Raw genomic sequence first — 56,032 nt, 5'->3', positions numbered from 1 at the left:
TTGTCCACGTCGGTCAACCCCAGCAGTCGCAGCGCCAGCGGACTACCGCGATGGAATGCGATGTATCGATCGAGGAACTCGGCGACCACACGGACGGGGTCGACCGCGTCGACGGGTGCAGACATTTGTTCGACATGGGCCAGCGCCGTTCGCCACGCCAGTGCCGTATAGACGTCGACCTTGCCTGCGCCGAAGTTGGCGTAGATCGAGCTCACTGCCACATCTGCTGTTGCAGCGAGCATCTCGATCGTCGTTCCGCGATAACCGTGCTCGAGGAAGAGCGTCTGACCGGCGTCGAGCACAGCGTTGTGCGTTCGACGCTTCCGCTTGTCGGTGGGGGTTTCCAAGACCATGAACTTATCGTACTCTGATTCCGATATCGGAATCCAATTACGATAGAGGGGTAGCGATGACAACCAACGAAGTACAGGCACCGGCCAGCGGAAGCGCGGCCATGGCCATGTTTCTTCCGCAATCACCGTTCGTGCAGCAATTGGGAATCGAGCTCATCGACATCGACGAGGGCACAGCTCGACTGCGGCTGCCGTATCGCGACGAGCTGTCCACCGTCGGCCAGATGCTGCACGGTGGCGTGATTGCCGGCTGCATCGATATCGGGATCATGACCGCCGCATGGGCCGGATCCGCAGTCCCCGAGAAACTTCGGGGCGTCACGGTCTCCATGTCCGTTCAGTTCATGGAGCCGGTCTATGCCGAAGGGATCGATATCGTCGGCACTCGGATGCACGCCGGCAGGAGCCTCAAGACGTGTCGAGTCGACATCATCGGGACCGAATCCGGCCGCCTCGTCGCGACCGGAACCGGTACGTACAAAGTCGGCTGAACACTGCGACAGATGCTGCCGACCGTGTGACGATCGGTGCATGACACTCGACGACATCGTGAATCTGGTCGGCAGCTTCGAGGGCACGGTGACGCAGCGGCCTCGAGAAGGAGACGGAACTCCCGAGCTCGCGTGGGGCGACGCGTTCTTCTACTACTCGCCCGACGGCACGATCCCGACCACTCAGCCGTTTGCGACGATCGTGACCAAGAACTACCCGGGCGACGAGCTGTCCCAGCTGGACAGAACGGATGCGTTCCGCGTCAATATCGTTGCAGGAAAACAAGAATTCGAGAGGATCCTGGGAGTGCCGCCCCGCGAGGCGGCCAACGCACCCCAGGCCGACGTCGACGACGTCCTCGCTGCCCACCCTCAGTACGGCACCGCAGGCTGGCTGTCGGTGGTCAACCCGTCTTCGCAGACCGAGACACATATTCGGGAACTACTCGACTCCGCGTACCACGTCGCCAGGAGCAGGTACGAGCGCCGCCAGAGCTGATCATCCGAAGAAGTCGCTCATCGATCGGGACAGCCCATCGACATCCAACCCGTTGGCCCGATCGTGTTCGGCCACCGTGCCGTACTTGCGACGCTCTCCTGGTTCGACCCCGACCCCCGATACTCGATGACGCACATCAGCCAAGGCCCGATCGACCTGCAGCACTGACGTTCCCGCGAGATAGGGCTCGACGATCATGACGTCCGGCGCGGTCAACGTCGCCCGCAGCGTTCGACTGTCGAACGGCCTGATCGTCGACGCATGGAGCACCGTCACGTCGCGCCCCGAGGCTGCGGCCAGAACCCGGTCCGTCATCGGTCCGACGGAGATCACCGTTCCCGAATTACCCTGCTGCAGAACGGTGAACGTCCCATCGGGCCGACCGTGCGGACGTTCGTTGCACACCCCGTCGAGCCTGATGTAGACACAATCGTCGGTTGCCGTCGCGCTGTGCAGCATCCAGTCGACCTCGTCCACGTGCCCGGGAACGTGGACCGTCCACCCGCTCAAGGTGTCGAGGAGTGCGACATCTCGCTGACCGAAGTGTGTCTCGCCGCCCTGCGGCCACCCGTAGGACCCGCCCGAGCTCACCAGGATTGCGCCGACGCCCTGGTGCCCGAGGTCGAGCTTCACCTGCTCGAACGGTCGCTCGATCAGGAACGGCGGGAAGGTGTGCACGACCGGACGCATTCCGGCCAAGGCCAAGCCACCGGCGACACCGATCATGGCCTGCTCTCGAATCCCGACGTTGATCACCCGCGATCGAACATCGGGAGTGAGGTGCGGTTCGACATATCCGACTCCGATTTGCGCCAGCACCAACGCCGTTCGCTCGTTCTGCGCCAACAGTGCGGGCACCAGACGGTAGAAGTGCTCGCGTTGGTCCAGCGTTGCGCTCATCAGCTCTCCTTCTTTTCGACATGAGCAACCACCACGTGCGGCCGATCCGCATGATCGAGGCGAAACGCCTGCCGGAGCGCACTGTGGTCTCGGCCGTCGACGTCGGACGCCGACCATCCTTCGACTGTGAACCGCGACGCGATGCCCCCGGGCCAACCCAGGCCCGCCGAGTCGTTGTCGATCACCACGGCGGTCAGATTGCCCAGATTCGATCGCGCAGCGAATTGAATGGCTTCCATATTGCTGCCCTCGTCGAGCTCGGCGTCGCCGATCAGTACGAAAACTCGGGCGATGCTCTTCTGAATCCGCAGCGCAACAGCAGTTCCGGCGGCCAGTGCCAAGCCATGACCGAGCGATCCCGATCCGATATCGACCCCGCGTGCCAGCGTGCGATCCGGGTGATTTCCCAGCGGAGAGTCGTAGCTGCCGAACGACGCAAGCTCGTTCGGCGTCAAGAATCCACGTGCCGCAAGCACTGCGTAGTACGCCATCGGGCCGTGACCCTTGGAGAGGTAGAACCGGTCGCGTTCGGGGTCGTCGGGATTCTCCGCGTCGAGGCTCAGAATGTCGGAGTACAGCACCCACAACACGTCGAGGGTGGAAGTGGCACTGGTGCTGTGCTTTTCGTCGCCCGTCATAAGAGTCATGAGCCGAGGCAACTCGTCGAATGTCATCTGCATGAACCCACCCTGCAACCTCGAGCGCACTCGAGGTCAAGCCCTGCGAGGGAGGTGAGTTGAGCCGAAGCGGGGGCACTGACGGCACCACCGACCGTAGTCTCCAGATATGCCGCGAAACCCCCTCGCTATAGCGGGGACGTCCATCGACTGCGCCGATCCGGCGCAAGTCGCGCACTTCTACCTCGCGCTTCTCGGCGGCGAGTTGTTGTGGGAGAGCTCAGAGAGCGTTGGGCTTCGCACACGATCCGGCCTGAACATCGTTGCGCAGAAAGTTGCGAACTACGTCCCTCCCGTCTGGCCATCGACTTCGATCGTGCACTTCGACCTGGATGCGGGAGGGGACCTTGCCGGATCCGTCGCCTACGCAGTCGAATGCGGCGCCAGGGAGGCAGCAGAGCAGCCGGACCCCCGATGGCGAGTTCTCCTCGACCCCGCCGGCCACCCCTTCTGCATCACCACGGAGGTGTACGACGGTTGACGGGGGCAATAGCCTGAGATGGTGCGCAATCTCGTCATCGTCCTGCTGCTGTTTGGATTCGTCGTCGGATTGGCTCCGTTGGGCTGGTATCTGATCGGTGAAATGACCACCAACACGAGTGGCGTCGTGTACTCGGGTGGCTACGAGCCTCTACAAGGTCTCACGATGAGCGACGAGTTCGTGACCTCGATGAACAACTCGTTCGACCGACGAACACAAGGCCTATCGATGCTGTGGCTGTACTTGGTACCCATTGCAAGCTCAACACTTGGCGCGCTGACCGGGGTGGTCATGTACAAATTCGGATTCGTGCTGACACGCAATCGAACCCGAGAGGCTTGAGTGGCCGAACCTACGGATGTCGAGCTGAGCGTCGACGACATTCGACACGTGACGGCCTTCGCCGCTAACTGCGCCCGACGGGCATTACCGATCTACGAGACGGCCCACCCCGACGATGCACGTCCAGGCGCGGCAATCGAGGGTGCCGAGGCATTCGCCGAGACCGGCCACCGCACAACAGCACTTCGCCAACTCGCCTGGGCAGCGCACAAGGCTGCCCGTGAGGTGCCGGCTTCAGCAGCGACGGACGCCGCACTGTCCGCAATGCACGCGGCCGGTGCTGCCTTTCTCCATCCGCTGTACAGCCCCCATCAGGTCAAACACATTCTCGGATCTGCAGTGCATTTGATGCTCACGGAATCCAATGCTGTTGCAGAGCAGATCGAATGGATCGAGGCAGAGGCCGACGCGACCGTGCGTTCGGTCCTACGCCGGTTTCCGCCACCGATCGCCGGGCGTACGAGGTTCGGCGTGCTCATGGTTCGACTCGATACCGAATTGCGTCGTTGACGCATTGTCTCGACCGAGCGTCGGTGACACCATGGGAACATGAACGACCGTCAACGTCGGTGGACTCGATATCTGCTCGGCATCTGGCTGGCCTTGGTCGTGTTCTCGACGATTGCCGACATCGTGACCGAACCATCGTTGTGGAACTGGACGAAGCTGGCGGTGTTGGCGATAGCCGCCCCGTGGCTCTGGCACCGACACGGCCGGGCCTGGCTGATGCCCCACAAGATCGAACCCGAAGCTGTACCCGTCGAGGATGTCGACGCGGTGGTCGCAGAATCCGGCAGAACTGTCCACGCCATCAAAGCGTTACGAGAGATGCATCCCGGTCTCGGTCTGCTCGATGCGAAGAATCTCGTTCAACCGGAACACTGACCGAGGAGAAAGTAATGGCACCAATCAGCGGTACACGTGTCGTCCAGGATGCTGCAGAATTCTCCGAGGCCGCAACCCTGTTGATCGACTTCAATCGCGAGTACGACTACCCGGTGCCCGAGTCGGATTGGCTTGCAGCACATCTCGACTCTCTGGTGAAATCCGGCGACACCAGCGTGCTGACGTTCGGGACTCCCGCCATCGGTGTGGCCGTTCTTCGATTCAGGGCCGGCACTCTGAGTGCGGATATCGAGGCCTACCTCGCCGAGTTCTACATCCAGCCTGGGCTACGCGGGAAGGGCTACGGCACAACCTTTCTCGACGACGTCATCGAGCACGCACGCGGCAAGGGTGCCACCTACATGGACCTCAACACCTCTGAGGACGACGAGGCGGCGCGACACGTGTACGAAAAGCGTGGCTTCGACTGCCACGAAGGCCGTGGCGAGGGACCCAAAGCTCTGTATTACGAACTCGAGCTGAACTGACGCACGCGATGTAGCCTGGCTATATGGTTAGCCGAGATAACAGCTCGACGTCGTTCGGGACTGTCGCCGACGTGTACGAATCTGCTCGCCCCGAATACCCGTCGGCAGCGGTCGAATGGCTGCTGGAACCCGTACTCGAATCCGGTGATCGTCCTTTCGTCGCCGACGTCGGTGCCGGGACCGGCAAGCTCACCCGAATCATCGTCGCCGCCGGGTGCGATGCCGTCGCGGTCGATCCTGATCCCGCCATGCTCGACACCCTGCGCGACGCAGTGCCCGGAGTTCCCGCGCACGTCGGCACTGCCGAGTCCCTGCCGCTGGAGGACGGGAGCGTCGATGCCGTTCTGCTCGGACAGGCTTGGCACTGGGTCGAGCCAGTGGCCGCGTCACGCGAGATCGGCCGGGTTCTCCGCCCGGGCGGCACTCTGGGACTGATCTGGAACATTCGTGACGAGTCGCAATCGTGGGTTCGGCGACTGAACTCGGTGGTCTCGCGCGGTGGAGCCCTGACCATGTTCGACGACGGTCCACCGCCGATCGCAGAACCGTTCCGTCGGCTCGACGAGGAGCGGTGGACGTGGTCGCGCACGGTGAGTCGGTCCCAGTTGAACGACTTGGTTCGGTCGCGCAGCTTCTACATCACCGCGACCCCCGATGAACGCAACCGCATCGATCGTGATCTCACCGCACTGTTCGACGAATTGGGGCTGGAGGGATCGACAACGATCGAACTGCCCTATGTCACAAAAGCTTTTCGCACCGCGAAGCCGAGCCGATGAATTCTCGGATCCACTCGCTTGCGGTCGCATCGGGTGATTCGATCATCGGCATCGGAGTGATTGTCGCCGACGACGGGTCGACTGTTTTCGTTCCCGACGGACCCGACGAACGAGCCGTCGGCGACAGTGCCGTGAGGATGCCTCTGACGGGTCACTGCGATGCCCCTCCGGCTGGTAGCTGGGTGTCACTGCGCGGCACATTGATCGACGAGGCCATCGTCGTCGAAACCATCGACAGCATCGAGCGGCCCACCTTCCCCGGTGAACCCGTATTACGAATACCTGGACCGGCCGGGAGTAACTGGTCGAACGATGCGCTTTTGGCGGCCGTCGAGAAGAGCGAGTCGGATCTTCGTAGCGCATCGGGCGCGTATCGCGACAGCAACGGAACACTGGTGCTCACGCTGCACTATCTGTACCTCGATCGAGGTGTCTGCGAATGGCTCGCCCGACCGCACCCGGGCCCGATCGAAGTATGGGTGGCCATACGCCCTGCGACCCCGGGAGTCGCCACAGCCGCACAAAACGAATACGATTCCCAATAAGTGGGTACAGGTTCGATTTCGAGGAGCTACAACATGGCGTTTCCGATCATCGTCGCGAAGGCAGTATCGACGGTCGTAACAGGCGCAGTCGGCGTCGCCGCGTACAACGGTGCCAAGAAGCTGTACGACAAGGCTCCCGTCCGCAAGGCTGCGGTATCGGCAACCGAGCTCGGTCTCCGCGCCGCGCGAAAGGCCGAAAATCACGCCGAATCAGCACGTTTGGCTGTGTCCGATGTTGTTGCGGAGGCGCGCGACCGGCTCGGCGAAGAAGTGCCACCACCCTCGGCGACCGAAGTCGGCCACGGCCACTCGCACTGATCACGGCAGTCGGCCGAATATGACGATGCTCGTCGAAGACACCATCGACACGGCTCCCAGCCGCGCGGATGGCATCGAGATCCTGTCCGATGCCGCCGGCCGCATGCGGCTTCGCGTCGACTGGCTGCGGTCGAGTCCGGGTCGCGCGGTCGCCGTCGAAGATCACGTCGACAAGATCCGCGGCGTGCGAGCCGTCCACGCGTACCCCCGCACCGCGTCGGTCGTCGTCTGGTACTCCCGCTCCCGGATCGACCGGGCCGAGCTGTTCGATGCGGTGAACGCGGGTCGCACCACCGACTGGGCTCTGGTACCCGTGCGTAGCCCACGGTCTGCGGACGTCACCAGCGGCGACGTCCTGCGTATGACCATCGGCGGCGCGGCCCTGGTCCTGCTCGGCTTCCGTCGCTACGCCTTCCGACGGCCACCCATCCTCGGCCCCACCAGCCGTGTCGTGGCGACCGGAGCCACCATCTTCACCGGCTATCCGTTCCTGAAGGGAGCGCTGCGCTCGCTGGCCGGAAATCGGACCGCCGGCACCGACGCGCTCGTCAGCGCCGCCACTGTGGCAAGTCTCGTCCTCCGCGAGAATGTCGTTGCCCTGACCGTGCTGTGGCTGCTCAACATCGGCGAGTACCTGCAGGAGCTGACGCTCAAGCGCACTCGTCGCGCAATCTCCGATCTTCTGACCGGCACGCAGGACACCGCGTGGATTCGGCTTCCCGACGGTTCCGAGATCTCTGTCGACGTCGATCGGCTGGAGATCGGCGACGAGGTTGTCGTGCACGATCACGTCGGCGTGCCTGTGGACGGGACCGTCGTCGACGGTGACGCGGTGGTCGACCAGTCCGCGATCACCGGTGAGACATTGCCGGTGACGATAGCTGCAGGCGACCGGATCCATGCCGGGTCCGTTGTCGTCCGTGGACGTATCGTCATCCGCGCGTCTGCGGTAGGCCGCGATACGACGATCGGTCGCATCATCTCGCGCGTCGAGGAGGCCCAGGAAGACCGCGCTCCGATTCAGACTGTGGGAGAGAACTTCTCACGACGCTTCGTGCCCGCGTCGTTCATCCTGTCGGGCCTCACCCTCCTGGTCACCCGGGATGTCCGACGGGCGATGACCATGCTGCTCGTCGCGTGCCCGTGTGCGGTGGGTCTGTCGACTCCGACGGCCATCAGCGCTGCCATCGGAAACGGTGCTCGCCGAGGGATTCTCATCAAGGGTGGGTCGCATCTGGAACAGGCAGGCAGGGTCGATGCCTTCGTGTTCGACAAGACCGGAACCCTCACCGTCGGACGCCCCGTCGTCACCAATGTCGTTTCTTTCCAAGACGACTGGGAGCCGGAGCAGGTTCTGGCGTATGCCGCGAGTTCCGAGATCCACTCTCGGCATCCGTTGGCCGAGGCCGTAATTCGCAGCACCGAAGAACGCCACATCGTGATTCCTCCGCACGAGGAGTGCGAAGTGCTCGTCGGCCTCGGCATGCGAACAGTCGCAGACGGTCGGACTCTGCTGCTGGGCAGTCCTTCGCTGCTGCGCGGCGAGAGCGTGGACGTGTCCGAGTATGCAGCCGATTGGGTTTCGCGACTTCAGCGTCAAGCCGAGACACCGTTGCTGCTGGCAGTGGACGGAGTGTTGGTCGGATTGATCAGCCTGCGTGACGAGGTCCGGTCGAATGCTCTGGAAGTCTTGAATGCGCTTCGCGCCGACGGTGTGGAACGGATCGTCATGCTCACCGGAGATCACCCCGAGACCGCCGCGGCCGTCGCCGCCGAACTGGGCATCGCCGAATGGCGAGCCGAGGTGATGCCCGATGACAAACTCGAAGCCGTCCGCAAGCTCCAAGAAGAGGGGTATGTCGTCGCGATGGTCGGCGACGGCACCAACGACGCACCCGCGCTCGCCGTCGCGGATATCGGAATCGCAATGGGGTTGGCGGGCACCGATGTTGCCGTCGAAACGGCCGATGTCGCTCTCGCCAGCGACGACTTGACACGGCTGCTCGACGTTCGCGATCTCGGTCGACACTCGGTATCGGTCATCCGGCAGAACTACGGAATGTCCATCGCAGTGAACGCACTGGGCCTCGTGGTCAGCGCCGGTGGAGCACTGTCGCCGGTGCTCGCCGCGATTCTGCACAACGCATCTTCGGTTGCGGTGGTGGGCAACAGCTCGCGACTGATCCGATACCGAATCTGATCGACACCGCCAGTCACGATGTTTCGCGCTGCAGCGCAACGCTCTTCGATCGGAGATTGAGCAGGACCACAGACGCGGCGGCCGCGCAAAGAATTGCACCGAGAACTACCGGTCCGGTGACTCCGAACCGTTCGATCGCCAGACCGCCCGCAGCAGCACTGACGGCAATCGAAAGATTGAACACCATGACGTACAACGACGTGGCCTGCTCTTTCGCACCGGACGCCACCCTGAACACTGCGGTCTGCAAGACCACGGGAAGCGCCGAGTACGACAGACCCCATAGGACGACGAGCACAACGGTCGCCCACACACCCGCGGTCGGTAGGGCCGATACGGCGAGCGTGATCGCGAGAAGAACCAGGAACACGAGTTGGACCAACCCGAGTGGCGACTCGCGCGCCGCGGCCGCACCGCCGACGAAGTTGCCCAGCACACCGGCGATCCCGAACGCCAGCAACAGGGCACCGATCAACGGTAGTGGAATTGCACTGTGCTGCAGGAGAAGTGGGGCTACATACGTATAGGCGGCATAGTGGCCGACCACAACCAGCGCCGTCACCCCGAGCACCGTGCGCAATCCAGGCCACCGATGAAAAGTGGACAACACGGAGCCCGAAGGACTGGACATCTGCGGTGGCAACGCAGAAACCGATGCGAATACCGCACACGCTGCTCCGGCACTCAGAACGGCCGATCCGACGAAAGGCGCACTCCAGCCCCACCTCTCGCCCATGGCGGTTCCAATCGGTAGTCCCAGAACGAGCGCAGCAGCAATACCGGACAGGACTATCGCAGTAGCCCTCTCCGCGAATTGTGGAGACACCGACCTGACGGCAACGGTGGCCGCGATCGACCACATCAATCCGTGTGCGAAGCCCATCAGTACCCGAACCCCGATGAGCTGCCAGTAGGAATCGACGAGGACCGTCGCGGTGTTGCCCAGGACAAAGATTCCCAGTATCGAGAGCACCAGCACCCGCCGATCCACGGTCTTGGTCCACGAGGTGACGGCCGGAGCGGTAAGACCCGCGGCGAGTCCGAATGCTGTGACCGTCAGTCCAGCGAGCCCGGTGGTGACACCGAACTCCGAACTGATGGCCGGCAGTAGCCCGACGGGCACCATTTCCGTTGCTGTGACGGCGAACACCGCGACCGACATTGCCCAGACACCCGCCCACTGGCGGTGGGATGTCGGCAGGGCATCTTCGGGCAACGTGGTGTCGGGCATCGGGCTCCTATCGGTCCAGCGGATCACGTGCTGACAGCATCATCGAAGAAGTATCCAGTAGGAAGTAGGTACCTTGAAGTGCCTATCCGAGACCCAGGCGAAGGGGCACAACAGTGATCGAACACGACGACGCAGGCGCGACAGTCGGCACCGCCGAACACGACGCCTTTCTGGTGACATGCAGCAGCCGCCAGCTGCTGGCACGGCTGGCCGACAAATGGGTCACGCTCGTGCTGTGTGCGCTGATGAACGGGCCGATGAGACATTCGGCGCTGGCACGACGAGTATCGGGCGTCACGCAAAAAATGCTGACTCAAACTCTGCGCAATCTCGAGCGCGACGGACTGGTGACCCGAACGGTGACACCGACCGTTCCGCTGACCGTGGAATACGAACTGACAGAACTCGGTCGCTCGTTGGTCGGAGTGTTTCTCCAGCTCAAGGACTGGGCGGATTTGAACATGGACGAGGTCGCTCTCGCTCGAGAGAAGTACGACTCGATCCATCGGACGAGTGTGTGATCGTGGCCGATTTCGGCTTGCGTTGGAGTGCACTCGAAGACGTAGCGTCTGGTCCATGACCGCAGCACCGCATTCACCGGCCGCGACCGACACCGAGGACGTGAGTATCGGAATTGCCGAGATGGCCGAGTCCTCGGGACTGACGCAGGACACGCTTCGCTGGTACGAGCGGGAGGGCCTGATACCCGAGATCCCTCGCACGGCGATGGGTAGACGCGCATTCAGCCCGCGACTGGTCGCACTCGTGAAACTTCTGGTTCGTCTGCGGACGACCGGGATGCCCACAGCCGATATGCGTCGATTCGTGATTCTGGTGAATCTGGGTGCGTCCACTCATCAGGAACGGATCGACCTTCTGACCGCGCACCGCGCACGCGTCGACGAGAAGCAACGTCGTCTCGCCGAAGCACGATCTGCGCTGGAAACGAAAATCTCGCACTACGAGGACCTGATCGCACGAGGTCTCGACTGCGAGGGTCTCGCGGTCGTCCACCCATCACCCAACGAGCACAGGAGCATTCATGTCGATTCCCACTCGTAACGTCCCGGCACTCGGACGCAATGTCGGTGCCATCGGCCTCGGCTGCATGGGTATCAGCTGGGCCTACACCGGTGCCGATACATCCTCGGACACTGCCGGTGCACCGATCCTGGAGCACGCACTCGCGTCGGGGATCGACTTCTTCGACACCAGCGACGCCTACGCTGCCGGACACAACGAGAGGGTCGTCGGACGCGCTCTGGCCGGGACGAATGCAGTGATCGCCACGAAAGCCGGGTTGATCGGCAACGTCGACGGCGGAGCGCCTGTTCTGACCCGAAACGGTACGCCGAAGCACCTCGCGCAGGCCTGCGACTCCAGCCTGCGGAACCTCGGTGTGGACACCATCGATCTGTACTACCTCCACCGCGTCGACGACCAGGTGCCGATCGAGGACTCCTGGGGAGCCCTGTCCGAATTGGTGGCGGCGGGCAAGGTGCGCGCCCTGGGACTCAGCGAGATCACCGTCGAGCAGGCACGGGTGGCACACAGTATTCATCCGGTCGCCGCGGTGCAGTCCGAACTATCGCTGTGGACTCGGAATGCGTTGGGGCAGGGCACTACACACGACGGTGAACCTGCGGGAAACATGGTGCAGTGGACGGTTGAGAACGACGCGGTGTTCGTGCCGTTCTCGCCGTTGGGTCGAGGGTTTCTCACCGGCTCACTCGACACCTCAACGCTCCCGGCGACCGACATGCGGTTGGCACTTCCCCGATTCTCCGGAGCTGCGGCCGAGCAGAACCGATCGATCGTCGACGTGGTGTCCGCAGTTGCATCGAGGCACGACTCCACCCCTGCCGCTGTGGCACTGGCGTGGGTACTGGCCCAGGGTCCCCATGTGATTCCCATTCCCGGCACCACCAACATCGGACACTTCGACGCCAACCTCGCGGCACTCGAGCTTCAGCTCACCGCCCAGGATCTCACCGCGCTCGACGATGCACCCACGGCAGTCGGGGCCCGATACTGACATGACGCGAACGGCATTGCTGGAGATCGACTTTCAGCCATGGATCATCGAGCTCGGGCATGATCCCGGCTCACTGGCTCGCGCCGGGTCGGTCCGTGACGCCCGGCGTTCGGCGGGCGCGCTGGTGGTGTGTACTCGATATCTCAGCCGCGATGTGGCCGATCCGCTGCGTTCCGACCCGGCGGGCGACGGTGCCCGCTTTCACCCGTCGATGACGCCTCGGCCAGGAGACCTCATTGCAACGAAGTTCGACCGCGACATCTGGTCCAACCCCGATCTGGACGCTCAGTTGAGACTCGTCGGGGTGGAGCATTTGGTGATAACCGGGTACCTCACGGATTTCGGGGTTCGGATTGCCGCCGAAGGCGCGTGTTCACTGGGCTACCGCGTCACGGTGCACTCCGCTGCGTGCGCGGGATCGACCGAAGCCGAGCATCAGCGAGCCCTCGAATCCATAGCGGCAGCCGGTGCCACTGTCGACCAGACCCCGGCGAAGTCGGCTATTTCGCGTCGCGGAAGTACGGTTCGACCGTGCCCTTGAGCTTGACGAGCATGGGATTACCGTAGCGATCCTTCGCGGTGGGGACTTCGACTCGCACCCAACCCTCGGTCACGTTGTATTCGCGAACACTGGTCTTCTCGACGCCGTTGAAGCGAATACCGACGTCCCGGCGAAGAACCTCTTCGTTGTAGAAGGGGCTCCGCGGATCGATCGCGAGGTGATTCGGTGGAACGTCTGTGTTCTGATCCTCTGGCATGGATTTCTTTCGTCGAATGCTGCGTCAGGTGCTCGGTTGATTCACAGAGAGAATACGCGACCCAGCGCTGTCAGCCCTAGCCCCGCGCCATGTCCACGAATCTGGACAGGTGAAGCTGGTGCGCCACAGTGATTGTCGCGGTCGAGTGCGTCGGGGCGGTGCAGCAGAATCACCATGTCGGCGTCCTGCTCCAGTGAACCGGACTCACGGAGGTCGGACACGATCGGCTGTTTGTCGGTTCGCCTTGCATGTCGCAGACGTAGCACGTTGAACTGCACCCCGGGGTCCGGTGCTCCTGTGTCCTCACTGCTTGACTATGTTGGCCCCGGCATGGTGTCCTGAACTTGCTAGCTGAGCCGGCCGCATGGCCGAGGTAGGCTAGCCGTCAAGGGGCCTCCGCAAGGAGGCCCCTCTTCATTTCGGCGGAAACAAGTAGATTCCGTCCCCTCGCTGCGAGACCTTGTCGACATGAATCGGCGCAAGCAGGTCCCACATCTCGTCGTTGCAAATCTTCGCCGTTCGCCCGTTGCGGGGGAGAACTTTCACGGAAGCAGCGTAGGCAACCAGGTCCGCAAGCTGTATGAAATATGACTGCTGCGAGTCTCTGGGTACAGAATCCTCGACGATGTGGCGCGCATTGACGCGGTCGCCTACTGCGGACCATGTGATGCGTCGGAACCGGCGAACCAGCTTTCGCACCTCGTCGTTCTGACCGATGTCGTGGACGATCACTATCGGAACGCCGCTCGAATCACTGCGCTTACGTAGTCGTTCGAGTAGATACGTCCACGACCTATCGAAGACGTCGAGATCACGCTTCTGTAAGAGGTCCTTGCGAATCGAGATTGCGAAGACTCCGGATGACACGGTGATCAGAGATTTCAGATGCCGCTGGTACAGGTCGCGCATTTGCCCATCGCCCAGGCCGAGATCGCGGTAGACCTTCTTCACCCCGACAATATGGTTCGCCTTCGCTTCCTGTCTCATCGGAATTCGGTACAGATCGCGCACAGCCCGTCGCATTTCGATGACGTGGTCCAGCCTTGTCGTCCAATCGTCAGCTGGAATCAAGACACATCCGAGTGTGAATGTCGTTGAACCGCCAGTGCCCATGCCGGTATCACCGGACTCGTCGATGTACGCGAACTCCAAGCGCGGTCCGACAACCTGATCCGAAAGTGGCGTCAAGGCAGTCGAATCACGGTCGGACAAGCAGCAACGACCTGAGTCCACGTATGAACGCGCTCAGCCCACGGGAACATCGCCCTAGCCCCGCGCCATGTCCACGAATCTGGACAGGTGAAGCTGGTGCGCCACAGTGATTGTCGCGGTCGGGCCGTTGCGATGCTTGCCGAGGATCAGGTCGGCCTCACCGCCACGAGGGTCGTCGCGCTCGATTGCGTCGGGGCGGTGCAACAGAATCACCATGTCGGCGTCCTGCTCCAGTGAGCCGGACTCACGAAGGTCCGAGACCATCGGCTTCTTGTCGGTTCGCTGCTCCGGACCACGGTTGAGCTGGCACACCGCGACCACCGGGCATTCGAGTTCCTTGGCCAACAGCTTGAGCTGACGGGAGAAGTCCGAGACCTCCTGCTGACGGGATTCGACCTTTTTGCCGGACGACATCAGCTGAAGGTAGTCCACCACAATGAGTTTGAGTCCGTTGCGCTGCTTGAGTCGACGGGCCTTGGCGCGGATCTCCATCATCGTCAGGTTCGGAGAATCGTCGACGAACAACGGCGCTTCGCTGATCTCACTCATACGCCGGGCCAGCTTGGTCCAGTCGTCGTCGGTCATCTTTCCCGAACGCATGTCGCCGAGCTTGATCTTCGCCTCGGCGGACAACAGTCGCATGACGATCTCGGTGCGGCTCATCTCCAGAGAGAAGATGACACTGGGCATGCCGTGCTTGATCGAGCACGAACGCATGAAATCCATTGACAGCGTTGAATTGTGGGTAGGAATCATCGACTCGCTGGCTAGATACAGGTGCTCCGAGTTGTCGACCTCCACACAGCGAACTGGAACCGAATCGACCCGGCGAACGTCGACGATGAACCGCGAACCCGATCGCACAGTGGATCCCGCAGCTCGACGTTCCTTGTGCAGCAACTGCTTACGCGCCACACCGAATACAACCTCGTCCGTCACGACCGACGAACCTGTCCACACGAGACCGAGCCCCACAACCAACTCGCTCAGGCCGCCGAACGGACCAACATCGATGGAGCCATCCGATGCAATCGAACCCGCAGTGTCGAGAATGCCAGCAAGCAGCTCTCGTCGTTGCCGCTCCGAGGCGCGCAGGTAGAGCTGCGGGACTGCATCGAACTCAGCCTCCACACGCGCTGCGATACCGGCGTCCGCTCCCGACAGTCCACCACCGAGCGCTACGCCCGCAACATAGGGCGGCACGGGGAGGTCGGCAGCCGGTAGCCGAATGGCCGCAGAGTTCCGAACAGAATGGTCGCCTGTCGCGAGAATGTGCTCGGTAGTGCATACAGCCGAGACACGCTCACGCTCGGTCAACCACTGATGCTCCGCATCGGCGACGATGACTGTGCCGTCGGAGAATTCGACTTCGTAGCACGGCCGATCGAGCATGACGTCCGTGGCCGCCACGACCCTGGTCGGCATGCCATGGGCGTCGATGAGGTGATCTCCCACAGCCACCTCGCCCATAGTGGTCCAGCCGTCGGGCGTCGGAAGCGGCGTATCGAGGGCGAGCGCCTTACCAACGCCAGGCCTCGCCGCCACGATGATCATCTGACCAGGGTGCAGGCCGTTGGTGATTTCGTCGAGTTCGGCGAATCCTGTTGGTACGCCGAGGGATATGCCGCCACGGCTGGCGATGGAGTCGATTTCGTCCATCGTGGGCTGCAGCAGCTCCTCGAGGGGGAGGAAGTCCTCCGAGGTGCGGCGTTCGGTGACCTCGTACACCTCGGCCTGCGCGCGGTCGACCACCTCGGCGACGTCCTGACCGTCTGCTCCGGCGTAACCGAACTGCACGATGCGAGTACCGGCCTGTACGAGCCGGCGCAGGATCGACTTCTCCGCGACGATCTCTGCGTAGTACCCGGCATTGGCTGCCGTCGGCGTCGTCTGCGTCAGGGTGATCAGGTACGGGGGACCGCCGATGCGCTTGAGCTCACCGCGACGATCCAGCTCGGCCGAGACGGTCACCGGGTCGGCAGGCTCACCGCGGCTGTAGAGGTCGAGGATGGCGTCGTACACGTTCTGGTGGGCCGGCCGATAGAAGTCACCCGGCCGAAGCACCTCGAGCACGTCGGCGATGGCGTCCTTGCTCAGCAGCATGCCGCCCAGTACGGACTGCTCTGCGGCCATGTCCTGTGGGGGCTGGCGACCGAAATCCTCGCCGGGTCCCTCGCTGGACGAGGGGCCGGAGTAGTCGGACTGTCCTCGATCGTCCACAACTGCCACGCGAACCGGCCGTCCTCTCCCCATTGTCGTCGGCACCGTCGAATATCACCCGGCGGTGCTGTGTAGCAAGTTCTACCCCCGGGCACCGACAAGCTTTTTCGGCACCGGATTCGCACTGTCCCGTCGCCGCTGCACGGCATCGAGAGAGACGCTGCACGGACGTTAAGCGCTATCGGCAGGAGTCACAACATGGCCTGGGGACGAATCTGTGCATGAAATGTGGATGGTGTTGAACAACCGTGTTGACCGTCTGGGGATAACCTGGGTATAACTTTCCGAGTTTCGGCCTTTTCACCAGGTCAGAGGGTGTACATAAAGTTTTCTTCCTGTGCATCGATTCTGGATCGGCGTGTCGGCCGAATTGACAGCTCGGGCGTGTTGAGTAAATACCAGGTGAACCCGAGGGTGAACTAGGTCACAACGGCTGGGATGACTCACAGAAACAGACCAGGTTCCCGTTTCAGCGCGAGGGGTCCGATTCCGGGCTTGGAATCGGACCCCTCGACACTGCCGATCAGAACTCAGCCGCCGATCTCCTGCGGGCACTTCGCCGGGTCCAGCACAGTGACCTCCCTGGTACCGATCTGAAGCACTCGCGCCGTGGGAATGTCGAAGAACAGTCCGGTGATTCGCAACCGTCCCTCGGCGTTGGCTCGGCCTACGACGCGGTGACGAGTGAGCGTCTGCAACTGCACCGCCACGTTCACCATCGCGAGTTGATCCGCCTCACCGAAGCCGAGCTCCGCCGCCTGACGACCCACCACATGCCCGCTGCGGTACGCGTCGAGGCTTGCCATCCCGTAACCCAACCACTCCGCGACAGACGCGTCCGCGGCGTTCTCCGGCCCGCTCAGGACCGCCTTCATGGCACCGCAGCCAGAGTGTCCGCACACCACCACCGAGGAGGTGCCCAACTGATCGACTCCGAACGCGAGCGCCGCCTCCACCGAACAATCCTGCCCCTGAGCGGGAACGAGGTTGCCCATGTTTCGGACGGTGAACAGATCTCCTGGACCGCTGCTGGTAATCGTGTTCGGCATGACCCGCGAATCCACACAGCACAGAAAGAGGGTGTCCGGATCCTGGTTGTCGGTCAGGCCCTCGAGGTGCGGACGAATGTTGGGGGCGTGCGTGCGGTGATACTCGGCAACACCGCTCAGCACCGCTCGCAGTGCGACAGGCGAATCCTCCTGCGCAACATCGTTCTTGAGCTGCCACGCGCGCCACGGTGCCAACGAGCTGCGTACCGTCGCAGATCCGCGCTTCGGCGGACCCTCGGCAGCAGCCGCCATCGAGGCGGTGCCCACCTCTTCGACCTTCACTGTGCCGCCGCCGAGTTCGTGCTGACGCATCCACTCGTTCAGGGCGTCGTGCACGGCGTGATCGAGGAAGTCCACGCCCAGATGCACGGTGACGGCGGTACCTGCGGGGACGGTGGACAGCACGTGCGTCAATCGAGGGAGCGCAAGGAAGCTCAGCGAACCCTCGGTGGTGACGCGCCAGGTGCCGTCGACCGCTTCCTCGGCCCTGACCTTGGCCCACACCACTCGACGCAACACGAGGATGATCGACAGTGCCAAACCGATCAACACACCCTCGAGCAGGTTGAGCACCACCACTCCGACGACCGTGACCGCGTAGACCGCGATGTCTCCGGTCTTGTTGGCAATCTTGATGTCCGCCAGCTTGATCAGCTGTACACCGATCATCACCAGCAGCCCGGCCAGAGCGGCGAACGGAACCAGTTCGACGATCGAGATGAACAGCACCGAGAAGATCAGAATCCACACGCCGTGCAGAATCGCCGATGCACGAGACTTTGCCCCGACCTTGACATTGGTGGCACTGCGCACGATCACGCCGGTGATCGGCAGACCGCCGATGGCACCGGAGGCCATGTTGCCTGCACCCTGAGCCATCAATTCACGGTCGAAGTTGGTGCGCTCACCGCTGTGCATCTTGTCGACGGCCACCGCGGAAAGCAGACTCTCGACACTCGCGATCAACGCAATCGTGATGACGCCGGTCGCGAAGGCACTCCACTGCCCGTCGGGCATGACGGGCAGGCTCAAGGACTCGATCAGGTTGCCGGGCAATTCGATTCGCTCGACATCGAGGGAGAAGAAGATCGAGACCGCGGTGGCGGTGACCACTGCGACCAGAGCAGCCGGCACCTTGGTGACCTTGGCCAGCACGCCGGACAACTCACCCAACCGTGGCCAGGCGAACATCAGCACGACCACGATTCCGCCGACGACGATCGACGGCCACTGGCCGTTCGCGACGGACGTGGGGATGGCCAGGACGTTCTGAACCGCGGAACTTTCGGACTCGCCGCCGAGGAGAACGTGAATCTGTTGCAGCGCAATGGTGATACCGATTCCGGCGAGCATCGCATGCACCACGACGGGTGAGATGGCCAGCGCGCTGCGCGCAATCCGGCTCATTCCCAGCAGAACCTGCACGGCACCCGCCAGGACCGTGATGGCGCAGGTCACGCCCCAACCGAATTGATTGACCAACTCGGCGACCACGACGGTCAGGCCTGCCGCCGGGCCGCTGACCTGCAGCGGCGAGCCGCCGAGTATCCCGGCGAGAATTCCGCCGACCACCGCGGCGATGAGACCGGCCATGATCGGCGCACCCGACGCGACGGCGATACCGATCGAAAGTGGCACTGCAACAAGAAAAACGACCAACGAGGCCGGTACGTCGTATTTCAGGATCGACCCGACGCGAGACTGCGGCTCGGGTCGGGTCTCGGGACTGGGGTCGGAATCAGGTTCCACGGTCGTGGTCACGGCAGCGTTCCTCCGGGCGTCTAGGCGTCAGGTCGGGTGGATGAAGTTGGTGATGATGTTCGATGTCGCCCCGCCCAAAGAATACGCAAAGCTTTGCTCACGAACGTCCGAGGAGAGATGCTTCACAAATCGGAACCCATTGCGACAGTTGATCTTTGTGAGAAAACACGAAAAAGCCCCACGAACCGAGGTTCGTGGGGCTTTGTTCGACCGAAACGGGCCGAAAGCTGAAATCAGCTTCCGACGACCTCCAGCTTGAACTTGGCGGTCACGTCGGGGTGCAGGTTCACGACGATGTCGTGCTTACCCGTGCTCTTGACGTGAGCCTTCGGCAGATCGATGCTGCGCTTGTCGACGACCGGGCCACCGGCAGCCTTGAGAGCAGAAGCGACGTCCGACGCGGTGACCGAGCCGAACAGCTTGCCTGAGTCGCCCGCGGTCTTCACGGACAGCGTGACGGCCTCGAGGCCTTCGATGGCCTGCTTGAGCTCGTTGGCATGCTCGAGGCCGCGGACGGCACGAGCTTCCTGAGCGCGGCGGATGCCGTCGACCTGCTTCTGAGCTCCACGGGTGGCCTGGATGGCCAATCCGCGGGGCAGCAGGAAGTTACGGCCGTAGCCGTCCTTGACCTCTACGGTGTCGCCAGGCGCACCGAGGTTGTCCACATCAGCGGTGAGGATCAGTTTCATACCAATCGCCCCTTTCTATCGAGCCGTCGCGGCGTAAGGCAGCAGTGCTACCTCACGCGAGTTCTTCACGGCAACGGCCACGTCACGCTGATGCTGGACGCAGTTGCCGGTGACACGGCGAGCGCGGATCTTTCCGCGATCGCTGACGTACTTACGCAGCAACGTCGTGTCCTTGTAATCGATCGACGTGTTCTTTTCCTTGCAGAAGGAACACGCTTTCTTCTTGAGCACCTTGTCGCGCAATGGCGGTTTGGGCATGGGTCTTTCTCCGTTACATCTGGTTGTTCTCGATCGAAGGATCTAGAACGGTGGCTCTTCGTCTCCGCCACGTCCGCCGAAGGAGCCCGACGCCGCCGGGGCACTGCCCCAGGGATCGTCTCCACCGGAACCGGAGTTGGACGAGGAGTTCGAGCGGCCGCCGCTCGATCCGCCGGAGGAACCGGAGCCGGAGCCGGAGTTGAAGCCGCCTCCGCCGCCACCTCCACCGCGATTGGCCTTGTTGACCTTTGCGGTGGCGTAGCGGAGTGAAGGTCCGATCTCGTCGACTTCGAGCTCGACGACTGTCCGCTTCTCACCTTCACGCGTCTCGTACGAGCGCTGCCGCAGCCGTCCGCTCACGATCACTCGCGAGCCTCGGGTCAAGCTCTCGGCAACGTTCTCCGCTGCCTCGCGCCAGATGTTGCAGCGCATGAAGAGCGCGTCGCCGTCTTTCCACTCGTTCGTCTGACGATCGAATGTGCGCGGGGTGGATGCAACCGTGAAGTTGGCAACCGCCGCACCGGCGGGGGTGAATCGAAGTTCTGGATCAGCCGTCAAGTTTCCGATGACGGTGATGACGGTCTCGCCTGCCATGGTTCCTCTTTCAGTAGTAAGCGTTGTAGATGCCAGCCTAGAGGCGGGCAACGACAATTACTTGCCCTGTCGCAGGACCTTCGTGCGCAGAACGGACTCGTTGAGTCCGAGCTGACGATCCAGCTCGCTGACGGTGGCAGGCTCGGCGTTGAGGTTCACAACGGCGTAGATGCCCTCGGCATGCTTGAGGATTTCGTAGGCCAGACGACGCTTGCCCCACACATCGACCTTGTCGACGGTGCCGCCATCCTTGCGAACGACGTTGAGGAACGTATCGAGCGACGGAGCGACAGTGCGCTCGTCCAGATTGGGGTCGAGAATGACCATCAATTCGTAATGACGCATAAGACCTCATCACCTCCTGTGGACTAGTGAAAACGGCCACGGACTATCCGTGGCAGGAGGGTCGTTGCGTCAGCAACCCCTCGAAGATACACGACAGGGCCCTGACCTGCTAATTCGCGTCGGGCGCACGGTCCGGCGTTCGCGCGTCATAGTCTTGCACCATGCGATCCGGGGTCCGCGCCAATCCGATGACGGTCGTCGTGGTCGTCGCGATGGCTGCGGTGGGATTGATTCTGGGATATCTCAACAAGGCCCGATGCGCGGTCGCGCCGTTCGACGCGTCCGGTCGCAGCACGGTGTTCGACGCCATCAAGGATTCCTCGGTCTGCTACTCCGACATCCAATTCCTGTGGCTCGGCCGAGACATCGACAATCACATCTTTCCCTACATCCACGGAGCCATCACCAGCGACGGGATCCTCACCGGCGGGACGGTGGAGTACCCCGTCCTCAGTGGGTTGCTGATGTGGCTCGGAGCCATTCCAGCCCACACCGATGCACAATTCCTGTTGACCTCGGCGTTGATTCTCGCGCCGTTCGGTCTGCTCACCGCCTGGATGCTCGGCCGGATGGCCGGCTGGTCCGCCTTGCTGTGGTCGATCGGCCCGCCACTGGTGATGTACGCCTTCCACAACTGGGAGCTACCCGTCGTGGCCGCCGCCGTCGGCGCGATCTTCGTCATGACGCTGTCGATGCCGCTGCGGCGCAAAGCGATTCTCGCGTCGGTGCTGCTGGCCGTCGGCTTCTGCCTCAAGCTCTATCCGGGAGCATTCGTGCTGCCCCTGATCGCGTACGTGGTCACCGGCGGCATCGACGGGCGTGAGTCCGCAGACACCATCCGAGGTCGCTGGGACATCCGCGGCGGCCTGATGGTTGCCGGCGCGGCGATCGGCACGGTCGTCGCTGTGAACCTGCCGTTCGCAGTGCTCGGCTACGAGGGGTGGCGTGCATCCTTCACGTTCCAGTCGCTGCGGCAAGCAGACCTGACGACCAACTCCATCTGGTACTGGGGACTGCGCCACTTCTACATCGGCGACCAGATGACTCCCGATGCCTACGCGGAGGCCGAGGCGTCCTTCCAGGATGTGGTCGACGTCGCGTCGCCGCTGCTGGTGTTCGCCGCGTTCGCTCTCGCGCTGTGGCTCGGCTGGCGTCGCGCAAAGGTGCTCGGAACGTACCCGTGGGTCGCGGTGAGCGGATCGATGCTGTGCGGATTCATGCTGCTGCACAAGGTGCACTCGCCGCAGTACACGCTGTGGCTGCTGCCCTTCCTGGTGCTGCTCAAGGTCCCGTGGGGACTCGTCGCCGCATACCTGGTCGTCGATCTGTCGATGGGAATCGGCGTCTTCAAGTACTTCGCCGCGTTGGCCTCGGGTGCCGACGCCAACGACGAGGAGTTCTTCGTTCTCGTCGGGGTGTGGGGACGAGCGCTGCTGCTGGTCGTGCTGTTCGTGTTGTTCGTCAGGTCCGAGGCGCGAGTGCCGGCCCGACGCGCATCTGCGTCGAACCCCGCAGAGCCGAGAACCCTGGTACAAAACAGGTAACACGGTACGCAACGGGTGGGGGCGGGGATATGGCGGAGATGTCGAAGGCGCACGGAGAATCTGCTGCGGGGGCGCGGCGCATAGGCCTGGTGGAGGACCACGAATCGGTAGCGCTCGGACTCAAAGCAATGCTGGCAGACGAACCCGACCTGGAACTGGTGTCCACCGCCGCCACCGTCGCAGAGTTGCTCGCCCAGCAGCAGACCCTCGATCTGGTGGTACTCGATCTTCGGCTGGGTGACGGATCCTCGCCCCGCTCGAACGTGGAGCAACTGCACGCCGCCGGTGCGCGCGTGCTCGTCTACACCGGTGCCGAGAACGCGTTTCTGGTTCGCTCGGCTGCCCGTGCAGGCGTACTGGGTGTGGTCCGAAAGTCCGCACCCGCGGCGGCGATCGTCTCCGCGATCCGGCGCGCAGCGAGCGGCGGACAAGTCGTCACGACGGACTGGGCTGCCGCGATCGACGGCGATCCGCAGCTTCCCGACGTCGGACTCAGTCCACGCCAGCGCGAGGTACTCGCCCTCTACGCGTCGGGCGAGAAGGCCGGACGAGTCGCCCGCCTGGCCGGACTGTCCGAGCAGACCGTCAACGACTACCTGGTGCGGATCCGCAACAAATACGCCGAGGCGGGGCGTCCGGCACCGACGAAGACCGATCTGTACAAGCGAGCGGTCGAGGACGGCTGGCTCCCGATGCCCGAGCTACCTCCGCAGGATTGACTCACATCGCGCCGCAATGCAGGCGGTTCTGCTCGACGACGCTGTGGTTCATCCCACAATTTCCGCGCGAGTGAGCACTGCGGTTTCCGAGGCGTCCCGGGGTGCGACAGGCGGGGTGGTGACCGCTCGGATACTGCCATCCCGCCGCACGAAGAACTGCATTCATCCTGGTCAGCGACTCGAGCGCCGACGTGCGGATCGAACTCGATGGCGACGGTCGGCAGACTGTCGTAGCTCTGTGACACGCTGACGGGACGGTTGACGGTTCAATGCCCCCAATAGTCAGGGCAGAAAACCTGCGAATTACCTGTGAGAATCGTCGCCATTGGTTTAGTTGGTCTCAACCCACCTCAGCGCCCGGGAGATCCGATGTCCGCTCTGCTCGACCCCATGTCATCCGAGAACGGCTCATCGGTCGCGGTACCACCTCGCTCACGTGGGCCGATCAGCCTGGTTCCGCCCCCGATGCAGATTCACCCCGTTCCCGCCGCCGCGAGCCCGTTCCCGCCGCGACCGGATCTGACCGGCCGCGAGATCGAAGTGCTGCTCTGCTGGATTCGACACGACTCGAAGACCGAAGTGGCGAAGGCACTGTTTCTCTCGCTCGGCACGGTCAACACCCATCTCACCCGAATTCGGGCCAAGTACACCTCGGTCGGGCGCCCGGCACCGACGAAAGCCGCCCTGGTCGCGCGAGCCCTTCAGGACGGGCTCGTCGATATCTCGGAGCTGTGAGTCTCGCGGCTCCGAGCCCGGCGGTCAGACGCTGACTGCGGTCTCCACGCCTTCGTTCTCCAGACGCTTGTTGCGTCGGATGCTGCTCAGCAGGGCAGCTCCGATGAACAGGATTCCCACGAAGCCGGTGATCAGCTCGTTGATGTGCACACCGATCGAGACCAGCAGGATGATGGACAACGCACCGATCGCCCAGTGCGCACCGTGCTCGAGGTACACGTAGTCCGACAACGTTCCCTTGCGAACCAGGAACACGGTGATCGAGCGGACGAACATCGCGCCGATGAAGCCCAGGCCGAGCGCGATGATGATGGGGTCCGCGGTGATGGCGAACGCACCGATGACACCGTCGAACGAGAAGGACGCGTCGAGCACCTCGAGGTAGAGGAACAGGAAGAACCCGGCCTTACCCGTCGCCTTCGCCAGTTCGCTCGGTCCGTGCGAGGACTCCTCGCCTTCTTCTTCGACGTGGAAGAGCTCACCGAGTCCGTTGACCGCGATGTAGGTGATCATGCCGAGCACGCCGGAGACCATGACGGTGGAGATCTTGTCGTCGTCGGCGAGGAACTCGGCGCTCAGGACCAGCAGCAGGCCCGCGACGACCACGGAGAGCTGATCGAGGCGGCCGATGCGGGCGAGGGGCTTCTCGAGCCAGCTCAGCCATGTGATGTCGCGGTCCTCGAAGATGAAGCCGAGGAAGAGCATCAGCAGGAACATGCCGCCGAATGCAGCGATCTGCGGATGCGCATCGGTGAGGAGCGTCTCGTAGCTGGGCGAACCGTCCGGGAAGGTCGCGGCACCGTCTGCCGGCGGGTTGAGCGCCAGGTCGAGGGCAGCGACCGGACCGAGGCCCGACGCGGCCCAAACGATGACCAGCGGGAACAGCAGCCGCATGCCGAACACGGCGATGATGATGCCGATGGTGAGGAAGATCTTCTGCCAGAACTCGCTCATGCGTCGCAGCACGGTGGCGTTGATGACGGCATTGTCGAAGGACAGCGACACCTCGAGCACGCCGAGGATGAGGACGAGGATCATCGCCTCGATCCCGCCGTACAGGAAAGCCACGATGACGGACACGACGGTGACCGCGATCGACCATCCGAAGATCTTCACAACCACTGGCGTGGCCTTTCTCGAGACTAAGAACGGAAAAACCCCCGCCCATCATGAATGACGAGGCGGGGGTACTCCCAATCTTGAGAGGGCCTTTACTACACGTTTACTCCGAAATCGCGAGCGATTCCGGCGAGTCCGGAGGCGTAGCCCTGACCGACCGCGCGGAACTTCCACTCCGCGCCGTTGCGGTACAGCTCACCGAAGACCATGGCGGTCTCGGTGGAGGCATCCTCGGTCAGGTCGTAGCGCGCGAGCTCCGAGTTGTCGGCTTGGTTCACGACGCGAATGAACGCGTTGCGCACCTGTCCGAACGACTGTGACCGGGCGTCCGCGTCGTAGATCGAGACGGGGAAGACGATGGTCTCGATCTCCGGCGGTACGGCGGCGAGGTTGACCTTGATTGCCTCGTCGTCGCCGTCGCCCTCACCGGTCAGGTTGTCGCCGGTGTGCTCGATGGAGCCGTCGGGAGACTTGAGGTTGTTGAAGAACACGAAGTGCCCGTCGCTCAGGGCCTTCTTCGTCGAATTCAGCGCGATGGCGCTGGCGTCGAGATCGAAGTCGGTGCCGGTCGTCGTGCGGATGTCCCATCCGAGACCGACCACGACCGCGGTCAGGTTCGGAGCTGCCTTGGTGAGCGAGACATTGCCACCCTTGCTGAGGCTGACGCCCATTGAGAGGTCCTTTCGCAATTGGTTTCCCGTTACGGGTTCAACCGTAGTGGGAATGTCCGGTTCTTGGACGTACTCCGCCAACGACTGCGACATCGCCTGGGTTCCCGTCGGTACTATCGAGCAGGTGACAAGTCGCTGGCCTGGGGTGTTCCGCCGGGGTGCCGAATCGGACGCCGCCGCGCGTCGTTCCCAGGACAACGCTGTCGCCGCGTTTCTCGACATGGACAAGCGTCAGTCCATCGCCTCGGCGGGCGTCGAGGCCTCCACCGCACTGCGCCCCCAGGATCGACTCGCCGGCCGATGGTCCGACACCGAGAAGCAATGTTTCGACGCCGGGGCCGCCTACCTCGCCGCCGTCGATCAGTTCGACGGAATCACCACCCCTGCCGCCAGATCGGCATTCGACCGAGCCACCGCGCTTCTGCACGATGCCAGTACCGCCGTGGATCGGTTCTACGAGGCTCATCGAGGCACCCTCGAGCAGGCCTCCGCTCAGTTCGCCGCGACCCCGCGCCTGGTCCAGGACGCATTGGCCGAGGCCGACGCGGCCCGATCCACCGTCGACGAGCAGTTTGCGGGCTACCCCTCACTCCGGCAGGCGTGGCACGAACTCGATTCGGCAACAACGCAATTGCAGGCCGATCAGCGCGACCCTCTGCGCGCCCGCGAGCACGCTGCCCTGGTCCGCGACCGGGCCGCCGCACTGCGTGCTGCAGTGGACTCGGCTCCGGGACGCCTTCAGGAGGCCCGAACGGCTCTGGCCTCGGTGCGCACCCGAATCGAGGCCGTGCGAACGAGATCCGAGGGCATTGCCCCGGCCTTCTCGAGCTTGCTTCGGGAGTTCAACGCCAAGAGCTCGGCAGACCTGTCTCGCAACGAACGGTCCAGTGCGCGCCACATCGAGCAGGCCGACGAGGATCTGAGCGCGGCGCGTTCTGCACTCGGCGCGGGCAACCCCGAACACGCACTGGATCTGGTGACCCAGGCGCGTCAACACCTGAGCGATGCCGAACAACTGGTCGACGCGGTCACCGACCGAGTTCGCCTTCTGCGTGCGGTCAAGGCAGATCCGAAAGAGACCGAGAACAAAGTGCGGTTCAAACTTCGTGACGCTCAACAACTCGCGATCAATCGCGGTCTGGTTGCCGAATGGGGCTCGGTGTTGGATGCTCAGCTCGCCCGGATCGACAGGGCGAGCACAGCACTGACGGGTACCCACCCCGACTACTGGTCATATCTGCAGGATCTGGATACCATTTCGGACTTCATCGCAGGCGTGATCGACCGCATGCGTACCTCGCACTGATCACATTCACACGAAGGACAGTGGTGCAACACTTTCGCCATCTCGACGCAGACACCCGTGAACGAGTGTTCTTCATGCAACCCGAAGACATCGAGACGAGCGACGGAAACGACCTCGTGGCAACGGCTCTCGGCGCAACGCTGTACATCCCGGCCACGCGTCCCGACCTGACTGCAACGGTGAACAAACGCACCGACGAGGGTGTGCGGTCGATCGTCATCGATCTCGAAGACGCTGTGGCGGACCATAATCTGGAAGAAGCCTTGGCCAACACCGTGCGAACTCTGAACGAACTCTCGGGTTCGGGATCGCTGGTGTTCGTAAGGGCTCGTACCGCCGCGCACATCCGCAGCATCTGCGCCGGCCTCGACCACGGTGCCGCCGGGCTCGCCGGATTCGTCGTTCCGAAGTTCACGGCCGCACGCGGAGCCGAGTTTCTCGACGAGATCGTCGCCGCGTCGAAGACACACGGCACCCGTCTGTTCGCCATGCCCGTCCTCGAATCACCGGAAGTGGTGCACCGGGAGACCCGCGACGCGGAACTGGTTGCCATCCGTGAACTACTCGGTGAGTACCGCGACATCGTGTTGGCGGTGCGAATCGGTGCCACCGACATGTGCGGCACCTTCGGCATCCGCCGCGACCGCGACCTGACGATCTACGACGTTCGCGTCGTCGCCGACGTCATCAGCGCGATCGTCAATCACCTGGGTCGGTACGACGGATCGGGATTCGTCATCACCGGACCGGTGTGGGAGTACTTCGCCGACCACGAACGCATGTTCCGTCCCCTGCTGCGTCAGACGCCGTTCGTCGATCAACAGGCCGTACGCTTCCGCCAGCAATTGGTGAGCAGCGACCTCGACGCCCTGCTGCGCGAGGTGGCACTCGACCGTGCGAACGGTATTCAGGGCAAAACCGTCATCCACCCCTCACACGTGCCTGCCGTGCACGCGCTGTCCGCGGTGACGCACGAGGAGTACCACGACGCACTCGACATCCTCTCCTCCGACCAGGGCGGCGTCCAGGCGTCCGGCTACCGCAACAAGATGAACGAGCTGGGCCCGCACCGCAATTGGGCGAAGCAGACGATGGTGCGCGCCAAGGCGTTCGGCGTCACCAACGAGGGGATCACGTTCGTGGATCTACTGACCGCACTGGCACAACGATGAACGCGAATCCGGCCGACGGCATCGTGCTCACCGACACCGGTTCGTCGTCGTCCTGGACCGCAACACAATTGGTGCTGCCCGGTCTGCGTCGTAACCCCCGCCGCGCCCACCTGTTGGTCTCGACGGTGCTCGGCAAACACATACCCGTCGATCCGGACGTCGTCATCGCCGCCGGCAACGAACTGGCCGCCCTGGTGCACACCGCGGTGGGCGGTTCCGATGTCGACGTTCTCGGATTCGCGGAAACGGCAACGGGATTGGGCCACACGGTCGCGACTGCTCTGGGCGCGCACTGCTACCTGCACTCGACGCGTCGCCCCGTACCCGGAATGACCGTGCACGGCGAGTTCGAGGAGGGTCACTCGCACGCGACCGACCACCTGCTGATGCCCACATCGGCCGACCTTCTCGCCGGCGACCTGCCGTTGATACTCGTCGACGACGAGATCTCGACCGGAGCGACCGCGCTGGATGCGTTGCGGCAGATTCACTCCTCGGCCGGGCGCGCGCACTACGTCATCGCATCCCTGGTGGACATGCGCACCGCCGAGCATCTCGCCGCTGCTGCTGCGGTGGCAACCGAACTCGGCGTGCGGATCGACAACGTGAGCCTGGCGCAGGGATCGGTGGAGCTGGAGCCGGGACTGGTGGAGACGGTACTGGACTTACCCGATCCGGTATTCAATCCCACTGCTGCACAATCCGGTTCGGTTCGCCGAGTCGACGCACACTGGCCGGCAACCCTGCCCGACGGCGGACGCCATGGATTCCTCCGATCCGACGCGGCAGGTTTCGACTCCGCGATCGACGATCTCGCAGCCACCGTCGACGGCTCGCTCCCCGAATCGGAACCGGTGGTCGTCATCGGCCACGAGGAGCTCATGTATCTGCCGCTCCGACTTGCGGCGGCGCTGCAGAAACTGGGACACCGCGCCCTGTTCCAAACCACAACTCGGTCACCGGCATACGTTCTCGACGTGCCCGACTACCCCCTGCGCCGCGGTTTCGAATTCGCTGCACCCGAGGACGAATCGGGACTGCGCTACCTCTACAACGCGTCCGCCCCGCACGACGCCACACTGGTCCTCGTCGCCGACGCCCCCGCGGACACCGACGCCCTCGCTGCCGCCGCCGAGACTCTCGCCGCCTCGGGGACCGACGTGCTCCTGGTGGTCGTGACGGGAGCCGATCCGACGGCCCTCGAGGTTTCCCGGCGCGCACGCCCGCTCCGCGGACCCGAATTCGGCTCGTACGCAGCGGACGAAGTCACCTGGTTGCTCAAGGACCTCTCGTCGGTCTCACTCGAAGCAGGAATCGAGGAGCGGGAGAAGCGTATTCAGGCCGGCGAGGCCCACTACGCCGAATCGCTTCCGGTCGAGTACCAACCGGATCTCGCCTACCGTGAACTGTTCGAGAAAGTGCTGCAGGAGAGCGCGTCACGGCTGGCGGTCGCGGTCGGAACCGTCACCGAGGTGGTGCTGGCCGAGCGCGGACACGACATCGCACTCGCGTCATTGGCACGGGCGGGCACACCCGTCGGAATTCTGATGCGCCGCTGGGCATTCGCTGCTCACGGCATCGAGATTCCGCACTACGCTGTCTCGATCGTGCGTGATCGCGGCATCGACGCCGTGGCACTGCGCTACCTCGCCGAACATCACGACTCGCGTTCGGTGGTGTTCGTCGACGGCTGGACCGGCAAGGGTGCGATCGCCCGCGAACTCACCGCCGCACTCCGAGACTTTCCGGGCGCCGAGTTCGACGACGACCTCGCCGTGCTCGCCGATCCGGGCAACTGCGCGCGCACGTACGGCACGCGCGACGACTTCCTCATCGCGTCGGCCTGCCTCAACTCGACCGTCTCGGGGTTGGTTTCACGAACCGTACTCAACGACAGCCTGATTCGTCCCGGAGACTTCCACGGCGCGAAGTACTACGCCGATCTCGCCCCCGACGACGTCTCGCGTCACCTGCTCGACACCGTCGCTGCGCGTTTCGACGACGTCCGAGACGAGGTCGCCGCGTCGGTGACCGCCGTGCTGGCCTCCGACCGAACCCCCACCTGGACGGGATGGGCATCGGTGGAGAAGGTGCGTGAGGAGTACGGCATCTCGCACGTCAATTTCGTCAAACCCGGCGTCGGCGAAACCACTCGGGTGCTGCTGCGTCGTGTGCCGTGGCGGGTACTGGTGCGGGACGCCGATGCGCCCGAGCACGAACACATTCGGATGCTCGCCGCGGCCAGGGGAGTGCCGGTGGACGTGGTGCCCGACCTCGCCTATTCGTGCATGGGGCTGATCAAGAACGTCTCGAGCGGGGACGCGTCGTGAGCGCTCTCGTCGCGGTGGATCTCGACCGTACGATGATCTTCTCCGAGGGCGCACTCGGTGTGCCCCTGGACGATTCGTTCGAGTGCGTGGAGATGTACGAGGGAAAACCGCTGTCCTACATGAGCTCTCGCGCGGTGTCGCTGCTTCGGGAGTTGAGCGAGACGACGGTCGTGGTGCCGACCACCACGCGGACCATCGAACAGTTTCAGCGGATCGCGCTGCCCGGGGCACCCTGGCGGTATGCCATCACCAGCAACGGCGGCAACATCCTCGTCGACGGTGTGCCCGACTCGAGGTGGCGCAACGGGTTCGAGTTGGATCTGGCGGGCATCGGCGCAGAGTTGAGATCGCGGGTCTCCGAGGACTGGGTGCTCAAGTACCGCGAGGCCGACGGCCTGTTCTGCTACCTGGTGGTGAACACGGCCGCCGTGCCCGAGGACTTCGTTGCGCAGTGGTCGCAGTGGTGCGACGCTCGGGACTGGAACGTCTCGCAGCAGGGTCGAAAGATCTACACGATGCCGAACGCGGTGTGCAAGAGCTCTGCGGTGGCCGAGGTGCGGTCCCGGCTGATCCAGGACGGCACGCTGGAAGCCGAGGCTCGACTGTTCGCCGCCGGTGACGGCGCACTCGACGCCGAGATGCTCATCGCCGCCGATGCTGCGATCCGACCACGGCACGGCGAACTCGAGCTGCTCGGATTCATCCAGCCCGGTTTGACCGTCACCGACTCCTCCGGCGTACGGGCCAGCGAGGAAATTCTCGAATGGCTGCGGAACCGAACCGCCATGCGCCGCGTCTAACTGTTCGTCGGGGAGACAGGACGTAGGGCAAGGGGTGGGCATGACGGATCCGTACGAGGAACTCGCAGCGGCGATCGAGAACATCGTCACCAGTACGTTCGTGACGCCGATGGGCCCCGAATTTCTCGGCTCCGTCCTGGAAGCGGCATTCGAGAAGGCGAACGTGGCCCTCGACTACCGCGGCGAGTTCGAGCCGACCGAAGTGGTCATCACCGAGGCGTTCGAGGTGATGCCGCACGAGCAGATCGTGGCCATGGTCGGATCGCTGGGAACCGGCCCCATCGAAGGCTCGTCCAAGAACTGGAACGACTTGTCCGCTGCCGCAACCACCGGATCCGACGGCTTCCGGTCCGGCATCGAGGCGGCCATGGCGTCGGGTTGGTCGGGACCCACAGCCGACGCCGTCCGCGGCGGTGTGGGCAACTACGTCTCGTCTGCGAACGCGTTGTCCACCTCGATGAGCCTGATCAGCAACAAATTGCTCGAGGCGCACTCCGGTTTCACGCAGACGAAGTCGAGGATGCCGCCGGTGGTTGCGCCGGCCGCAAGCAGCATGATCGATACCCTTCTGCCTATTCCCTTCGCCGCGAAGGAAGCCGTGTCGGCCCGGGAGGAGCAGCAGGAAGAAGCGCGTCGAATCATGCGCTCGGTCTACGTACCAGGGGTGCTGCAGTCCGATTCCCAGGTCCCGGTGCTGCCGGCAGCGCACAATCCGGTCGCTGACGGTGGCGGTTCCGGCAGCGGCTGGGGCCTCGGCAATTCCGTCGGGGGCGGCAGTCTCGGTTCGACTTCCGGAAACGGGGGCGCGAGTGGGGCAGATTCGGCGGCCCCGGCGGCTGCAACACAGGCGCAACCCGGCGGCGCCGAGGCTGCCGAAGCGGGTCGGACCGGTACTCCATCGGAGCAGGCCCGGCCCGGCGGTTCGGGTTCCCTGCCTCCGGCCGACAACTCCGGTGAAACCCGTGCCGCATCGGCCACCGGGCCCGGCGCATCCGGTGGAGGTGCGGGCTCCGGGGTCGGCGCGGGTCCCGGCGGCTATGGCGGAACAGGACCGGGCAGCAACAGCTTCGCAGGATCCACTGGTTCGGGCTACGGCGGCAATGCCGGATATGCAGGCGCAGGCGGTTCCGGTGCCGGTGCCGGATCGGGTTACGGCGGTTCGGTTCTCGGCCCTCCGATCGGCGGCGGGGCGGGCGGCAACGGGGCAGGCAGCACTGGTGCGGGCGGCGGTCCGGGCAGCGCAGCTGCGGCGGCGGCCGGTCGCGCGGGAGCGCACGGCATGCCGGGAATGGGTGCCATGGGCGCAGCAGGCGCACGGGGAGCCGGCGACAACGACGGCGACCACGCGACTCCCGGTTACCTGGTCGACGTGAGCAACGGCAGCGAACTGATCGGCGATCTGCCGCTGGTTGCACCTCCGGTACTCGGCGGCTGACGATGACGACCTGGACCATGCCCGGCATCGACTTCATGATGCTGTGCAGTCGATTCGGACGCGACCGACTGCCGTACCCCCTGGCGGTCACCATCGACGTCGATACCGTGGACGAACTGCGGCAACTGCGGCTGGAGGCGTCGGCGAGGATCGACGCGATGATGGACGAGAAACTCGGGGCAGCTGTTCGGACCGTGGTCGACCCGATCGTTCGTATCGAATGCCGTGGCGAGACAACCGAATTCCCTTACGGAATCATTCGCAGCCACGCAGCGATTCGCCACGACACAGCCGCGGTGCTCATACAGCAACCGGGGCCCGACGCCTCCTCCGGCGGTGCCGTCACCATCGAACTGACCGGCCCGGACCGTGCCCCCGCCGTCGTTCTCGGATCCGTGCCGAATATCGCTGCAGGCCACCGACCGGCCGAGCGGCTCGAACGCGCAATGGCTGCAGCGACATCGGGTGGATCGCATCTGTCCACCGCAACCCGAGGGGCGACGGCGGACGAGCAGTTCCGGTCGTTCTTCGACCGCCCGCGATCTGCAGTCGGCGAGATCATCGTCGCCCGCGGCAAGACCTACGACAACCGCCCCGACACCGATGCCGTCTCGTTCTTCTGGATGGACTTCGAGCAAGACGGCCGATACATCGTGCACTCCGCAGAGTCGATCGACATCGTGCCTGCCGATACCGCCGGGCTGGCGTCGGAGATCGGACGGCAGGTGGCGGTCGCGCTGAGGAGATGACGGCCCGCCCTTGACACCATATCGATTTTCGATAGGTTATCGATATTCGTTGTTATCGACTATCGATACGGAGGCGGCGGGATGGCATACGGATTGGGCTCGGCACGGGCCAACAAATGGGCGATGGCGTTCTACGCGGGAATCGCGGTGGTGTGGTCGGGATGGAGGGTGTGGGACTACCGCTCCTCGGACTACGTCAGCGCCACCGTCACGCCGAGGGACGACTCGCCGACTCTCGACCTGTTCGGCGGACAGTTGCAGCCAGGAAATGTCATCGAGCTCAGCGTCGCCAAAAGTGACGTCCAGCGACTCATCGGGATGATCGACTTCATGAGGTACGGCGAGATCGTGGCCGGCGGAATCATCATCCTGGTGGGGATCTTCTTCGCGTACCGATTCTTCGACAATGTCATCAAGGAAACCCCGTTCAGCGTCGGTGCCAGCATCGACCTGGTCGCGGTCGCTGTCTGCCTGGTCTTGTACCCGGTCATCACCGGAGGACTTCGAGTGATGAGTACCAACGCGGTCCAGGGCGCACTCGAGACAACCGAGTTCACCGATACTGCGCGCGGCCTGGGTGCGTTCTGGCTGGCCGTGATCGTCGCGATCGTTCTGCAATTCGTCTATGCGGTGCTCCGTCAGGGGTCCAAGCTCGCTCGCGATGCCGATGGGCTGGTCTGATGGCGGAGGAGTTCGTCGACCATCTCGTCGTCTGCCATCTGGGCGAAATTCTCGACGCCCGTGGCATGACGCTCGCCGAGCTCTCGCGTCTGGCCGGAGTCAGCGTCGTCAATCTGTCGGTGCTCAAGAACGACCGCGCCAAGGCCATTCGGTTCTCGACACTCACCGCCGTCTGTCGCGTCCTCGGCTGCACACCCGGCGACCTGTTCACCCTGCGCCAGATCTGACCTCCACCGAAACGCAGCCGCACCAGCCGGACAAATCGAACAAGTACATTGGATGACGGTAACCAGCACTACGAGAGAGAGTCCATCACATTGTCTGCTCCGGCCGGTCAACCGTTGTCCAAGGGTCAGAACGGCCCCCTCACCGTCGGTGACGTCGTCGTCTCCATCTCGCTGTCCGTACCCGCGGACCTGTCCGCGCTACTGGTCACCGACGCCGGAAAAGTGCGCACCGACGCCGATTTCGTGTTCTTCAACCAGCCCACCGGCCCCGGCGTACGCCTCGAGCCCGGCCAGGGCGGACCGGCCCGGCTCGCCGTGTCGCTCGCCGCAGTTCCCGCCGACATCGAGCAGATCCGCGCTGTCATCACCCTCGACGACGCGTCGAGCAACTTCGGTCGATCCGCCGCTCCCGTCGCGCGGGTGAGCGACGCAAGCGGAAATGGGTTGTACGAGTACACGATCGACGGCTTGAGCTCGGAGTCGATCGTGATCGCGCTGGAGATCTACCGCCGTCAGGGCAGCTGGAAGGTGCGAGCCGTCGGGCAGGGCTACGCGGGTGGGTTCGCCGCGCTGGTGACGGACCACGGTGTGTCCGTGGACGACGCCCCTGCTCCCGCACCGACGCCCCCGCCCGCTCCCGCCACTCCACCGCCGCCCGCTGCGCCGCCGGCACCACCCGCCGCCCCGGTCCGCACCGAGGCTCCCGAAGTCAGCCTCACCAAGTCCAAGCCCGTCAGCCTCACGAAGGGCCAGAAGGTCACCCTCCGCAAGGACGGCGGCGTGGCTCTGACGGTCATCCGCATGGGCCTCGGCTGGGACCCGGTGACCACACCGAAGAAGGGCGGATTCTTCGGTGGCGGCGGCCGAGCCGCGAACATCGACCTGGACGCGTCGGCGATCATGCTCGCCGACCGCAACGTCAACGATGTCGTCTACTACGGGCAGCTCAAGGCCAAGGACGGCTCGATCGTGCACCAGGGCGACAACCTCACCGGTGAGGGCGAGGGCGACGACGAGGTGATCGTGGTCGACCTGACGCGGGTGCCCAAGCACGTGACCGGCATCATCTTCACCGTCACCTCGTACCGCGGTCAGACGTTCGAGCAGGTCGACAACGCATTCTGCCGTCTGGTGGACAACACCACCAACACCGAATTAGCACGCTTCACCCTGCAGGGCGGCATGCCGTTCACCGGTCTGGTGATGGCGAAGGTCTACCGCCAGGGCAGTGAATGGAAGCTTCAGGCCATCGGCGACGGCATCCAGGCCAAGCACGCCGGTGAAGCCGTCAAACAGCTCGGCCGCTATATGTGACCTTGCGGGCAGTTGTCGTCCGATCTGCAGCGCCGTCGAGCACGCCACCGAGCGGGTCGACGGCGCTGCCGTTTCGAATGAGATCCTCGGCCGGGCGGTAGATCTGCCGAACGATCAACGCGCACAACCCGATCACTGCGACATCGCGCACCACGACGGTCGCGGTGAACCACTGTTCGGGCAGGCCCTTGTTCTCCACACCCAGGTAGTAGTACATCCGCGGGAACCAGACGAATGCGTCGATCGTCATCCACGCCAACAGAATTCGGCGATGCGGCAGCGCCAGAACGGCCAGCGGAACCAGCCACAGCGAATACTGCGGGCTCCATACCTTGTTGGTGAGCAGGAACCCGGCGACCACCAGGAAGACCAGTTGCGCGAGCCGCGGCCGCGTCGGTGCCGTCGTGCCGATGTATGCGATCAGCGCACACACGATGGCGAACAACACCAGCGTCACGGCATTGAGAACCAACGGTTTGTCGCCCGGGTAGAGGGGGCCGTCGAAACCGGTCCAGCCGGTGAACGAGGTGACGACGTTGTACAGCGAATCCGGGTCGGCACCGCGCTCGGAATTGAGCCGGAAGAACTCGTACCATCCCGACGGATACAGCAGCGCGAGTGGAAGATTGACCGCGAGCCAGGCACCGAGCGCCGCGCAAGCGGTGATGCCCCACTCGCGCATCTTTCCGGTGCGCCAGCACAGCACCAGCAGGGGTCCGAGAAACAGCAGGGGATAGAGCTTGGTGGCACCGCCGAGACCGATGAGAACTCCGGCCAGAACCGGCCGCTTCTTGGCCCACGCCAGTAACCCGGTGAGCGCGAAAGCCGTTGCGAGAGCGTCGAAATTGGTGAATCCGTGCACGATCACCAGCGGCGATGCCGCCACCAGGGCGGCATCCCAGATACGGCGTCCGGCAGCTATGGCGGTGGCCCACACGGTGACCAACCAGGCGACGGCCAATCCCAGGGCGACCACGTTGAAGTAGACGACGACCGGCAACGCCTGCGGCAGGAAACTCAGTGAGTTCCAAGCCTTTCCGACGACCATCGAGCCGTACTGGTACAGCCCCGCGAGCACCGGGTACTCCATGTACCTGATCTGACTCGACCCGTCGGCCTTGGTTTCTTCCCAGGACTTCTTGTACGGGAAGGCACCTTGATCGAGTCGCTCCGCCCCGTAGAGCGGCACGGTGTCGGAATAACACATCGCCACGTACTGCCGGCTGCCACTCCAATCGAGTCCGAGCTCGCCGCCCGGTCCCACCGGTGCCTGCTGAATGCAGGCAGCCTTGGCGAACCAACCGAAGCACAGGAATACCACCGCCAGCAGCAGAACGACGCGTAGCGCGGTGAACCAGCGCTGCCGACCGATCAGCGCGTGCTTCCCGACCGGCCCGCCGATGACCGAGGACAGTTCCTCGGTCATCGGATCGGTACGACTGGGTAAATCGCGGTCTGCTGCACTCGCCGAGTCGAGGCGACCTGGGCTGGCCACTGCTCGACCCTTGCGCTCGGGTTCGGTCGTCACCGCTGGAGTCGTTACTGCCCGGGCGCCACTGGTTCGGGCGCTGCGGGTTCGGGCGCCGCCGGTTCAGGTGCCGCGGGCTGCGCCGGTGCCAGCCCTGGCAGCGGGATGGTCACGCCGGGCAGAATCTCGACCTGCCGCGGAGTGATGACGACCGGCGGCGAGATCTCCGTCGGAATCGGCAGGGTCACCTGCGGCGGAGCTGTCGACGGTGCCACCGTCGCCGTCGGGGCCGGTGCGGAGTACTGCGGCACCCCGGCCTGACCCGCGATGGCCTCCGGCGTCGGGAAGGTCTCGTTCGAGGTGCCCTCCAACGTGCCGTCCATCGTGTCTTTCCAGATGTCCGACGGTATGCCCGATCCGTAGATCGGTCCGCCGTAGCTGTTCTCGAGCGGCAGACCCTGCTCGGTGCCGACCCACACGGCCGTGGACAGTGACGGCGTGTAACCGACCATCCAGGCGTCCTTGTTCTGGCCGGTGTCTCCGAGCTGAGCGGTACCGGTCTTGGCTGCCGACTGGCGACCGCCGGCGAGGTTGTGACCGTTCGAGTAGCCGGCGATCGGACGCATCGCCGAGGTCACGTTGTCCGCGACCGCAGCCGAGACGACCTGCTGGCCGGCCTCGGGAGCACGGTCCAGGAGCACGGTGCCGTCGGCGGTGACGACCTTCTGCACGAAGTGCGGAGTGTGATAAACGCCGGACGCAGCCAGTGTCGCGTAGGCCGAAGCCATGTCGAGGACGCGCGATTGGTACTGGCCGAGCACGACTCCGTAGTTGGGGCCTGCGTTGTCGGGCTCGGTCAGGGTGGGGCCGACGCCGTCGATCTCCTGCGGGATGCCGAGGGTGTGGGCCATGTCCGCGATGGCCTGCGGGCCGTTGTCCATGCTGAGCATCATGCGGTAGAAGCTCGTGTTGAGCGACCGCTTGAGCGCCTCGGCGATGGTGCAGGTTCCACAGGAGGCACCCTCGACGTTGCTGATCTCGATGCCGTTGACGTCGAGCGGAGAGCTGTCGTACATCTTCGAGAGCGGAATGCCCTGATCCAGCGCAGCGGCCAGACCGAACACCTTGAACGAGGATCCGGTCTGCAAACCGGACTGCGCGAAGTCGAATCCTCGTCCGTCCGCGCCGCCGTAGTACGAGCGGACCGCGCCGGTACGTGGATCGATGGACACCGAGGCCGTCCGCAGCTCCGACGGTTCGCCTTCGAGATTGCTGTTCACGGCATCGACCGCAGCCGCCTGGGCTTTCGGATCGATGGTCGTCGTGATCTGCAGGCCCTCGGTGTTGAGGTCCTGATCACTGATACCCACCGCTGACAGCTCGCGCAGCACCTGGGCCTTGATCAGACCGTCCGGCCCGGCATCCTGGGCATCACCGGTATCGACCTGTGACGTAGGGACCACCGCCGGGAACATCATCGCGGCTCGCTGGGTCGCGTCGAGCTGCCCCTGGGAGACCATACCGTCGAGCACGTAGTCCCAACGAGCTTGGGCGCCGGTGGGGTTGAACTCGGGATCGAGGTTGGAGGGCTGCTGGATGACCGCCGCCAGAACTGCACCCTCCTCGACGGAGAGCTGATCGACCGACTTGCCGAAATACGCCGTCGACGCGGCAGCGATGCCGTACGCACCGCGGCCGAAGTAGATGGTGTTGAGATACGCAGCGAGAATGTCGTCCTTGGACCACTGACGCGCCATCTTCGAGGAGATGACGAGCTCACGCATCTTGCGGGTCAGCGTCCGATCGTTGCCGACCAACGCGTTCTTCACGTATTGCTGGGTGATGGTCGAACCGCCGCCTGCGCTGTCGCGTCCGAGCACGTTGTCACGGAGAGCTCGACCGAAGCCCGTCACCGAGAATCCGGGATTGGAGTAGAAATCGCGGTCCTCGGCCGAGAGCACGGCATTACGCACATGTTCCGGAATCTGGTCGATCGTCACGTCGGTGCGGTTGCCCTCGGGTGGCACCACCTTGCCGAGCACACTCGAGCCGTCGGCCGCGAAGATGGTGGCGACCTGGTTGGTCCTGATATCGCCGGGACGCGGCACGTCCTCGACGGTGTACGCCACCATGAACGCCAGGATCGGCACGATCAGACCCAGGGCGATCAACGCGTACATCGTGCGTCGAGCGACCCGCCACTTGGACTTCTTCTTCGTATTCGCGGCGGGACCTCTTTCGGGCGGCTCGGGCGGTTCGCTGCCCGAGGAGAGAACTGATGGATCGTTCGGTTCGTGGGGTGGTGGCACAGAGCCGGACCGAGTGACGCCCGTCGGGGCGGCGGATCGAACAGGAGGCGCGATGGGCGGCTCTCCGTACCGACGCTCGCCGTAAGGACGTTCGCCTGCGGGACGTCCACTGACGGGATCGATCGGCGGCCTGCCCTGAACGGGTCGGCTCTGCGGCGGCATCGGACGCTGCCCTGCAGGAGGCCCGGGACGCTGGCCGGGAGGAGGCATCGGGGGACGACCCTGAGGCGGCATCGGACGCTGCCCTGGAGGAGGTCCGGGACGCTGACCGGGGGGAGGTCCGGGACGCTGGCCGGGAGGAGGCATCGGAGGACGGCCCTGCGGCGGCATCGGACGCTGGCTTGGAGGGGGCACCGGGCGACGCCCGGGTGGATCGGAATGTCGACTGCCGCGGGGCGGCCCGGGCACGTCGGGACGCCGTCCGGAGTCGCTACGGCCCGGTTCGTTGCTACCCGGGTTGTTGTCGTAGGGGGAACTCACGTACGAATCTCCAGTAATTTCGGCGGCCGCGTCGAATTCTCGGTGGATGGGATCAGCGGAGCGATTGTGTCACTCACTCGCTGTTCGACGGTTCGGTTGACGGGAACCCGATCGCGGACGACGGGGTTGTTTGGGCGCGGGGACGGCCCCGAGGACATAGGACTGGACGAGGTGGTTCCAACTGCACGACCTACACACCTCGACCACATGGACCGAGAACTCCTCCTGGGTCGCCGCGAGGCGGACGAGTTCGTCCGCCGTTCTCGCCGACCCGGACAGTGCCCCGAGCTTCTCGCCGAACACCCAGGACACCAGCGTGAGCTGCTCCTTGCGGCAGATGGGGCACACCACGTCGCTGCCACGTCCATGGAACTTGGCAGCGCGAAGCAGGTACGGATCTGCATCACAGACCGCTGCGACACCCGTCCTACCGGAGTAGACCTCGGCCAGCAGCGACCGACGCTGAAGGGCGTAGTCCACCACCTGTCGCTGAAGTCGCACGAGGACCAGAGTACGTGCGGCCCCTCCGATGCGGACCTGCGAACCCCGCCTCGGCAATGAGGAAGTCCCGTTCGAGCCTCCGCAAACAACACTCCACCTGTGCCGACACGGTCGGCCCCTGGAAGCCGGCAAGAGACGGAGATCGCACAGAAGTATGCGCGACGCTCGATCGAGGAGAGACACGAACCGGGCACCGGCTTGTCAATAAATGTATCGGCGCGATACATTCTTCGATAGTGCAGTCAATCGCATCGCCGTGTTGTGATCACAAAAAGAACAGAGAAGGGGGAGTTGCATGCTCGAGCTCGCAATTCTCGGTTTGCTTCTCCAATCACCCATGCACGGCTACGAGCTCCGCAAGCGGCTGACCGGCCTGCTCGGAGCTTTTCGAGCGTTTTCGTACGGATCGCTGTACCCGGCACTCCGTCGACTTCAGGAAGACGGACTCATCGCCGAGGACGCCGGTCCCGAACTGCTCGTGAAAAGACGGGCAAAGCGGGTCTACGTGCTCACCCCGCTCGGCAGGGAACGATTTGCCGAACTGGTGGCCGACACCGGACCGCAGAACTACACCGACGACGGATTCGGCGTACATCTTGCCTTCTTCAGTCGGACCCCTGCGGAAGCTCGAGTCCGCATTCTCGAAGGCAGACGTCGCCAGGTCGAGGAGCGCCGAGAAGGCCTCCGCGACGCTGTGGCCAAGGCGAACGGGACGCTCGACCGCTACACCAGGCAGCTACACCAGCTCGGACTCGAATCGAGCGAACGCGAGGTGCGCTGGCTCAACGAAGTCATCGCAGCCGAGCAGGCCGAACCCAACCCAGCACCGTCCCACACAGCACCAAACAGGACAGTCAAGACAGAAGGAGAACCCGACCATGGGTGAGAACAACAACGCAATCCGCGTGGCCATTGTGGGTGTGGGCAACTGCGCCTCATCCCTGGTCCAGGGTGTCGAGTACTACAAGGACGCGGACGAGAACGCCACCGTCCCCGGCCTCATGCACGTCATGTTCGGCAAGTACCACGTCCGCGACGTCGAGTTCGTCGCCGCGTTCGACGTGGACGCCAAGAAGGTCGGCTTCGATCTCTCCGAGGCCATCTTCTCCAGCGAGAACAACACCATAAAGATCGCCGACGTACCCCCGAAGGACGTCCACGTCCTGCGCGGACCGACCCTCGACGGCCTCGGCAAGTACTACCGCGAGACCATCACCGAGGCCGACGGCGACGCCGTCGACGTGGCGCAGGCCCTGCGCGACGCCAAGGTGGACGTGCTCGTGTCCTACCTCCCCGTCGGATCCGAAGAAGCCGACAAGTTCTACGCACAGGCCGCCATCGACGCAGGCGTCGCCTTCGTCAACGCGCTGCCCGTCTTCATCGCCAGCGACCCGGTCTGGGCCAAGAAGTTCGAGGACGCAGGCGTCCCCATCGTCGGCGACGACATCAAGAGCCAGGTCGGTGCCACCATCACCCACCGCGTCATGGCCAAGCTCTTCGAGGACCGCGGCGTGCAGCTCGACCGCACCATGCAGCTCAACGTCGGCGGCAACATGGACTTCCTCAACATGCTCGAGCGCACCCGCCTCGAGTCGAAGAAGATCTCCAAGACCCAGGCCGTCACGTCGAACCTCCAGAAGGAGTTCAACGCCAAGGACGTCCACATCGGACCGTCCGACCACGTCGGCTGGCTCGACGACCGCAAGTGGGCCTACGTCCGCCTCGAAGGCCGCGCCTTCGGTGACGTTCCCCTGAGCCTCGAGTACAAGCTCGAAGTATGGGACTCGCCCAACTCCGCAGGCGTCATCATCGACGCAGTCCGCGCCGCGAAAATCGCCAAGGACCGCGGCATCGGTGGACCCGTCATCCCGGCTTCGGCCTACCTGATGAAGAGCCCGCCGAAGCAGCTGGCCGACGACGTCGCTCGCGAACAACTCGAAGCGTTCATCATCGACGCATAGGGCCCGCAGCAAGACGCGAACGCCGCCCGCCGGTCCACTCGATGTGACATTGACCCCCAAAAAGGCCACTGAACGTCACATTGAGTACCGGCGGGCGTTCGTCTATCCGGCCGCGGTGATTTCTCGTGGATCGAATGTCACCCGTATTTCTCTGATCGATCCGTTCTCGATTCGCTGCCAATTGGCGGTGCTTGCCGGGGATGCGATGGACGTGTGCAGATCGAACCACGTCAGTACGTTCGGGCCGTCCACGAAGACATGGGCGATATCGATGTCGGTGACGATCTCCGACATTCCTTTCAATCCGGCCACACATTCCGCGCCGTTCGCCGCTGTGCCCAGTGGCCCGCGGAACGTCGCGTCCTCGTGCAGGATCGACGCCAGAGTGTCGAAATCCTTGCTCTTCCAGGCCTCGAAGTAGGTCGCTGCAACTTCTTTCGGTGTCTGTGTCATGACATCGAGTCTCGAACGCACCGGGCCAGAAGTCCAACAGTTGATTCCGATGGTCATCAGAAGTTCTACTCATAGCCGCAGCTAGAGTTCACGCGCTATCGTGTGCTCGTGGCCATCGATCCCACCTCCCAGCATCCGGTCCTCGAACGGGTTCGCGCGCTGGCGTTCGCCTATCCCGAGGTGTCCGAGAAGATCTCCCACGGCCGGCCGACCTTCCGCACCGCCTCGGTGTTCGTCTACTTCGGCGGCGGTGTCAAAGGCGGCGACCAATACGACCTGTCGATCCTGGTCAAATGCGAGAGCGCCGAGGAGCAGCGCGCCTGCGAACTCGAACCCCGGTACTTTCACCCCGCCTACCTCGGCCCGGCCGGCTGGGTGGGATTCGACCTGAGCGACGCCGACGACGACGTCTGGGCCGAGGCCGCCGAATTGATCGACTGCAGCTACCGCGTCACGGCCCCGAAGCGCAACATCGCCAGACTCGACGCCGGTGAGGGCCCGAATCTGGGAGTTCAGCAGTGGAATTGAGACAGCTGGAGTACTTCGTCGCGGTGGCCGAGGAAGCGAACTTCACTCGCGCCGCAGCCAGAGTGCACATCAGCCAATCCGGCGTCAGCGCCCAGATCCGAGCGCTCGAACGCGAACTCGGTGCCGAGTTGATCGACAGATCCGGTGGCACAGCAACATTGACAACCGCAGGTCAGGCCGCGCTGACGCAAGCCCGTGCGACGCTGTCCGCCGCCGACTCGGTCAGGCAATGCGTCGACGACGTTGCCGGACTGCTGCGCGGCTCACTTCGCGTCGGGATGGTCACCGCCTGCACCGTCCCACAACTGTTCGACGCGTTGGCCCGCTTTCATTCGGCGCACCCTGGCGTCGAACTTGCTCTGCAGGAGGGTAATTCGGATCGCTTGGTGGCCGATGTGCGTGCAGGAGAACTGGACATCGCACTCGTCGGTGTCGCAGCTCGGGCCCCGGACGGATTGGAATCGATGGTGGTGATCGACGAGCGCATCGTCGCAGCCGTTCCACCGCAGCATCCTCTGGCAGCACAGGACGAGGCGACGTTGGCGCAGGTGTGCGAACACCCGATCATCGCCCTTCCCCCCGGCACCGGCATCCGTGCGGTGTTCGACCGGGACTGTGCCGGAGTAGGACTCGCGCCGTCGATCGCGTTGCAGGGCACCGCCCCCGACGCCGTGGCCGATCTCGCTGCCCGCGGCCTGGGGGTGGCGATCCTCAGCGCATCGATGACGAAGTCCTACGACGACAAACTCGTCGCCGTGGACCTCACGGACTCGCACACCGCCGCGCTGCTGGCCCTGGTCTGGCGGGCCAGGATGAACCCGGCACTGGCCGAATTGGTTTCGGTGGCGACGCGCAGCTTCAGCGAATTTTCTTGACGGTGAACCACAGTGCGATCAACAGACCCAGCAGGGTCACCGACGGCAGCACGCCGGGATCACCTCCGATGATCCCGGCTACCGCAACGATCAGGGCAACGAGGGCGAAGAATCCCAGAATGCCCGCCAGCAATTGCAGATGGTCCTGGGCCGTCACGATTTGACGCCACCTGCAGTGAGGCCGGAGATGATGCGGCGCTGGAACAGCAGCACCATGATCACCAGTGGAATTGCAACGATGGTGCCCGCGGCCATGATCGCGGCATACGGCACCACCAGCGGATCGTTGCCGGTGAACCGCGCGATGGCCACGGTCACCGGTTCGGTCCTGTCACTCGAGAGCTGACTGGCCAGCAAGTACTCGTTCACTGCTGCGATGAACGCGAGGATCGCGGTGGTGAACAGGGCAGGCGCAGCGAGCGGCAACATCACCAAACGGAACGCCTGGAACCGGCCCGCTCCGTCGATCCGCGCGGCTTCTTCGAGTTCCCAGGGCAATTCGGCGAAGAACGCCGCCAAGGTGTAGATCGTCAACGGCAGCACGAACGAGATGTTGGGGATGACCATGGCCTGGTAGCTGCCGATCCACCCGATGTTGGTGAAGAATTGAAACAGCGGGGTCACCAATGCGACGACCGGGAACATCGAGGCACCGAGGATGATGCCCGTCACGACGTACTTGAAGCGAAAGTCGATGCGCGAGAGGGCATACGCGGTGAAGATGCCGATGATCAACGCGATCAACGTGGTTGCGCCGCCCACGATGAGGCTGTTGCCCACCGCACGCAGGAAATTGTTGCCGTTCGCCGTCGACAACGCGTTTTCGAAGTTCTCCCACGTGACGTGGGTCGGCCACGGCGTCGTGTCGAAGGTGTAGCGCGGGTCTCGGAACGCGGTGACGACCATCCAATAGAACGGTGCCAGTCCCCAGACGAGGATGACGACGACACCGAGATAGATGCGGGCCTGCTTCATCGACCGGCCCCCTTGCGCTGATTCTCCTGAGTGGCAACGGCATTGGCACCGAGAAACTTCACCAGGATGAAGGCCACGATGAAGATCATGACGAACGAGATGGTCGACAGCGACGCAGCGCTGTTGAATCCCTGCCGGATCTGCTCCACCACCAGGATGGAGATGGTTCGCGTGGCGGGGTTGCCCTCGGTGAGGATGGCGGGCAGGTCGTACATACGCAGCGCGTCCATGGTGCGGAACAGAATTGCCACCATGAGCGCCGGCTTGACCAACGGCAGTGTGATCTTGGTGAATCGCTGCCACGCCGAAGCCCCGTCGACTCGAGCTGCCTCGTAGACGTCGGCGGGAATCATCTGGAGCCCGGCCAGAATCAACAGCGCCATGAACGGCGTCGTCTTCCATACGTCGGCGATGATCACTGCAAATCGAGCGGGCCAGGCGTCGCCGGTCCACAGAATGTTCGTTCCCAGAATACGATTGGCGATGCCGTCGTACGCGAAGATGAAGTACCAGAGCTTGGCGGTGACAGCCGTCGGGATGGCCCAGGGAATCAGGATCGCCGCGCGCAGCAGGGCGCGTCCGGCAAAGGTCTTGCCCATGATCACCGCCATCGCGAAGCCGATGACCACCTCGATGGAGACGGTCACGACGGTGAAGAACGCCGTGTTGCCGACCGCGCCCCAGAACTGAGACCCGAGAGTTCCCGGCGGGCAGGGCACCGACGTGCCCGACGCCGAGGTGCACTGCTGGAGAATCCAATGCGTGTAGTTGTCGAAGCCGGCAGACCCACCGGTGACGAACATGCCGGTCGCGGGATCGAGACCGGGATCCTTGGAGAAGGACATCACCAGGGCCCGAATCACGGGGTAGACGATGACGATCGCGAGGATCACCAGCGTCGGTGCGATCAGCAGCCAGGCCCGACCAGGAGTCAGGCCGAAGCGCTTGTTCTTGGACCGCACATGCCGACCGCGGCCGGGGGACGAGCCCCCGGCCGCGGTGGTTGCGCCGGCCCCACTGGTCACACCAGCAGGTACAGCCATTGGTTCTCCCGAAATCAGTTCGCGCCGGCGGTTTCGATACCGGCCTGCATATCCGTGATCGCCTGGTCCACGCTCTTCTCGCCCTTGATGGCGGCAGAGACGTTGTCCTGCACAGCCTTCGAGACGGCCGGGTAGAACGGGGTGACAGGGCGCGGCACGGCATTCTCGATGGATGCCTTCAACGCGGGAAGGTACGGCATCGCGGCGATCAGTGCGGGATCGTCGTACAGCGACGAAAGCACGGGCGGCAGAGCGCCCTCGGCGATGATGCGCTGAGCCTGCTCGCCCTGCAGGAATCGCAGGAAGTCCGCAGCAGTGGCCTTGTTCTCGGAGTACGCACTGATCGCGGCGTTGTATCCACCGAGCGTCGAGGTGCCGACTCCGGTGACACCGGGAAGCGGTGCGACCGCGTACTTGCCGGCCACAGCCGAACCTTCCTCCGCCGCGGTGCCGTAGACGTACGGCCAGTTGCGCAGGAACAAGGTCTGTCCATCCTGGAAGGCCTGCTGACTCTCGGACTCCTTGAACGTGGTGTCCTGGGCCGGGATGACGCCCGTCTCGAACGCGGTGACGAGGGTCTGCAGTCCGGCCTTGGCCTCCGGGCTGTCGACGGTGGGGGTCTTGCCGTCTTCGGCGACGATGGATCCGCCGTGCGCGTTGATGATCTCCGACGCGTTGGCCGTCAGACCTTCGTAGGGGGCGAATTGCCCTGCGTAGCAGTCGATGTTGTTGTCCCGGGCGACCTGGCAATCCTCGGTGAGCTCGGCCCAGGTGGTGGGCGCTTCGGGGAGCAGATCACTGCGGTAGTAGAGCAGTCCGCCGTTGGTGTTCTTCGGTGCGGCGTACTGCGTGCCGTTGTAGGTCGCACTCGCGACTGTCGCGGGCAGAACGCCTGCGTTGTCGAGTGCGAATTCGCCCTCGAGCGGCACGAGCCAGCCCTTGGCTGCGAACTCGGCGGTCCAGACGACATCGAGCGCCATCACGTCGTAGTCGCTCTGCTGGGCCTGGAGCTGCTGAACGAAGTCGTCGTGGGCCTGATCGGCGTCGGCGGACTGTTCCTTGAAGGTGACCTGCTCGTCGGGGTTGGCGGCGTTCCACTCCGCGATGATCTGCTGGACGACACCGGTCTCGGTGGTGTCCTGTCCCTCTACATAGGTGATAGGTCCACGGCCGTCGGCATTTTCGGACGCTGCGCCCGAATCGCCGCTCGATCCGCTGTCGCTCGAACATCCGGTGAGCGTCAGCAGCGTGGCTGCTGTCGCAACCACTGCCACCTTCGTGATCAAAGACGCCATTGTTCTCTCCACTTACTTCTACGCGGTGGTATGTGCCCGGAGATGGGCACGCAGAATCTCGCTGTGATGCTCCCCCCGACACATATGTCGATGGGTACTGTGGCACACATCGCACCGCGCAGTGGTCGTTTCTGCATTCCTGAATCGGTCAACCCGAAGGTGTCGGAGGAGGCCGGTAGCCTTTCGCTCATGAGTTCGGACAAGATGCTGACGCGGATCGGCGGGCTGCTGCGCCAGGCGGAGTCCACCGACAACCCACACGAAGCCGAGGCCTTCATGGAGGCAGCTCAGCGTCTGGCGACGTCGGCGTCGGTCGATCTGGCGGTGGCTCGTTCGCACAGTGCGTCCAGGGAGCGGCAGGCGACGCCGAGCCAGAAGGTCATCCCCATCGGAGAGCCGGGCAAGCGCGGACTCAAGACCTACGTGCATCTGTTCGTGGCCATCGCGCACGCCAACGACGTCCAGTGCGATGTGTCCCGATCGTCGACGCAGGTGTTCGCCTACGGTTTCGACTCCGACATCGAGACCACCGAGGCCCTGTACTCCTCCCTGCTGATTCAGATGGTGCGAGCGTCGGACGCGTACATCAAGTCCGGTGCCTACAGGTCCGAGACGGCCATCCGTACCGTCACCGAGATAAAGAACCGCCGGCGCTACACCCGACGCGAGGAAGTGCCCGTCGCTGCCGTGACGGCCAGGCTGAACTTCCAGACTGCGTTCGCGTCGCGCATCGGTCAACGGCTGAGCGAAGTGAAGAAGGACACCGAGGCCAAGGCCATCGAACAGGAACAACAGGGCGCTGGGACAGCACTGGTGTTGCGCAACAAAGAGATCGAGCTCCGCGACTACTACCGACAAACCTCGACCGCGCGCGGACATTGGCGAGGCCAGAGCGCGAACGCCGGCTATTCGGAAGGAGCCCGAAAGGCCGGGGATCGAGCGGGACGGAACGCGACGATCGGCGGTCATGCCGAAATCGACGGAGCAAGCAGGCAGTTGGGACGCTGACTACTGCGTTCGCGGCGAAGCAACGAACACCGGCCATCCGATTTCCGTGCGCCACAGGGACGAATCCTCGGTATCACGCGGCCCGACGGCGTAGACCTCACGAACCGGACCGGCAATGGCGAGGCCATTGGTCTCGACATATACCCCGAGTGCCCCGTAGGTGACGTCGATATCGTCGTGCGGACCCTGATGAACCGTCACCGCGAGTTCGGTGGGGTGCAACGTCATCGGACGAATCCTGTTGGTGGACGGCGCAGTTGCGGTAGGAACGTACACCGTCATGACACCGCGACCCTCGGTGAACAACTCGTTGTCGTACAACCCACCCGCAGGGCCGTTCGGTTGCACTTCGGCGGAATCGATCTCGGCCATCGCCGTGCTGTACCAGCCGAGCACCTCGGACGCGTCGACCATCTCGGAAATAGCTGCGACCGAACACTCTTCGGTGAGTATGCGTCGGACCTCGATGGTGGGCGGAGTCGGATCCAACAACCGGCGCAGGGCAGTCACCGCGGATCGGGTGTCGTCCAATTGTCGCTCGAGCCTAGTGAGGTGCTCGGTGATCAACCGGGCTCGGGCGTCGGGATCGGGTGTGGTGACGATCGCTCGTACTTCGCGCTCCGGCATCTGCATACTGCGGAACCGACTGATGATCTGCGCAGTGGCGACCTGATCCGTCGCGTAGTACCGGTAGCCCGAATAGTCGTCGACCGTCGCGGGTTCGAGCAACCCCGACTCGTGATAGCGCCGCAGTGTCTTCACGGACAAGTGCGTGATGCGAGAGAACTCGCCGATCGTCAGCAATCCGTTCATGTCGATATTCTGACCCCTCCCCCTGGGGGAGTGTGGACTCTTGCCTTAGGACAGGGATGACACTCGGTTCACGGCCGAGTTTCGGTGCTGGGGATTCGGGTGTAGCCGCGGCTGGTCGCAAATGCGCGCGCATTCGCCAGGTGCGCGGGGAATCGCGTCGAATCGGAGACGAATCTGCTCGCGCATGACAAACGCGCGCGCGTTTGCGGGGATGGGGGGCGGCGGGATCGGGGGGCGGCGAGGGCTCGGCGGCGGGGGATTGGGGGCGTGGTCGGGGAAGGAGTCGGTCAGTCGAGGCGCGCGAGCACCACGCGGAGTCCGATGACACTGGCGATGGGGAACAGCGCCGCGACCAGCCACGGGATGGCTGCGCCCCAGCCGGTGTCGGGGGAGGCGTCGATCACCACACCGAGTGCAGTCGATCCGATGAGCACTCCGATGCCCCCGAGCGAGGCCATGAAGCCGTAGTACGAACCAAGTCGGCGTTCGGCGGCCATGCGCGGCACCAGATCCCGAGCCTGGGGCATGGCGATCATCTGCCCCAGGGCGAGCAGCAGCACGAAGAGCGCAGCGGGGATCAGCCCGAGCAGACCTTCCAGCTCCAAGGGACTGAATACCGCGACCAGGACGAAAGATGCTGCCATGACGGCGAACCCGACGGGCAGCGTGACACGGGGCGATATCCCCGCGACGCGGCGGGTGATCGGCAGCTGCGTCGAGACCACGAGCACGGCCGAGATCGCGAAGAACCAGCCCAGGACCGTCTGCGAACCCCAGGCCCGTTCGACCTCGAGTGGCAGCAGCAGATACAGCTGGTTGTAGGCCACCAATTGTGCGCTCATCGCCACCGCGAACAGCACGAAGGTCCGGTTGCGCACCACGTCGGTCCAGCCCGAGAGCCATGGGTCGTCGCGATGTTCGCCGCGCTCACGCGGCAACCACCGCACGTGGGCGGCAACGACCAGGACGAAGATCGCCGCAGCCACGAGGCACGCGATCCGAAAATCGACGAGCAACAACACCGATCCGACGAGCGGGCCGGTGAACGAACCGATCTGGCTGCACACCGACATCAGCGCGAAGCTCTCCACGCGCGTGGGTCCGCCGTCGCGTTCGCTCTTGCCCGCCTCGATCGCCACTGCGGATTCGACTGCAGGGGAGAACAATGCGGCTGCAAATCCCACCATCACCGTGGCGATCAACACGGCAGATAGCGAATCGGCGAAGGCGAGACCGACAAATCCCAGCACCCGAAGAACACAACCGACGAGAACGACCGGCTTGATACCCCACCGATCGGCGAGGGTGCCACCGACGAAGAACAGTCCCTGCTGCGAGAACGTTCTGATTCCGAGGACCACTCCGACGACCGCGGCACCGAGTCCGAGGTCGCTCGTCAGATGCACCGAAAGATACGGCAACACCATGAAAAAGCCGATGTTGAAGGTCATCTGAGTGAGGACGAGCAAGCGAACGGTGGGGGTGGCCCGCCGGAGATCGACCAGAAACGACCACCGCCACCGCGTCGGCGATCCGTCGGTCCTCGTGCTCACGTACTGCGCCCTCCTGCGTCGACTTTCTCGATGACGCTACCGGTCTTGCGCACGCGTCCCGAGGTGGCACCGGCGAGGGAGACTGCGAGAACGGCGAGTGCGATCAACGACGCGAGCGGAGCAGCGGTGACCCACGGTGCCCGCTCGACGGCGGCGACCCCGTCGGACAGTATCAATCCCCAATCCGCAGTGGGGGGTTGCGGACCGAGGCCGAGGAATCCGAGGGCCGCGAGAGCAAGAGCGACACCGGGAAGCCGAATCATGGCGTGCCGCAGCACTACCGGAACGATGCTGGGCACGATGGATCCGAACAGGATTCGCGCATTGCCTGCCCCGAGTGTCGGCAGAATGGAGATGTACGGCCGAGCACGAGTCTCCTCGACCAGAGCGGCCGTGTGCGCGGCGAGCGGAGCCCACGTGACGATGAGAACGGCGACGGCCGCCCCGCCTGCACTCGGACCCCAGATCGCCGCGATGAGAATGCCGGTGACGACGGGCGGCGCTGCATTGGTGACCTCGACCAGACCACGGGAGGCCCGCGGAATCAGTCCCAGCAGCACGCCGACCACCAGGGCCGCGAACGTCACCGCGAGTGAGAGCCCGATGGAGCGCAGTGCGCCGTCGGCGACGCGGGCCAACAGATCTCGGCCCGAGGCGTCCGTACCGAAGGGGTGTGCCGATGACGGGGCTGCGAACTTCTCCCGCGTCGTCGCCTGGCCATCTCGCGGGAGTCCGGCAAGGACCATGACCAGTAGGACCGACGCCGCAGCGATCGGCACCACCCAGCGCCGCGGTGACGGGTGGAAGATGCCGGAGGGGATGGGCATCGCCTTCTCGTGCAGTGCGCTGCCGAGCAGCAGCCGTCGGGCCAATTCGGCCGCGATACCGAGAACCGCGCTGACGGCCAGGAGAAAGATGATGTCGATCTGCAGAGCGGGGAGATCCTGCGATTGCGCGTCGCCGAGAGTGGTACGACCCAATCCTGGTATGGCGAAGACCTTTTCGACGGCCACTGCGCCGCCGGTCATGGCGACCATGACCAGACCGATCTGCGAGGCGAGCCCGGGGAGGGCGCGTCGCAGAACCGCACCGGCGATCTGCCGCCGCGAGAAGCCTGCGACCGTCCACGTGATGACCCAGCCCTCGGTGAAGGTGACGGCGATCGCGTCGGCGAGCAGACGTCCGATCAGCCCGCCCGCAGGCAACCCGAGCGCCAGTGCAGGCAGCACCGCGTACTCGGGACCGTTCCAGCCGTAGGCCGGAAACGACAACCACACGGCACCGAGAACGACGAGTACCGACGCGAGCAGAAACTCCGGCATCGAGGTGAGCGCTGCGGCGACGCCGCCCCCGGTACGTCTCGGGGTGCCCCGGAGTCCGGCCCGCACGCTGGGGACGACCACGAGGGCGGCGGCGGCGAGCGCGACGACCATCGCGAAACCCATCAGCGTCAGCGACACCAGCAGCGCATCGAGGGCCCCCGGCAGCACCGGTTCACCTGTGTTCCAGGATGTTCCGGGATTGCCCGACGCGATGCCGGTGAGCCAGTCCCAGAACATCCGCAGCGGTCCGGCATCGAGCCCGAGGTCGCGGCGAATGGCTGCCAGGGCCTCGGGGGTTGCTTCCTGCTCGGCCGAGCGGGCCCGCAGAATGCTCAGTGCCGGATCGCGATTCGACAGCCACGGCAGCATCCCGACGAGGAGGACAACACCGGCAACGGCAACCAGCCGCGAGGCGGTGGTTCTCACTGCTTACTCGAAAGCGGTCTGGTTGGTGATGAGCGTGCGTTCCCTGGGATCGCGGGCGACGCCGGTGATGCCTTCGGATTCGCCCTGGATGACGCGTTCGTGCAGCATCGGCACGGCCGCATCCTTCTCCAGGATCAGCTTCTCGGCGTCCAGAATCGCGGCGCGGCGATTGTCTCCGGGTTCGGTGGCCGAGGCGTCTGCCAATGCCGCGTCTACCTGCGGGTCGCAGAACTGGGAGATGTTGAACGATCCGTCGCAGGCGAAGTCGGAGTACATGTACGCCACGGGGTCACCGGAATCGAGGACGGTGGCGCGGGAGAGGATGAAGGCGTCGAATGCGCCACTGAGCGCGTCGGTTTCGATGAACTGGTATTCGCGCACCACCTGCTCGACGACGAAGCCCTTGGCCTCGAGTTCCTGCTGCAGCAGCACGGCGACCTCGGGAAGTTCGGCGCGGTCGGTGAAGGTGGCGAGGGTGATCTTCTTTCCGGCGGCATCGCCCGCAGGTGTCTCGGTGCGCGCGGGACGGTCCGCTGCCCACGGCAGCGCGGGGCCGAGCAATCCGTTCGCGGCGTCAGCGCGGCCCTCGTAGACCTGCTCGACCAGACGATCCTTGTCCACCGACTCTCGTGCCGCGGCACGCATGGCCGGATCCGCGAACACGCCGGACGACGTGTTCAGGTACAGGGTGTTGGTACGCGGCATCGGAACCTCGTGCACCAGCGACGGATCGATGTTGGCGGCCTGCGACACCGGAATCGCCTCCACCACATCGGCGGTGCCGTTGCGAAGCGCTGCTGCGCGGGACGTACCGTCGGGCACGAAGTCGACGTCGATGCCGGCGAGCTTCGCGGGCTCACCCCAGTAGTCGTCGTTACGGTCCAGCGTGGCACTGGACGTGCCGTTGACTCCGGTCAACACGAACGGTCCGGTGCCGGTCCCGACGGGGTCGCTGCCGCCTGCGGAGTAGGCCGCGGGTGCCAGGATGGCGAGCTGCGGGCTCGAGAGTCGCTGCGGCACCAGTGGATCGACGTCCTCGGTGGCCACCTCCACCGTGTCGTCGTCGGTGGCGGTCACCGTCAGCTCGACGCCGTCGAGGATGCGCGGCTTCGGCGCGGCGGTAGTGGCAGCAGTCAGTGCGGTGACGACGGCGGCGGAATCGAGCGGCGCACCGTTGTGGAACCTCACGTCGGGTCGGAGGTCGAAACTCCAGGTGCGCTCGTCCACGCGGTTCCAGGCGGTGGCCAAACCGGGCTGAGCATCCCCGAGATCGTCGAGGATAACGAGGGTTTCGGCGGTGGACCAGCGCGAGAGCTTGAAGGCATCGTCGCTGAACTGCGAGAGCCCCGAGCGTGGCGGTTGCAGCATCGCAACGCGAGCCCGATCTGTGGTGTCGTCGGAAGCGCCCGAAGAAAAGCAGCCGGTGAGCGTGAGGGTGCCCACCGCTGCCAGGACGCCGATGCGGAACATGTTGGTGGTCAATGGATCTCCTGTGGTGGTCGTGCAAGCCGGGGTACGGCGTCGATCAGGTCTCGGGTGTAGGAGTGCTGCGGGTCGGTGAGAATGTCTCGTACGCTGCCGGTTTCGACGATCCGGCCGTCGTGCATCACCGATACGTCGCTGCAGAGTCGAGCGACCGCGGACAGGTCGTGGCTCACGATCAGCAATGCGCTCGGCAGTCCGGCCAGGACTGCGAGGACCTGCTCGCGAAGATCAGGGTCAAGTCCGCTGACCGGCTCGTCCGCCAGCAGGTACTGCGGTTCGCATGCCACTGCACGCGCAATGGCGACGCGTTGATTCTGGCCACCGGACAGTTCCGTCGGTCGGCGCTGCAGGTAGCGCTCGTCGAGCCCGACGGCGGCGAGTGCGGCACCTGCTGTGGCTCGATGATCGCCGTCGACGCCGAGAAGTCGCAGCGGCGTCGCCACCAGATCCAGGACACTGCGGCGTGGGTCGAGGCTGGTCGCGGGATCCTGAGGAACGTACTGCACGAGTCTGCGAAACCACCGCAGCGATCGCGCGGAACCCGGACGGACTGTGCGCCCCTCCACTTCTACCGTTCCCGCATCGGGGGAGTCCAGCGCCAGCAGTATGCGCAGCACAGTGGTCTTCCCCGAACCGGATTCGCCCACCAGGGCGATGCGACCGGCCGGCGGTAGCGTGAGCGAGACGGCGTCCAGCGCCGTGCGAGACGAGCCGTGCCGAACGTAGGTGCGCGTGATGTCCGTGGCCACCAAGCCCGCAGTCATCGCGCTACCAGCTGACGAAACGGGTCGGCGGCGCGAGCCCGATCGAGCATGCGCACCACGACATCGGACTCGGGAGTGTCGAGAATTGCTGTTGTGGAACCGGATTCAACGATGCAGCCCGAGTCGAGAACCATCAGATGGTCGCACAGCTGCGCAGCGACGGCGATGTCGTGCGTGATCAGCAGCAGCGAGGCCACCTCACGGAGAGCGTCGAGCACCCGCGCCTGACTGAGCACATCGAGGGCCGTCGTGGGTTCGTCCGCGATCACCAGCGGACTCTCGCGCGCCAATGCGACTGCGATACAGACGCGTTGACGCTGACCACCGGACAGCTCCAGCGGGTGCGAGGCCAATATGCGTTCGGTGTCGCGCAGACCCACACGCTCGAGCAGCGCGGAGGCGTCGGGCGTGCGGAGTTGCCTGCCGACGGTGACCATCGGGTTCAGCGCCGTGGCCGAATCCTGGAACACCATCGCCGGGCGGGCAGTGCGCGGACGGCGGGGCGTCGGAACTCCGGCGACGTCCTGGCCGTCGACGGCGATGCGTCCGGTGCAGGTGATCCCCGGCGGCAGCGCTCCGACGAGGGCGGCGGCGATCATCGACTTTCCCGATCCCGACGCGCCGAGCAGGCCGAGGCGTCGACCCGCGGGTATCTCGAAGGACACGTGATCGACGATGCGCGAGCGTCCGGCGTCGATGCAGAGGTCATCGACGGCGAGCACGGGTTCTCCTGAACGATAGAAACTGGGAACGAATTCGACAATCGTTGTCGATAGAAGACTGTAGGCGAGTCGGGAGGACGACACAAATTAGGCTGATCGGATGAGCAGGGCGAGGGACTCGCAACGAGCGGCCGTCTAC

General features: G+C 64.3%; 61 protein-coding genes and 1 pseudogene (2 of these 62 only partly in view). 33 read left to right on the top strand and 29 right to left on the bottom strand.

Going from position 1 to position 56,032, the window contains the following annotated elements; all coding sequences use genetic code 11:
* Positions 1–353 carry the 5' portion of a TetR/AcrR family transcriptional regulator gene (locus tag AB0366_RS14765; protein WP_366244570.1) on the bottom strand. The gene continues 268 nt to the left of window position 1, outside the view, so 353 of the gene's 621 nt are visible here — the first part of the coding sequence; it begins with the start codon at positions 351–353; its stop codon lies beyond the left edge, outside the window.
* A gap of 56 nt (positions 354–409) precedes the next feature.
* On the opposite strand from AB0366_RS14765, the gene AB0366_RS14760 reads away from it, so the two are divergent.
* Positions 410–844 carry a PaaI family thioesterase gene (locus AB0366_RS14760; RefSeq protein ID WP_121871554.1) on the top strand — a complete coding sequence of 145 codons (435 nt, stop codon included), beginning with the start codon at positions 410–412 and terminating at the stop codon, positions 842–844.
* A 40-nt stretch (positions 845–884) separates the two neighbouring features.
* On the top strand, positions 885–1,343 hold the full coding sequence (locus AB0366_RS14755; protein WP_366244569.1) for a DUF6194 family protein: 459 nt from the start codon (positions 885–887) through the stop codon (positions 1,341–1,343).
* On the opposite strand, the gene AB0366_RS14750 is transcribed toward AB0366_RS14755, so the two are convergent.
* Both AB0366_RS14750 and AB0366_RS14745 read right to left on the bottom strand, forming a co-directional pair.
* On the bottom strand, positions 1,344–2,243 hold the full coding sequence (locus tag AB0366_RS14750) for a transketolase (protein WP_366244567.1): 900 nt from the start codon (positions 2,241–2,243) through the stop codon (positions 1,344–1,346).
* A complete protein-coding gene (locus AB0366_RS14745) occupies positions 2,243–2,923 on the bottom strand; it encodes a thiamine pyrophosphate-dependent enzyme (protein WP_366244566.1) in 681 nt (226 codons plus the stop codon). The genes AB0366_RS14750 and AB0366_RS14745 overlap by 1 nt, the downstream gene beginning before the upstream one ends.
* A gap of 106 nt (positions 2,924–3,029) precedes the next feature.
* Here AB0366_RS14745 and AB0366_RS14740 point away from each other — a divergent pair, with 106 nt between their 5' ends.
* Genes AB0366_RS14740 through AB0366_RS14700 form a run of 9 tightly spaced genes read left to right on the top strand, consistent with a single transcriptional unit; the run spans position 3,030 to position 8,958 of the window.
* Positions 3,030–3,401 carry a VOC family protein gene (locus AB0366_RS14740; RefSeq protein WP_366244565.1) on the top strand — a complete coding sequence of 124 codons (372 nt, stop codon included), beginning with the start codon at positions 3,030–3,032 and terminating at the stop codon, positions 3,399–3,401.
* A gap of 18 nt (positions 3,402–3,419) precedes the next feature.
* Positions 3,420–3,743 (top strand): hypothetical protein, encoded by a 324-nt coding sequence (locus AB0366_RS14735; protein WP_366244564.1) that lies wholly within the window; start codon positions 3,420–3,422, stop codon positions 3,741–3,743.
* Positions 3,744–4,253 (top strand): putative immunity protein, encoded by a 510-nt coding sequence (locus AB0366_RS14730; RefSeq protein ID WP_366244563.1) that lies wholly within the window; start codon positions 3,744–3,746, stop codon positions 4,251–4,253. It abuts the gene before it with no gap.
* A 39-nt stretch (positions 4,254–4,292) separates the two neighbouring features.
* Complete coding sequence (locus AB0366_RS14725) at positions 4,293–4,628, top strand: hypothetical protein (protein WP_366244562.1); 336 nt, start codon at positions 4,293–4,295, stop codon at positions 4,626–4,628.
* 14 nt (positions 4,629–4,642) lie between these two features.
* On the top strand, positions 4,643–5,116 hold the full coding sequence (locus tag AB0366_RS14720; protein WP_366244561.1) for a GNAT family N-acetyltransferase: 474 nt from the start codon (positions 4,643–4,645) through the stop codon (positions 5,114–5,116).
* A 23-nt stretch (positions 5,117–5,139) separates the two neighbouring features.
* Positions 5,140–5,895: a class I SAM-dependent methyltransferase gene (locus AB0366_RS14715; RefSeq protein WP_366244560.1), complete on the top strand. Its 756-nt coding sequence runs from the start codon at positions 5,140–5,142 to the stop codon at positions 5,893–5,895.
* A complete protein-coding gene (locus AB0366_RS14710) occupies positions 5,892–6,440 on the top strand; it encodes a hypothetical protein (protein ID WP_366244559.1) in 549 nt (182 codons plus the stop codon). The genes AB0366_RS14715 and AB0366_RS14710 overlap by 4 nt, the downstream gene beginning before the upstream one ends.
* Before the next feature lie 33 nt (positions 6,441–6,473).
* On the top strand, positions 6,474–6,758 hold the full coding sequence (locus AB0366_RS14705) for a DUF1490 family protein (RefSeq protein ID WP_366244558.1): 285 nt from the start codon (positions 6,474–6,476) through the stop codon (positions 6,756–6,758).
* A gap of 19 nt (positions 6,759–6,777) precedes the next feature.
* Complete coding sequence (locus AB0366_RS14700) at positions 6,778–8,958, top strand: cation-translocating P-type ATPase (protein WP_366244557.1); 2,181 nt, start codon at positions 6,778–6,780, stop codon at positions 8,956–8,958.
* 13 nt (positions 8,959–8,971) lie between these two features.
* On the opposite strand, the gene AB0366_RS14695 is transcribed toward AB0366_RS14700, so the two are convergent.
* Entirely contained in the window at positions 8,972–10,189 is a 1,218-nt protein-coding gene (locus AB0366_RS14695; RefSeq protein WP_347872347.1) for an MFS transporter, read from the bottom strand.
* Between the two features lie 113 nt (positions 10,190–10,302).
* Here AB0366_RS14695 and AB0366_RS14690 point away from each other — a divergent pair, with 113 nt between their 5' ends.
* The 4 genes from AB0366_RS14690 to AB0366_RS14675 are packed head-to-tail and all read left to right on the top strand — an operon-like array spanning position 10,303 to position 12,765.
* The gene (locus tag AB0366_RS14690) at positions 10,303–10,710 is read left to right on the top strand and encodes a helix-turn-helix domain-containing protein (RefSeq protein ID WP_121871566.1); all 408 of its coding nucleotides are present in this window, start codon (positions 10,303–10,305) and stop codon (positions 10,708–10,710) included.
* A 55-nt stretch (positions 10,711–10,765) separates the two neighbouring features.
* Positions 10,766–11,251 carry a MerR family transcriptional regulator gene (locus AB0366_RS14685; RefSeq protein ID WP_347872348.1) on the top strand — a complete coding sequence of 162 codons (486 nt, stop codon included), beginning with the start codon at positions 10,766–10,768 and terminating at the stop codon, positions 11,249–11,251.
* Entirely contained in the window at positions 11,232–12,224 is a 993-nt protein-coding gene (locus AB0366_RS14680; RefSeq protein WP_347872349.1) for an aldo/keto reductase, read from the top strand. Before AB0366_RS14685 ends, AB0366_RS14680 begins: the two co-directional genes overlap by 20 nt.
* Before the next feature lies 1 nt (position 12,225).
* A complete protein-coding gene (locus AB0366_RS14675) occupies positions 12,226–12,765 on the top strand; it encodes a cysteine hydrolase (protein ID WP_347872350.1) in 540 nt (179 codons plus the stop codon).
* Here AB0366_RS14675 and AB0366_RS14670 read toward each other — a convergent pair.
* The 9 genes and pseudogenes from AB0366_RS14670 to rpsF all read right to left on the bottom strand — a co-directional run bounded on the left by AB0366_RS14670 (position 12,725) and on the right by rpsF (position 21,110).
* A complete protein-coding gene (locus tag AB0366_RS14670; protein WP_094611446.1) occupies positions 12,725–12,982 on the bottom strand; it encodes a DUF3297 family protein in 258 nt (85 codons plus the stop codon). The two genes, AB0366_RS14675 and AB0366_RS14670, sit on opposite strands and share 41 nt — an antisense overlap.
* Before the next feature lie 76 nt (positions 12,983–13,058).
* Positions 13,059–13,227: pseudogene (locus tag AB0366_RS14665) on the bottom strand (DnaB-like helicase C-terminal domain-containing protein); the annotation flags it as partial.
* 169 nt (positions 13,228–13,396) lie between these two features.
* Positions 13,397–14,215, bottom strand: coding sequence for a DUF3800 domain-containing protein (locus AB0366_RS14660; protein ID WP_366244556.1), 819 nt, complete (start codon positions 14,213–14,215; stop codon positions 13,397–13,399).
* Positions 14,216–14,248: 33 nt separating this feature from the next.
* Complete coding sequence (dnaB, locus tag AB0366_RS14655; protein ID WP_366244555.1) at positions 14,249–16,423, bottom strand: replicative DNA helicase; 2,175 nt, start codon at positions 16,421–16,423, stop codon at positions 14,249–14,251.
* Between the two features lie 521 nt (positions 16,424–16,944).
* Positions 16,945–19,224 (bottom strand): bifunctional SulP family inorganic anion transporter/carbonic anhydrase, encoded by a 2,280-nt coding sequence (locus tag AB0366_RS14650; RefSeq protein WP_366244554.1) that lies wholly within the window; start codon positions 19,222–19,224, stop codon positions 16,945–16,947.
* 233 nt (positions 19,225–19,457) lie between these two features.
* Positions 19,458–19,913, bottom strand: coding sequence for a 50S ribosomal protein L9 (gene rplI, locus AB0366_RS14645; RefSeq protein WP_032378698.1), 456 nt, complete (start codon positions 19,911–19,913; stop codon positions 19,458–19,460).
* A 15-nt stretch (positions 19,914–19,928) separates the two neighbouring features.
* A complete protein-coding gene (rpsR, locus tag AB0366_RS14640; protein WP_032396926.1) occupies positions 19,929–20,171 on the bottom strand; it encodes a 30S ribosomal protein S18 in 243 nt (80 codons plus the stop codon).
* 42 nt (positions 20,172–20,213) lie between these two features.
* Entirely contained in the window at positions 20,214–20,765 is a 552-nt protein-coding gene (locus AB0366_RS14635; RefSeq protein ID WP_032378699.1) for a single-stranded DNA-binding protein, read from the bottom strand.
* Between the two features lie 57 nt (positions 20,766–20,822).
* A complete protein-coding gene (rpsF, locus tag AB0366_RS14630) occupies positions 20,823–21,110 on the bottom strand; it encodes a 30S ribosomal protein S6 (protein WP_008711385.1) in 288 nt (95 codons plus the stop codon).
* Positions 21,111–21,271: 161 nt separating this feature from the next.
* Here rpsF and AB0366_RS14625 point away from each other — a divergent pair, with 161 nt between their 5' ends.
* The 3 genes from AB0366_RS14625 to AB0366_RS14615 all read left to right on the top strand — a co-directional run bounded on the left by AB0366_RS14625 (position 21,272) and on the right by AB0366_RS14615 (position 24,108).
* Positions 21,272–22,654, top strand: coding sequence for a hypothetical protein (locus tag AB0366_RS14625; RefSeq protein ID WP_366244553.1), 1,383 nt, complete (start codon positions 21,272–21,274; stop codon positions 22,652–22,654).
* A 38-nt stretch (positions 22,655–22,692) separates the two neighbouring features.
* Positions 22,693–23,373 (top strand): response regulator transcription factor, encoded by a 681-nt coding sequence (locus AB0366_RS14620; RefSeq protein ID WP_366244940.1) that lies wholly within the window; start codon positions 22,693–22,695, stop codon positions 23,371–23,373.
* 369 nt (positions 23,374–23,742) lie between these two features.
* Entirely contained in the window at positions 23,743–24,108 is a 366-nt protein-coding gene (locus AB0366_RS14615) for a helix-turn-helix transcriptional regulator (protein WP_366244552.1), read from the top strand.
* 24 nt (positions 24,109–24,132) lie between these two features.
* Here AB0366_RS14615 and AB0366_RS14610 read toward each other — a convergent pair whose 3' ends face one another.
* Both AB0366_RS14610 and AB0366_RS14605 read right to left on the bottom strand, forming a co-directional pair.
* The gene (locus tag AB0366_RS14610; protein ID WP_366244551.1) at positions 24,133–25,230 is read right to left on the bottom strand and encodes a DUF475 domain-containing protein; all 1,098 of its coding nucleotides are present in this window, start codon (positions 25,228–25,230) and stop codon (positions 24,133–24,135) included.
* A 92-nt stretch (positions 25,231–25,322) separates the two neighbouring features.
* The gene (locus tag AB0366_RS14605) at positions 25,323–25,898 is read right to left on the bottom strand and encodes a TerD family protein (RefSeq protein ID WP_366244550.1); all 576 of its coding nucleotides are present in this window, start codon (positions 25,896–25,898) and stop codon (positions 25,323–25,325) included.
* A gap of 220 nt (positions 25,899–26,118) precedes the next feature.
* On the opposite strand from AB0366_RS14605, the gene AB0366_RS14600 reads away from it, so the two are divergent.
* The 9 genes from AB0366_RS14600 to AB0366_RS14560 all read left to right on the top strand — a co-directional run bounded on the left by AB0366_RS14600 (position 26,119) and on the right by AB0366_RS14560 (position 35,912).
* Positions 26,119–27,204 (top strand): hypothetical protein, encoded by a 1,086-nt coding sequence (locus AB0366_RS14600; RefSeq protein WP_366244939.1) that lies wholly within the window; start codon positions 26,119–26,121, stop codon positions 27,202–27,204.
* A 23-nt stretch (positions 27,205–27,227) separates the two neighbouring features.
* Positions 27,228–28,376, top strand: coding sequence for an HpcH/HpaI aldolase/citrate lyase family protein (locus tag AB0366_RS14595; protein WP_366244549.1), 1,149 nt, complete (start codon positions 27,228–27,230; stop codon positions 28,374–28,376).
* The gene (locus tag AB0366_RS14590; RefSeq protein WP_366244548.1) at positions 28,373–30,706 is read left to right on the top strand and encodes a phosphoribosyltransferase; all 2,334 of its coding nucleotides are present in this window, start codon (positions 28,373–28,375) and stop codon (positions 30,704–30,706) included. Before AB0366_RS14595 ends, AB0366_RS14590 begins: the two co-directional genes overlap by 4 nt.
* On the top strand, positions 30,703–31,506 hold the full coding sequence (locus tag AB0366_RS14585; protein ID WP_366244547.1) for an HAD family hydrolase: 804 nt from the start codon (positions 30,703–30,705) through the stop codon (positions 31,504–31,506). The genes AB0366_RS14590 and AB0366_RS14585 overlap by 4 nt, the downstream gene beginning before the upstream one ends.
* 40 nt (positions 31,507–31,546) lie before the next feature.
* Positions 31,547–32,941: a hypothetical protein gene (locus AB0366_RS14580; RefSeq protein ID WP_366244546.1), complete on the top strand. Its 1,395-nt coding sequence runs from the start codon at positions 31,547–31,549 to the stop codon at positions 32,939–32,941.
* Positions 32,942–32,943: 2 nt separating this feature from the next.
* Positions 32,944–33,690 carry an ESX secretion-associated protein EspG gene (locus AB0366_RS14575; protein WP_366244545.1) on the top strand — a complete coding sequence of 249 codons (747 nt, stop codon included), beginning with the start codon at positions 32,944–32,946 and terminating at the stop codon, positions 33,688–33,690.
* 81 nt (positions 33,691–33,771) lie between these two features.
* Positions 33,772–34,371 (top strand): hypothetical protein, encoded by a 600-nt coding sequence (locus tag AB0366_RS14570; protein WP_366244544.1) that lies wholly within the window; start codon positions 33,772–33,774, stop codon positions 34,369–34,371.
* Positions 34,371–34,598, top strand: a complete 228-nt coding sequence (locus AB0366_RS14565) for a helix-turn-helix transcriptional regulator (RefSeq protein WP_032378705.1) — start codon at positions 34,371–34,373, stop codon at positions 34,596–34,598. Before AB0366_RS14570 ends, AB0366_RS14565 begins: the two co-directional genes overlap by 1 nt.
* Before the next feature lie 90 nt (positions 34,599–34,688).
* Complete coding sequence (locus AB0366_RS14560; protein WP_366244543.1) at positions 34,689–35,912, top strand: TerD family protein; 1,224 nt, start codon at positions 34,689–34,691, stop codon at positions 35,910–35,912.
* Here the strand turns inward: AB0366_RS14560 and AB0366_RS14555 are convergent.
* The 3 genes from AB0366_RS14555 to AB0366_RS14545 form a co-directional block, all read right to left on the bottom strand.
* The gene (locus AB0366_RS14555; RefSeq protein WP_366244938.1) at positions 35,887–37,338 is read right to left on the bottom strand and encodes a glycosyltransferase 87 family protein; all 1,452 of its coding nucleotides are present in this window, start codon (positions 37,336–37,338) and stop codon (positions 35,887–35,889) included. The genes AB0366_RS14560 and AB0366_RS14555 overlap by 26 nt on opposite strands.
* 113 nt (positions 37,339–37,451) lie before the next feature.
* On the bottom strand, positions 37,452–39,560 hold the full coding sequence (locus AB0366_RS14550; RefSeq protein ID WP_366244937.1) for a transglycosylase domain-containing protein: 2,109 nt from the start codon (positions 39,558–39,560) through the stop codon (positions 37,452–37,454).
* Between the two features lie 678 nt (positions 39,561–40,238).
* Complete coding sequence (locus tag AB0366_RS14545; protein WP_170944655.1) at positions 40,239–40,670, bottom strand: DUF5318 domain-containing protein; 432 nt, start codon at positions 40,668–40,670, stop codon at positions 40,239–40,241.
* Positions 40,671–40,965: 295 nt separating this feature from the next.
* On the opposite strand from AB0366_RS14545, the gene AB0366_RS14540 reads away from it, so the two are divergent.
* Both AB0366_RS14540 and AB0366_RS14535 read left to right on the top strand, forming a co-directional pair.
* The gene (locus tag AB0366_RS14540) at positions 40,966–41,556 is read left to right on the top strand and encodes a PadR family transcriptional regulator (RefSeq protein WP_121871577.1); all 591 of its coding nucleotides are present in this window, start codon (positions 40,966–40,968) and stop codon (positions 41,554–41,556) included.
* Complete coding sequence (locus tag AB0366_RS14535; protein ID WP_032396939.1) at positions 41,549–42,631, top strand: inositol-3-phosphate synthase; 1,083 nt, start codon at positions 41,549–41,551, stop codon at positions 42,629–42,631. Before AB0366_RS14540 ends, AB0366_RS14535 begins: the two co-directional genes overlap by 8 nt.
* Before the next feature lie 102 nt (positions 42,632–42,733).
* Here AB0366_RS14535 and AB0366_RS14530 read toward each other — a convergent pair whose 3' ends face one another.
* Positions 42,734–43,084: a nuclear transport factor 2 family protein gene (locus AB0366_RS14530; RefSeq protein WP_366244541.1), complete on the bottom strand. Its 351-nt coding sequence runs from the start codon at positions 43,082–43,084 to the stop codon at positions 42,734–42,736.
* Positions 43,085–43,186: 102 nt separating this feature from the next.
* Between AB0366_RS14530 and AB0366_RS14525 the strand changes: the two genes are divergently transcribed.
* The gene (locus AB0366_RS14525; RefSeq protein ID WP_366244540.1) at positions 43,187–43,612 is read left to right on the top strand and encodes an MmcQ/YjbR family DNA-binding protein; all 426 of its coding nucleotides are present in this window, start codon (positions 43,187–43,189) and stop codon (positions 43,610–43,612) included.
* Positions 43,603–44,487, top strand: a complete 885-nt coding sequence (locus AB0366_RS14520) for a LysR substrate-binding domain-containing protein (RefSeq protein ID WP_366244539.1) — start codon at positions 43,603–43,605, stop codon at positions 44,485–44,487. Before AB0366_RS14525 ends, AB0366_RS14520 begins: the two co-directional genes overlap by 10 nt.
* Here the strand turns inward: AB0366_RS14520 and AB0366_RS14515 are convergent.
* From AB0366_RS14515 to AB0366_RS14500, 4 genes are read right to left on the bottom strand one after another with little or no spacing between them, the layout of a single operon-like run.
* Positions 44,471–44,644, bottom strand: a complete 174-nt coding sequence (locus AB0366_RS14515) for a hypothetical protein (protein WP_366244537.1) — start codon at positions 44,642–44,644, stop codon at positions 44,471–44,473. The genes AB0366_RS14520 and AB0366_RS14515 overlap by 17 nt on opposite strands.
* Positions 44,641–45,462, bottom strand: coding sequence for a carbohydrate ABC transporter permease (locus AB0366_RS14510; RefSeq protein ID WP_366244536.1), 822 nt, complete (start codon positions 45,460–45,462; stop codon positions 44,641–44,643). The genes AB0366_RS14515 and AB0366_RS14510 overlap by 4 nt, the downstream gene beginning before the upstream one ends.
* Positions 45,459–46,505, bottom strand: coding sequence for a sugar ABC transporter permease (locus AB0366_RS14505; protein WP_366244535.1), 1,047 nt, complete (start codon positions 46,503–46,505; stop codon positions 45,459–45,461). The genes AB0366_RS14510 and AB0366_RS14505 overlap by 4 nt, the downstream gene beginning before the upstream one ends.
* Positions 46,506–46,519: 14 nt before the next feature.
* Complete coding sequence (locus tag AB0366_RS14500; RefSeq protein WP_366244534.1) at positions 46,520–47,800, bottom strand: ABC transporter substrate-binding protein; 1,281 nt, start codon at positions 47,798–47,800, stop codon at positions 46,520–46,522.
* 189 nt (positions 47,801–47,989) lie between these two features.
* Between AB0366_RS14500 and AB0366_RS14495 the strand changes: the two genes are divergently transcribed.
* The gene (locus AB0366_RS14495) at positions 47,990–48,808 is read left to right on the top strand and encodes a DUF2786 domain-containing protein (RefSeq protein ID WP_366244533.1); all 819 of its coding nucleotides are present in this window, start codon (positions 47,990–47,992) and stop codon (positions 48,806–48,808) included.
* Here AB0366_RS14495 and AB0366_RS14490 read toward each other — a convergent pair whose 3' ends face one another.
* The 6 genes from AB0366_RS14490 to AB0366_RS14465 form a co-directional block, all read right to left on the bottom strand.
* Positions 48,809–49,621, bottom strand: coding sequence for a MerR family transcriptional regulator (locus AB0366_RS14490; RefSeq protein ID WP_366244531.1), 813 nt, complete (start codon positions 49,619–49,621; stop codon positions 48,809–48,811).
* A gap of 287 nt (positions 49,622–49,908) precedes the next feature.
* Positions 49,909–51,174 (bottom strand): MFS transporter, encoded by a 1,266-nt coding sequence (locus AB0366_RS14485; RefSeq protein WP_366244530.1) that lies wholly within the window; start codon positions 51,172–51,174, stop codon positions 49,909–49,911.
* A complete protein-coding gene (locus AB0366_RS14480; RefSeq protein ID WP_366244529.1) occupies positions 51,171–52,922 on the bottom strand; it encodes an ABC transporter permease subunit in 1,752 nt (583 codons plus the stop codon). The genes AB0366_RS14485 and AB0366_RS14480 overlap by 4 nt, the downstream gene beginning before the upstream one ends.
* Before the next feature lie 3 nt (positions 52,923–52,925).
* Complete coding sequence (locus AB0366_RS14475; RefSeq protein WP_366244528.1) at positions 52,926–54,404, bottom strand: ABC transporter substrate-binding protein; 1,479 nt, start codon at positions 54,402–54,404, stop codon at positions 52,926–52,928.
* Positions 54,401–55,171, bottom strand: a complete 771-nt coding sequence (locus AB0366_RS14470) for an ABC transporter ATP-binding protein (protein ID WP_366244527.1) — start codon at positions 55,169–55,171, stop codon at positions 54,401–54,403. The genes AB0366_RS14475 and AB0366_RS14470 overlap by 4 nt, the downstream gene beginning before the upstream one ends.
* Positions 55,168–55,893 (bottom strand): ATP-binding cassette domain-containing protein, encoded by a 726-nt coding sequence (locus AB0366_RS14465; protein ID WP_366244526.1) that lies wholly within the window; start codon positions 55,891–55,893, stop codon positions 55,168–55,170. Before AB0366_RS14465 ends, AB0366_RS14470 begins: the two co-directional genes overlap by 4 nt.
* 100 nt (positions 55,894–55,993) lie before the next feature.
* Here AB0366_RS14465 and AB0366_RS14460 point away from each other — a divergent pair, with 100 nt between their 5' ends.
* Positions 55,994–56,032, top strand: partial view of a TIGR04338 family metallohydrolase gene (locus tag AB0366_RS14460; RefSeq protein WP_366244524.1) — the 5' portion only. 471 nt of this gene lie beyond the right edge of the window; the window shows 39 of its 510 coding nt (coding positions 1–39); the start codon lies at positions 55,994–55,996; its stop codon lies beyond the right edge, outside the window.

This window comes from Rhodococcus sp. NPDC076796 (assembly GCF_040702765.1).
Classification (GTDB): Bacteria; Actinomycetota; Actinomycetes; order Mycobacteriales; family Mycobacteriaceae; genus Rhodococcoides.
This window is presented reverse-complemented; position numbering and strand designations above follow the sequence as displayed.

Coding starts and splice junctions, on each gene's coding strand:
- AB0366_RS14605 (WP_366244550.1), bottom strand. CDS start 25,898: ATGGGCGTCAGCCTCAGCAAGGGTGGCAATGTCTCGCTCACCAAGGCA.
- AB0366_RS14760 (WP_121871554.1), top strand. CDS start 410: ATGACAACCAACGAAGTACAGGCACCGGCCAGCGGAAGCGCGGCCATG.
- rpsF (WP_008711385.1), bottom strand. CDS start 21,110: ATGCGTCATTACGAATTGATGGTCATTCTCGACCCCAATCTGGACGAG.
- AB0366_RS14745 (WP_366244566.1), bottom strand. CDS start 2,923: ATGCAGATGACATTCGACGAGTTGCCTCGGCTCATGACTCTTATGACG.
- AB0366_RS14735 (WP_366244564.1), top strand. CDS start 3,420: ATGGTGCGCAATCTCGTCATCGTCCTGCTGCTGTTTGGATTCGTCGTC.
- AB0366_RS14530 (WP_366244541.1), bottom strand. CDS start 43,084: ATGACACAGACACCGAAAGAAGTTGCAGCGACCTACTTCGAGGCCTGG.
- AB0366_RS14535 (WP_032396939.1), top strand. CDS start 41,549: ATGGGTGAGAACAACAACGCAATCCGCGTGGCCATTGTGGGTGTGGGC.
- AB0366_RS14715 (WP_366244560.1), top strand. CDS start 5,140: ATGGTTAGCCGAGATAACAGCTCGACGTCGTTCGGGACTGTCGCCGAC.
- AB0366_RS14695 (WP_347872347.1), bottom strand. CDS start 10,189: ATGCCCGACACCACGTTGCCCGAAGATGCCCTGCCGACATCCCACCGC.
- AB0366_RS14565 (WP_032378705.1), top strand. CDS start 34,371: ATGGCGGAGGAGTTCGTCGACCATCTCGTCGTCTGCCATCTGGGCGAA.
- AB0366_RS14705 (WP_366244558.1), top strand. CDS start 6,474: ATGGCGTTTCCGATCATCGTCGCGAAGGCAGTATCGACGGTCGTAACA.
- AB0366_RS14755 (WP_366244569.1), top strand. CDS start 885: ATGACACTCGACGACATCGTGAATCTGGTCGGCAGCTTCGAGGGCACG.
- AB0366_RS14590 (WP_366244548.1), top strand. CDS start 28,373: ATGAACGCGAATCCGGCCGACGGCATCGTGCTCACCGACACCGGTTCG.
- AB0366_RS14580 (WP_366244546.1), top strand. CDS start 31,547: ATGACGGATCCGTACGAGGAACTCGCAGCGGCGATCGAGAACATCGTC.
- AB0366_RS14540 (WP_121871577.1), top strand. CDS start 40,966: ATGCTCGAGCTCGCAATTCTCGGTTTGCTTCTCCAATCACCCATGCAC.
- AB0366_RS14555 (WP_366244938.1), bottom strand. CDS start 37,338: ATGACCGAGGAACTGTCCTCGGTCATCGGCGGGCCGGTCGGGAAGCAC.
- AB0366_RS14575 (WP_366244545.1), top strand. CDS start 32,944: ATGACGACCTGGACCATGCCCGGCATCGACTTCATGATGCTGTGCAGT.
- AB0366_RS14495 (WP_366244533.1), top strand. CDS start 47,990: ATGAGTTCGGACAAGATGCTGACGCGGATCGGCGGGCTGCTGCGCCAG.
- AB0366_RS14470 (WP_366244527.1), bottom strand. CDS start 55,171: ATGACTGCGGGCTTGGTGGCCACGGACATCACGCGCACCTACGTTCGG.
- AB0366_RS14740 (WP_366244565.1), top strand. CDS start 3,030: ATGCCGCGAAACCCCCTCGCTATAGCGGGGACGTCCATCGACTGCGCC.
- AB0366_RS14570 (WP_366244544.1), top strand. CDS start 33,772: ATGGCATACGGATTGGGCTCGGCACGGGCCAACAAATGGGCGATGGCG.
- rplI (WP_032378698.1), bottom strand. CDS start 19,913: ATGAAACTGATCCTCACCGCTGATGTGGACAACCTCGGTGCGCCTGGC.
- AB0366_RS14635 (WP_032378699.1), bottom strand. CDS start 20,765: ATGGCAGGCGAGACCGTCATCACCGTCATCGGAAACTTGACGGCTGAT.
- AB0366_RS14620 (WP_366244940.1), top strand. CDS start 22,693: ATGTCGAAGGCGCACGGAGAATCTGCTGCGGGGGCGCGGCGCATAGGC.
- AB0366_RS14600 (WP_366244939.1), top strand. CDS start 26,119: ATGGACAAGCGTCAGTCCATCGCCTCGGCGGGCGTCGAGGCCTCCACC.
- AB0366_RS14725 (WP_366244562.1), top strand. CDS start 4,293: ATGAACGACCGTCAACGTCGGTGGACTCGATATCTGCTCGGCATCTGG.
- AB0366_RS14700 (WP_366244557.1), top strand. CDS start 6,778: ATGACGATGCTCGTCGAAGACACCATCGACACGGCTCCCAGCCGCGCG.
- AB0366_RS14720 (WP_366244561.1), top strand. CDS start 4,643: ATGGCACCAATCAGCGGTACACGTGTCGTCCAGGATGCTGCAGAATTC.
- AB0366_RS14685 (WP_347872348.1), top strand. CDS start 10,766: ATGACCGCAGCACCGCATTCACCGGCCGCGACCGACACCGAGGACGTG.
- AB0366_RS14675 (WP_347872350.1), top strand. CDS start 12,226: ATGACGCGAACGGCATTGCTGGAGATCGACTTTCAGCCATGGATCATC.
- AB0366_RS14680 (WP_347872349.1), top strand. CDS start 11,232: ATGTCGATTCCCACTCGTAACGTCCCGGCACTCGGACGCAATGTCGGT.
- AB0366_RS14505 (WP_366244535.1), bottom strand. CDS start 46,505: ATGGCTGTACCTGCTGGTGTGACCAGTGGGGCCGGCGCAACCACCGCG.
- AB0366_RS14670 (WP_094611446.1), bottom strand. CDS start 12,982: ATGCCAGAGGATCAGAACACAGACGTTCCACCGAATCACCTCGCGATC.
- AB0366_RS14710 (WP_366244559.1), top strand. CDS start 5,892: ATGAATTCTCGGATCCACTCGCTTGCGGTCGCATCGGGTGATTCGATC.
- AB0366_RS14750 (WP_366244567.1), bottom strand. CDS start 2,243: ATGAGCGCAACGCTGGACCAACGCGAGCACTTCTACCGTCTGGTGCCC.
- AB0366_RS14510 (WP_366244536.1), bottom strand. CDS start 45,462: ATGAAGCAGGCCCGCATCTATCTCGGTGTCGTCGTCATCCTCGTCTGG.
- AB0366_RS14615 (WP_366244552.1), top strand. CDS start 23,743: ATGTCCGCTCTGCTCGACCCCATGTCATCCGAGAACGGCTCATCGGTC.
- AB0366_RS14625 (WP_366244553.1), top strand. CDS start 21,272: ATGCGATCCGGGGTCCGCGCCAATCCGATGACGGTCGTCGTGGTCGTC.
- AB0366_RS14490 (WP_366244531.1), bottom strand. CDS start 49,621: ATGAACGGATTGCTGACGATCGGCGAGTTCTCTCGCATCACGCACTTG.
- AB0366_RS14500 (WP_366244534.1), bottom strand. CDS start 47,800: ATGGCGTCTTTGATCACGAAGGTGGCAGTGGTTGCGACAGCAGCCACG.
- AB0366_RS14550 (WP_366244937.1), bottom strand. CDS start 39,560: ATGTACGCGTTGATCGCCCTGGGTCTGATCGTGCCGATCCTGGCGTTC.
- rpsR (WP_032396926.1), bottom strand. CDS start 20,171: ATGCCCAAACCGCCATTGCGCGACAAGGTGCTCAAGAAGAAAGCGTGT.